This is a genomic window from Metabacillus lacus (assembly GCF_009674805.1).
Taxonomy (GTDB): domain Bacteria; phylum Bacillota; class Bacilli; order Bacillales; family Bacillaceae; genus Metabacillus_C; species Metabacillus_C lacus.
Window position 1 is genome coordinate 57,672 of the sequence record NZ_WKKI01000007.1, and the last position, 50,802, is coordinate 108,473.

At 42.5% G+C, this 50,802-nt stretch carries 50 protein-coding genes, 2 tRNA genes, 1 riboswitch and 2 other annotated features (1 of these 55 cut by a window edge); of the genes, 46 read left to right on the forward strand and 6 right to left on the reverse strand.

What is annotated here, in order from left to right; all coding sequences use genetic code 11:
* From GJU40_RS06305 to GJU40_RS06375, 15 genes are all read left to right on the forward strand, one after another.
* Positions 1–793 carry the 3' portion of an aldo/keto reductase gene (locus GJU40_RS06305; protein WP_154306908.1) on the forward strand. It extends 191 nt beyond the left edge of the window, so the window shows 793 of its 984 coding nt (coding positions 192–984); its start codon lies beyond the left edge, outside the window; the stop codon is at positions 791–793.
* 386 nt (positions 794–1,179) lie between these two features.
* On the forward strand, positions 1,180–1,560 hold the full coding sequence (speD, locus tag GJU40_RS06310; protein WP_154306909.1) for an adenosylmethionine decarboxylase: 381 nt from the start codon (positions 1,180–1,182) through the stop codon (positions 1,558–1,560).
* Between the two features lie 122 nt (positions 1,561–1,682).
* Positions 1,683–2,084 carry a cytosolic protein gene (locus tag GJU40_RS06315; protein WP_154306910.1) on the forward strand — a complete coding sequence of 134 codons (402 nt, stop codon included), beginning with the start codon at positions 1,683–1,685 and terminating at the stop codon, positions 2,082–2,084.
* 35 nt (positions 2,085–2,119) lie between these two features.
* On the forward strand, positions 2,120–2,578 hold the full coding sequence (nrdR, locus tag GJU40_RS06320) for a transcriptional regulator NrdR (RefSeq protein ID WP_154306911.1): 459 nt from the start codon (positions 2,120–2,122) through the stop codon (positions 2,576–2,578).
* A 202-nt stretch (positions 2,579–2,780) separates the two neighbouring features.
* A complete protein-coding gene (locus GJU40_RS06325; RefSeq protein WP_154306912.1) occupies positions 2,781–4,151 on the forward strand; it encodes a replication initiation and membrane attachment family protein in 1,371 nt (456 codons plus the stop codon).
* A 12-nt stretch (positions 4,152–4,163) separates the two neighbouring features.
* Entirely contained in the window at positions 4,164–5,099 is a 936-nt protein-coding gene (gene dnaI, locus GJU40_RS06330; RefSeq protein ID WP_154306913.1) for a primosomal protein DnaI, read from the forward strand.
* Positions 5,100–5,810: 711 nt separating this feature from the next.
* A complete protein-coding gene (gene ytxC / locus GJU40_RS06335) occupies positions 5,811–6,638 on the forward strand; it encodes a putative sporulation protein YtxC (protein WP_154306914.1) in 828 nt (275 codons plus the stop codon).
* Between the two features lie 361 nt (positions 6,639–6,999).
* The gene (gene thrS / locus GJU40_RS06340; RefSeq protein ID WP_154306915.1) at positions 7,000–8,934 is read left to right on the forward strand and encodes a threonine--tRNA ligase; all 1,935 of its coding nucleotides are present in this window, start codon (positions 7,000–7,002) and stop codon (positions 8,932–8,934) included.
* 904 nt (positions 8,935–9,838) lie between these two features.
* Positions 9,839–11,137 (forward strand): ABC transporter substrate-binding protein, encoded by a 1,299-nt coding sequence (locus GJU40_RS06345; RefSeq protein WP_154306916.1) that lies wholly within the window; start codon positions 9,839–9,841, stop codon positions 11,135–11,137.
* Between the two features lie 43 nt (positions 11,138–11,180).
* A complete protein-coding gene (locus GJU40_RS06350) occupies positions 11,181–12,182 on the forward strand; it encodes a carbohydrate ABC transporter permease (RefSeq protein WP_154306917.1) in 1,002 nt (333 codons plus the stop codon).
* Positions 12,179–13,054, forward strand: a complete 876-nt coding sequence (locus tag GJU40_RS06355) for a carbohydrate ABC transporter permease (RefSeq protein ID WP_154306918.1) — start codon at positions 12,179–12,181, stop codon at positions 13,052–13,054. Before GJU40_RS06350 ends, GJU40_RS06355 begins: the two co-directional genes overlap by 4 nt.
* Before the next feature lie 130 nt (positions 13,055–13,184).
* Positions 13,185–13,314: a sequence feature (ribosomal protein L20 leader region), on the forward strand.
* Positions 13,315–13,405: 91 nt separating this feature from the next.
* Positions 13,406–13,924 (forward strand): translation initiation factor IF-3, encoded by a 519-nt coding sequence (gene infC, locus GJU40_RS06360; RefSeq protein ID WP_343031434.1) that lies wholly within the window; start codon positions 13,406–13,408, stop codon positions 13,922–13,924.
* A 22-nt stretch (positions 13,925–13,946) separates the two neighbouring features.
* Positions 13,947–14,147, forward strand: coding sequence for a 50S ribosomal protein L35 (gene rpmI / locus GJU40_RS06365; RefSeq protein ID WP_154306920.1), 201 nt, complete (start codon positions 13,947–13,949; stop codon positions 14,145–14,147).
* Between the two features lie 29 nt (positions 14,148–14,176).
* A complete protein-coding gene (gene rplT / locus GJU40_RS06370; RefSeq protein ID WP_154306921.1) occupies positions 14,177–14,536 on the forward strand; it encodes a 50S ribosomal protein L20 in 360 nt (119 codons plus the stop codon).
* Positions 14,537–14,602: 66 nt separating this feature from the next.
* Positions 14,603–14,878, forward strand: coding sequence for a DUF1294 domain-containing protein (locus GJU40_RS06375; RefSeq protein WP_154306922.1), 276 nt, complete (start codon positions 14,603–14,605; stop codon positions 14,876–14,878).
* Here GJU40_RS06375 and GJU40_RS06380 read toward each other — a convergent pair.
* Entirely contained in the window at positions 14,875–15,258 is a 384-nt protein-coding gene (locus tag GJU40_RS06380) for a sigma-w pathway protein ysdB (RefSeq protein ID WP_154306923.1), read from the reverse strand. The genes GJU40_RS06375 and GJU40_RS06380 overlap by 4 nt on opposite strands.
* A 117-nt stretch (positions 15,259–15,375) precedes the next feature.
* Here GJU40_RS06380 and GJU40_RS06385 point away from each other — a divergent pair, with 117 nt between their 5' ends.
* Positions 15,376–15,867: a dUTP diphosphatase gene (locus GJU40_RS06385; protein ID WP_154306924.1), complete on the forward strand. Its 492-nt coding sequence runs from the start codon at positions 15,376–15,378 to the stop codon at positions 15,865–15,867.
* Positions 15,868–15,934: 67 nt separating this feature from the next.
* The gene (locus GJU40_RS06390) at positions 15,935–17,020 is read left to right on the forward strand and encodes a M42 family metallopeptidase (protein ID WP_154306925.1); all 1,086 of its coding nucleotides are present in this window, start codon (positions 15,935–15,937) and stop codon (positions 17,018–17,020) included.
* A 125-nt stretch (positions 17,021–17,145) separates the two neighbouring features.
* Here the strand turns inward: GJU40_RS06390 and sspI are convergent, their stop codons facing one another.
* Positions 17,146–17,355: a small acid-soluble spore protein SspI gene (gene sspI / locus GJU40_RS06395; RefSeq protein ID WP_154306926.1), complete on the reverse strand. Its 210-nt coding sequence runs from the start codon at positions 17,353–17,355 to the stop codon at positions 17,146–17,148.
* 111 nt (positions 17,356–17,466) lie between these two features.
* On the opposite strand from sspI, the gene GJU40_RS06400 reads away from it, so the two are divergent.
* The 3 genes from GJU40_RS06400 (at position 17,467) to pheT (ending at position 22,114) form a co-directional block, all read left to right on the forward strand.
* On the forward strand, positions 17,467–18,219 hold the full coding sequence (locus tag GJU40_RS06400; protein WP_343031430.1) for a TrmH family RNA methyltransferase: 753 nt from the start codon (positions 17,467–17,469) through the stop codon (positions 18,217–18,219).
* Between the two features lie 51 nt (positions 18,220–18,270).
* Positions 18,271–18,509 (forward strand) — a binding site (T-box leader).
* A gap of 141 nt (positions 18,510–18,650) precedes the next feature.
* Positions 18,651–19,685, forward strand: a complete 1,035-nt coding sequence (pheS, locus tag GJU40_RS06405) for a phenylalanine--tRNA ligase subunit alpha (protein ID WP_154306928.1) — start codon at positions 18,651–18,653, stop codon at positions 19,683–19,685.
* Between the two features lie 14 nt (positions 19,686–19,699).
* A complete protein-coding gene (gene pheT / locus GJU40_RS06410; protein ID WP_154306929.1) occupies positions 19,700–22,114 on the forward strand; it encodes a phenylalanine--tRNA ligase subunit beta in 2,415 nt (804 codons plus the stop codon).
* 160 nt (positions 22,115–22,274) lie between these two features.
* On the opposite strand, the gene rnhC is transcribed toward pheT, so the two are convergent.
* Positions 22,275–23,204, reverse strand: coding sequence for a ribonuclease HIII (gene rnhC, locus GJU40_RS06415; RefSeq protein WP_154306930.1), 930 nt, complete (start codon positions 23,202–23,204; stop codon positions 22,275–22,277).
* A 145-nt stretch (positions 23,205–23,349) separates the two neighbouring features.
* Here rnhC and zapA point away from each other — a divergent pair, with 145 nt between their 5' ends.
* From zapA to GJU40_RS06480, 13 genes are all read left to right on the forward strand, one after another.
* Positions 23,350–23,607, forward strand: a complete 258-nt coding sequence (gene zapA / locus GJU40_RS06420; RefSeq protein WP_154306931.1) for a cell division protein ZapA — start codon at positions 23,350–23,352, stop codon at positions 23,605–23,607.
* Positions 23,608–23,614: 7 nt separating this feature from the next.
* The gene (locus GJU40_RS06425) at positions 23,615–24,175 is read left to right on the forward strand and encodes a CvpA family protein (protein WP_154306932.1); all 561 of its coding nucleotides are present in this window, start codon (positions 23,615–23,617) and stop codon (positions 24,173–24,175) included.
* A gap of 110 nt (positions 24,176–24,285) precedes the next feature.
* Positions 24,286–26,013: a DNA polymerase/3'-5' exonuclease PolX gene (gene polX / locus GJU40_RS06430; RefSeq protein ID WP_154306933.1), complete on the forward strand. Its 1,728-nt coding sequence runs from the start codon at positions 24,286–24,288 to the stop codon at positions 26,011–26,013.
* Between the two features lie 17 nt (positions 26,014–26,030).
* The gene (locus GJU40_RS06435) at positions 26,031–28,394 is read left to right on the forward strand and encodes an endonuclease MutS2 (RefSeq protein WP_154306934.1); all 2,364 of its coding nucleotides are present in this window, start codon (positions 26,031–26,033) and stop codon (positions 28,392–28,394) included.
* 19 nt (positions 28,395–28,413) lie between these two features.
* Positions 28,414–28,818: a DUF350 domain-containing protein gene (locus GJU40_RS06440; RefSeq protein ID WP_154306935.1), complete on the forward strand. Its 405-nt coding sequence runs from the start codon at positions 28,414–28,416 to the stop codon at positions 28,816–28,818.
* Between the two features lie 322 nt (positions 28,819–29,140).
* Positions 29,141–30,775 (forward strand): AMP-binding protein, encoded by a 1,635-nt coding sequence (locus tag GJU40_RS06445; RefSeq protein WP_425481203.1) that lies wholly within the window; start codon positions 29,141–29,143, stop codon positions 30,773–30,775.
* A gap of 173 nt (positions 30,776–30,948) precedes the next feature.
* Positions 30,949–31,533, forward strand: coding sequence for a fatty acid metabolism transcriptional regulator FadR (gene fadR / locus GJU40_RS06450; protein ID WP_154306937.1), 585 nt, complete (start codon positions 30,949–30,951; stop codon positions 31,531–31,533).
* 36 nt (positions 31,534–31,569) lie between these two features.
* Positions 31,570–32,343, forward strand: a complete 774-nt coding sequence (locus GJU40_RS06455; protein WP_154306938.1) for an enoyl-CoA hydratase — start codon at positions 31,570–31,572, stop codon at positions 32,341–32,343.
* Between the two features lie 42 nt (positions 32,344–32,385).
* A complete protein-coding gene (locus GJU40_RS06460; RefSeq protein ID WP_154306939.1) occupies positions 32,386–33,159 on the forward strand; it encodes an electron transfer flavoprotein subunit beta/FixA family protein in 774 nt (257 codons plus the stop codon).
* A gap of 42 nt (positions 33,160–33,201) precedes the next feature.
* Positions 33,202–34,182, forward strand: a complete 981-nt coding sequence (locus GJU40_RS06465; protein ID WP_154306940.1) for an electron transfer flavoprotein subunit alpha/FixB family protein — start codon at positions 33,202–33,204, stop codon at positions 34,180–34,182.
* 251 nt (positions 34,183–34,433) lie between these two features.
* Positions 34,434–34,748 (forward strand): thioredoxin, encoded by a 315-nt coding sequence (gene trxA, locus GJU40_RS06470; RefSeq protein ID WP_154306941.1) that lies wholly within the window; start codon positions 34,434–34,436, stop codon positions 34,746–34,748.
* A 306-nt stretch (positions 34,749–35,054) separates the two neighbouring features.
* On the forward strand, positions 35,055–36,827 hold the full coding sequence (gene uvrC / locus GJU40_RS06475) for an excinuclease ABC subunit UvrC (protein ID WP_154306942.1): 1,773 nt from the start codon (positions 35,055–35,057) through the stop codon (positions 36,825–36,827).
* Between the two features lie 75 nt (positions 36,828–36,902).
* Positions 36,903–37,082, forward strand: a riboswitch (Lysine riboswitch).
* Between the two features lie 99 nt (positions 37,083–37,181).
* Positions 37,182–38,435 (forward strand): aspartate kinase, encoded by a 1,254-nt coding sequence (locus GJU40_RS06480; protein ID WP_154306943.1) that lies wholly within the window; start codon positions 37,182–37,184, stop codon positions 38,433–38,435.
* A 576-nt stretch (positions 38,436–39,011) separates the two neighbouring features.
* On the opposite strand, the gene GJU40_RS06485 is transcribed toward GJU40_RS06480, so the two are convergent.
* Entirely contained in the window at positions 39,012–39,473 is a 462-nt protein-coding gene (locus GJU40_RS06485; protein WP_425481202.1) for a YslB family protein, read from the reverse strand.
* A gap of 351 nt (positions 39,474–39,824) precedes the next feature.
* On the opposite strand from GJU40_RS06485, the gene GJU40_RS06490 reads away from it, so the two are divergent.
* The 13 genes from GJU40_RS06490 (at position 39,825) to GJU40_RS06550 (ending at position 48,964) form a co-directional block, all read left to right on the forward strand.
* Entirely contained in the window at positions 39,825–40,433 is a 609-nt protein-coding gene (locus GJU40_RS06490; RefSeq protein ID WP_154306944.1) for a succinate dehydrogenase cytochrome b558 subunit, read from the forward strand.
* 32 nt (positions 40,434–40,465) lie between these two features.
* On the forward strand, positions 40,466–42,226 hold the full coding sequence (sdhA, locus tag GJU40_RS06495) for a succinate dehydrogenase flavoprotein subunit (protein WP_154306945.1): 1,761 nt from the start codon (positions 40,466–40,468) through the stop codon (positions 42,224–42,226).
* The gene (gene sdhB / locus GJU40_RS06500; RefSeq protein WP_154306946.1) at positions 42,226–42,987 is read left to right on the forward strand and encodes a succinate dehydrogenase iron-sulfur subunit; all 762 of its coding nucleotides are present in this window, start codon (positions 42,226–42,228) and stop codon (positions 42,985–42,987) included. Before sdhA ends, sdhB begins: the two co-directional genes overlap by 1 nt.
* Before the next feature lie 66 nt (positions 42,988–43,053).
* Positions 43,054–43,515, forward strand: coding sequence for an acyl-CoA thioesterase (locus GJU40_RS06505; protein WP_154306947.1), 462 nt, complete (start codon positions 43,054–43,056; stop codon positions 43,513–43,515).
* Positions 43,516–43,649: 134 nt separating this feature from the next.
* Entirely contained in the window at positions 43,650–43,874 is a 225-nt protein-coding gene (gene gerE, locus GJU40_RS06510; RefSeq protein ID WP_003184172.1) for a spore germination transcription factor GerE, read from the forward strand.
* Positions 43,875–44,016: 142 nt separating this feature from the next.
* A complete protein-coding gene (locus GJU40_RS06515) occupies positions 44,017–44,478 on the forward strand; it encodes a MarR family winged helix-turn-helix transcriptional regulator (protein WP_154306948.1) in 462 nt (153 codons plus the stop codon).
* Between the two features lie 10 nt (positions 44,479–44,488).
* Entirely contained in the window at positions 44,489–45,307 is an 819-nt protein-coding gene (gene racE, locus GJU40_RS06520) for a glutamate racemase (protein ID WP_154306949.1), read from the forward strand.
* Positions 45,308–45,485: 178 nt separating this feature from the next.
* Positions 45,486–46,550, forward strand: a complete 1,065-nt coding sequence (locus tag GJU40_RS06525) for a GerMN domain-containing protein (RefSeq protein WP_154306950.1) — start codon at positions 45,486–45,488, stop codon at positions 46,548–46,550.
* 99 nt (positions 46,551–46,649) lie between these two features.
* Positions 46,650–47,411, forward strand: coding sequence for a ribonuclease PH (gene rph / locus GJU40_RS06530; protein ID WP_154306951.1), 762 nt, complete (start codon positions 46,650–46,652; stop codon positions 47,409–47,411).
* Positions 47,408–48,001: an XTP/dITP diphosphatase gene (locus GJU40_RS06535; protein ID WP_154306952.1), complete on the forward strand. Its 594-nt coding sequence runs from the start codon at positions 47,408–47,410 to the stop codon at positions 47,999–48,001. The genes rph and GJU40_RS06535 overlap by 4 nt, the downstream gene beginning before the upstream one ends.
* Before the next feature lie 14 nt (positions 48,002–48,015).
* Positions 48,016–48,531 carry a metallophosphoesterase family protein gene (locus tag GJU40_RS06540; protein WP_425481204.1) on the forward strand — a complete coding sequence of 172 codons (516 nt, stop codon included), beginning with the start codon at positions 48,016–48,018 and terminating at the stop codon, positions 48,529–48,531.
* Between the two features lie 126 nt (positions 48,532–48,657).
* Positions 48,658–48,733, forward strand: a tRNA-Arg gene (locus tag GJU40_RS06545).
* Positions 48,734–48,887: 154 nt separating this feature from the next.
* Positions 48,888–48,964: transfer RNA gene (locus GJU40_RS06550), tRNA-Arg, on the forward strand.
* 204 nt (positions 48,965–49,168) lie between these two features.
* Here GJU40_RS06550 and GJU40_RS06555 read toward each other — a convergent pair.
* Both GJU40_RS06555 and GJU40_RS06560 read right to left on the reverse strand, forming a co-directional pair.
* Positions 49,169–49,522, reverse strand: coding sequence for a DUF2178 domain-containing protein (locus GJU40_RS06555; RefSeq protein ID WP_154306953.1), 354 nt, complete (start codon positions 49,520–49,522; stop codon positions 49,169–49,171).
* On the reverse strand, positions 49,503–49,742 hold the full coding sequence (locus GJU40_RS06560) for a helix-turn-helix transcriptional regulator (protein ID WP_154306954.1): 240 nt from the start codon (positions 49,740–49,742) through the stop codon (positions 49,503–49,505). Before GJU40_RS06560 ends, GJU40_RS06555 begins: the two co-directional genes overlap by 20 nt.
* Positions 49,743–50,802 lie beyond the last annotated feature (1,060 nt).

The window sequence follows — 50,802 nt, forward strand, 5'->3', positions numbered from 1 at the left end:
GCTTTCCAAGGCGACAAAGGGGAAAGAAGATACCATTTACATTGCTACGAAGTTTTGCAGGATGGGTGATATACACTCTCCTGAAAACTATTCTATAGAAGCAGTCCGTTCATATTGCGAACAAAGTTTAAAACGGCTGAACAGGGAACGCATTGATTTGTTTCAAATCCATTGTCCTCCGACTGATATATTAAAAGATGGAGCTGTGTTTGAGGTTCTCGACAAGCTTCAGCAAGAGGGTAAAATAAGACATTACGGAGTCAGCGTAGAAACTGTTGAAGAAGGCTTGATAAGCCTGGAGTATCCAAACGTTAAAGCTCTTCAGGTTATCTATAACATGTTCCGCCAAAAACCCGGTCAGGAGCTGTTTCCCCAAGCTAAGGAAAAAGGGGCAGGCATCCTCGTACGCCTCCCGCTTGCAAGCGGTCTGCTGACTGGCAAGTTTTCAAAGGATCATACTTTTGCAGAAGATGATCATCGAAATTTTAATGAAAACGGGGCGGCCTTTAATGTGGGCGAAACCTTTGCAGGTCTCGGCTTTGAAAAAGGTGTGGAGCTATCTGACAAGCTGTCATGGATTGCCGACAAACGCGATTCGATGGCCAGTGCTTCCCTTCGCTGGTTATTGGATAATAAGGAAATTACCTGCATCATACCTGGATTCAGAAATGAAGAACAAATCCGTAAAAATTTGAAAGCATTGAATGAAGTGTCTTTCACTGAAAGTGAGCTTCAGGACATCGAGACGTTTTATGACGTGGAAGTGAAAGAGTTTATTAGAGGGCCTTACTAAGGACATTTACATAAGTTCCGGGGAAAATGGTTTCATAACATGTAACGCCAGGAACTGTTCACTTGCCCTAAGCCCGCAAGCAGCGGGCTTTTTTTCTTTTTTCCGCCAGCTCCATTCAAATGCGGATAACCAAAAAAATAAATTTTCATATATTATGCTAGCTATCTCTAATCCTTTCAATCAATGATTTTTTTTGAAAAGTATGTTGCAAAAAAAAACTAAACAAAGTATACTATTTTTCGTGAACTTCTTAATATGCTGTGGCTGTGCAGCTACTTAAAGGGTTAGGACCTCTCTGGACTAACTTTCCCCCGTGGTAGTCATGACAAAGCCAATGTGCAAGAATTTCATGTTTATCAAAAATTGAAAAAGGGGGATCCATTAATATGGAAACAATTGGCAGACACGTAATCTCTGAGTTATGGGGTTGCGATTTTGATAAGTTAAATGACATGGATTACATTGAAAAGACTTTTGTAAATGCAGCTTTAAAATCCGGTGCTGAAGTAAGAGAGGTAGCTTTTCATAAGTTTGCACCTCAAGGAGTGAGCGGCGTTGTGATTATTTCTGAATCACATTTGACGATTCACAGCTTTCCTGAGCACGGTTATGCAAGCATTGACGTTTATACATGTGGAGAATTAAACCCTAACATTGCAGCAGACTATATCGCTGAGGCTTTAGGTGCCCAGACAAGAGAAAATATTGAGATTCCGCGCGGCATGGGACCTGTTCAGGTGAAGCCGGCTTCTGCAAAAGCCCTATAAGCATATTCATTGAAAATTTTACGATGCAAGAGGTGTGAATCTGATTCACACCTCTTTTGATTTTGGGGATATTTCGGTATAGTAGTAATAAGAAGCTGTACATAAAAGGAGACCCATCATTCATGAGCATAATTCAAAAACTGCAAAGCATCTTTTCCACACACAGTGAAACATCTGAAAACCATCCTCAAGAAGAATTGAGGAGCCGTTATTATAAAACAACTGCCAAAAAAGCAGTGGAAGTAATTGAAAATGTACTTAAAGATATGAACGGGGTTACAGTGACATCTGTATCATCTGAACGAGGAGAAATTAGTGTACAGGTAAGTAAACCGCGCAAGGCTTTTATGATTATCACGATCATATCTGTACGTCCATTTGAAACAGCCGTTGATTTTTCTGTCACAACGGAAACGCCTCTGCCTTTTGATTTTGGATACAGCAAAAATGCCATATTATCTGTCTATCAAAAAATAGACCAATCTCTTCAATATGTTGGTTCTGGACTGAATGCATCCAGGTAAAGGTTGAATGGTGAATAAGACAGGAGTTGTTTGTAATGAAATGCCCTACATGCCAGCATAACGGTACGCGCGTCCTTGATTCACGCCCAGTGGATGAAAGCCGCTCTATTCGCAGGCGAAGAGAGTGTGAACAATGCCATTTTCGCTTCACAACTTTTGAAAAGGTTGAAGAGATTCCTTTAATCGTTGTGAAAAAAGAAGGCACCCGCGAAGAATTCAGCCGGGAGAAGGTACTTCGCGGTCTTATTAAAGCTTGTGAAAAAAGGCCGGTACCCCTCAAAGAACTTGAAGACATTGTTCATGAAATCGAAAAAGAACTGAGAAGCCAGGGAGCTTCTGAGGTGAACAGCGGGCTTATCGGTGAAATGGTAATGGACAGGCTTGCTAAAGTAGACGAAGTAGCCTACGTTAGATTTGCATCAGTATACCGCCAATTTAAAGATATCAATGTGTTCATTGATGAGTTAAAAGAGCTGCTGAAAAAAGAACAATAAAGAGCCGGCGGAGGTCATCTTCTTCGCTCTTTTTTTAAGGTTTTTTCTAACTGATATAATGGCGGCTGCAACACAAGGTATACAGTGGGAAAACATCCTCTCCACCGGGGAGAGGGGTAACAGTCTGCGCAGCGGAGAAGAATAGCCCTTTGTTATCAGGGAATCCAAAATAATTACAGAGAAGCACTGGAAGGTTGAGCATATGGTACAACATTGGAAGGAAATCATACCCGTTGACCGTTATATAGTCAAATGCAATGGACTTTTGCATGAATACGACCGAAAAATTATTACATTGCTGTATCAGCCGCTGATTGGAGCGAAAAGCTACAGTTTATTTATGACGCTATGGAGCGAGCTGGAGCAAAACCGGTTATGGGGAGAAGAAACTGCACATCACAGCCTGATGGCCATCATGCAGAACAGCCTGAAAGAAATATATGAAGAGCGGATTAAGCTAGAGGGGATAGGTCTCCTGAGAACCTTTTTAAAAGAAGAGGGAGAAGATAAGCTGTATATTTATGAACTGCAGCCTCCGCTGGATCCCAATGATTTCTTTGAAGACGGCATGCTGAATATCTACCTGTATAATAGGCTCGGCAAATCAAAATATGTGAAATTAAAAAAATTCTTTTGTGACAGGGAGCTTATTGGAGAGGCTAAAAATGTAACCCGCTCCTTTGATGATGTATTTACGAGCATCAAGCCCTCAGAACTGCTGACTTCTGTTGAGGCTTCCGAGAGCGCCGGCCAGGGCCTTATCAAGCGGGAGGATGCTTCTTCTCCTCATATAGAGGATGATGTATTCGATTTTGACCTGTTTTACGCAGGGCTGAGCGATGCTATTATTCCTAAATCATCTATTACGCCGAAGGTAAAAGAAACAATTAAAAAATTGGCATATCTTTATGGAATTGATCCTATATCCATGAAGAACGTTATCATGAACAGCATGGATGCAGATGACTCAATTGTGATTGAAGAGCTGAGAAAGTCAGCTCGTACATGGTATCAGTTTGAGCACGGTGAAAAACTTCCAAGCCTCGCTGAGAAGACCCAGCCAGCGGCAAAGAGGAAGGTGAGTAATCCATCAACGCAGGAAGAGGAAATGGCATATCAGCTGGAAACCATTTCCCCGCGCCAGTTTTTAAAGGATGTCGCAGGAGGAATAGAACCTTCTGCTGGAGATCTTCAGATAATTGAAGAGACAATGTTCAGGCAAAAGCTTCTACCTGGAGTCGTCAACGTCCTGATTTATTACGTCATGCTGAAAACAGACATGAAACTTACTAAAACTTACGTCCAGAAAATTGCAAGCCACTGGGCCAGGAAGAAAATCACAACTGTACCGGAAGCGATGTCGCTCGCCAAACAAGAGCATAAGCAATACCAGGAATGGGCTTCCGGAAAGAAAAACAGTCGGAAGGCAGCTCCCATCAGAAAAGAAAAACTTCCAAGCTGGCTGAAAGCCGGAGGGGAGGAAGGGCAGCCTGCAGCTGAGCAGAAGGCTGTACCAGGTGACAAAGGAAACGACCTGGACGACATCATCAATAGTTATTTAACAGAAAAGTAAGGAGGTGACAGAATGGAGAGCATTAATAAGTCAATCCAAAAGCTTGCTGCCCGGCAGGATTTCAGAGAGCGCTACAGGGCACTGAGACAAGAAGTGGAGAAGCACCCTGATGTTCAGTCGTTTCTTTATGACCATCAGGATCAGATTACAGATGAAATAGTGGACAGAAGTTTAATGAAGCTTTATGAATACACAGAACAAAGCAAAAACTGCAGAGATTGTCCATCTTTGAATGATTGCAAAAATCTTATTCAGGGTTATCATCCCAGGCTGGTACTATCCGGAAAAACAATCGACCTGCAGTATGACAAGTGTCCGTCGAAGCTTCATGCTGATGAAAAGCTAAAACAGGAATCATTGATCAAAAGCATCCATATTCCCAAGGATATTCTTCATGCCAGCTTGAATGACATAGACAGAGATGAACCCGCTAAAAAGGAAGTACTTGTTAAGGCGATACAGTTTGTACAAAACTATCAAGCTGATGTTTTTCAAAAAGGTCTGTATGTTTATGGAAGCTTTGGCATCGGCAAAACATTTATTCTCGGGGCCATCGCAAACGAGCTTGCCAGGAAAAAACACATTTCAAGCATGATTGTCTATGTGCCTGAATTTATGCGCGAACTGAAAAGCTCCCTTGGCAATCAAACCTTTGAAGCCAAGCTGGAGGCGGTGAAAAAGGCGCCGGTGCTTATGCTTGACGACATAGGAGCAGAGGCGCTTTCCAGCTGGACAAGAGATGAAGTGCTGGGACCGCTTCTGCAATACCGTATGCTGGAACAGCTGCCGACCTTCTTTTCATCCAACTTTGATTTGAAGGAGCTTACCCATCACCTTACCTATACACAAAGGGGAGAGGAAGAGGGTGTGAAGGCCGCCAGAATTATGGAGAGAATTAAATACCTGGCCCAGCCTGCAGAATTAAAGGGCCGCAATTATAGAGAGTAAGAGGCTGGGACAAAAGTGTTTAAGCTAAAGAAAATCCGAACTAACATTCATCATTCTACGATTGTAATGGTGACTTAGTTCGGATTTTTTCTATTAAGGAAGTATTCTATCCAAAAATAATCATCATTTGTATGAACGTTTTGGTTGTGTCCGAGCCATACACAACGGAAGAAAAAATAAGCGTAGCTATTTCGATTAGATGAAAAAATCAGCTGTTTATATGGAAAAAAAGAAAAACATGCCGGTCGTACTGGAAAAAAGTCAAGCTGAGGATGCTCTATGTGAAAGTCACTGTACTTATATATACGGAGGAAATCCGCCTATACAGAAAAAACAACGAAAATGGACTAAAATTAACGGAGGATTTCCGGCTATGCACCTAAAAAACCTTAAAATGGAGTATTTTCAGCAGCTTAAGCGGAATTCATGCCCTTATTTTCTCTGAAAAACGGTTTATTCTGGATGTAACCGGAATTCTAACGCTTATTTTTTGTTAGGATGGGGAAAAAGCTCATGTCATGCTTATCTCACCCAGGCAGCTAATGTGCAAAAGCAGAACAATGAACTGTTTCATTCAAATATTAACAAGGTTATGTAACAAATCCTCTCGAAAAGGGCTTTAGCTTTTTGCTTTACTTTTCATGAATTATTCTAAAATGGAAGTTCCCTCCATATATATGGAATCAGGTTGGTGCAAGGAGGGGACAAACCATGCTGACAATTTATTTTCAAACAGTAAGAGAAGCGGCAGCTTATCAAAAACTTCTGGCTACCCATACAGGAGAAGTTGAGACATGTGAAAGTGCAGAAGAGGGTGCAAGGCTGACACTGTCAGCTTCAGAAAATTCAGAGCATATTATATCGGCAATGATTTCTTTTATTCTGTTATATAAGGAGCCATGCCTTTTACATCATATAGTGGCAAATAAGTTTTATTTTCGAGATTTCGATGAACAGCAGCAAATACTGAATATCGTTCATTCTCTTATGGATGGAGAAAGAAAAGACGTCCCCGGAGTTCGTGATCTTGGACCGAGGGAAACGGTGCTCGGTGCTGCGCTGTCAGAATTTATAAGAGAAGGGCTCTCATTTTCCTTAGAATCTTTTTTAATGTTCAGGCTGAAAAATTATCGAAACTGGCTGTTTAGACATGTTGAAGCAGCCATTGAAGAATACAAACTTGAACAAGAATACCAGAATTTTATTGATACTCTCAGACATTTCCTTGCCTCCAGAGTAAATGGCTGCAAAGAGCTTCATATTTTGCTGAAGGAACGTTTTTTTGTATATGATGAAAACATGCTGCAAATTCAGGAGGCCGAATTGGAAGAGCTGATTGATCCTGCACTGATATCCTCCATTCCAATGTATGTTGACACATCCATTCTGGCTCCTCTGGTTTCTATATCTCCAGGCACTTTACATGTGTACACTGACTCCACCGATCATGGAATGGTGCAGACCATACAAAACATCTTTCAGGAAAGAGTGCGTGTGTACGGGGAAGGCTGTTTTTACCATAGCAAAGAAGGACCTTGATTTATTGAAGCAAACCTTTTATAATACGCTTAAATACGTAAAAAGTTATGATAAGGATATGAGGATGCTGCGATGGCACTCAGAGAGGGAAGGCTTGGCTGAAAACTTCCCGGCATGTAGCGCATATCTTACCACCTTTAAACTTCAGTTTAGAACAGCCTGACTGCCTAGTATGAACTGACGGCCCCATCCCGTTACAGATGCTTGAGATCCATAGCCGGAGGATTCTTTATCCGGATACCTGCCTTTACATAGCAGCAATGGAAAAAAGGGTGGAACCACGACAGTTATCTATAACTCGTCCCTTTATGAGGGAGGAGTTTTTTTATTTTCCAATTATATTTTAAAAGGAGCGTTAAAAATGTCAGACGCAGTAAAAATTACTTTTCCAGACGGAGCAGTGAAAGAATTTTCAAGAGGAGTGACAACTGAAGATATCGCAGCATCAATCAGTCCGGGACTAAAGAAAAAATCAATCGCCGGAAAAGCCAATGGAGCTCTTGTAGATTTGCGGACGCCGATTAATGAGGATGCAAGCATCGAAATTGTAACCGCGGATTCTGCTGAGGCACTTGAAGTACTGCGCCACAGCACGGCCCACCTGCTTGCTCAGGCCATTAAGAGACTGTTTGGTGATGTGAAGCTTGGCGTCGGGCCAGTAATAGAAAATGGATTTTATTATGATGTGGATCTCCCTGAATCCATTACAGCAGACGATCTGCCTAAAATTGAAAAAGAAATGCAAAAAATTGTGAATGAAAATCTTGATATTGTCAGGGTGGAAGTCAGCCGTACAGAAGCAGAACAGAAATTCAGGGAAATAGGTGATGAGCTTAAGCTTGAGCTCCTCAGAGATATTCCTCTAGAAGAAACGGTTACGATTTATGAACAAGGTGAATTTTTCGATCTATGCCGCGGCATCCATGTTCCTTCTACAGGAAAGTTGAAAGAGTTTAAGCTGCTGAGTGTTGCCGGCGCTTACTGGCGCGGAAACAGCGATAACAAAATGCTCCAAAGAATCTACGGAACAGCATTCTTTAAAAAGGCCGATCTGCAGGAGCACCTGCGTCTGCTTGAGGAAGCGAAAGAGCGGGATCACCGAAAGCTTGGGAAAGAGCTGAATTTGTTTACCACTTCACAGAAAGTCGGCCAGGGGCTACCATTATGGCTGCCTAAAGGAGCGACAATCAGAAGAATTATTGAGCGATATATTGTGGATAAAGAAGTACGCCTGGGCTATGATCACGTTTATACACCGGTTATGGGAAGCGTGGAACTTTATAAAACATCGGGACACTGGGATCATTATCAGGATGATATGTTCCCTGCCATGTCGATGGATAATGAAGATTTGGTGCTCCGCCCGATGAATTGTCCCCATCATATGATGGTATATAAAAATGACATTCACAGCTATCGCGAACTGCCAATCCGCATCGCAGAACTTGGAACTATGCACCGATATGAAATGTCCGGAGCTCTCACAGGCTTGCAGCGCGTGCGCGGCATGACACTGAATGATGCACATATTTTTGTAAGGCCTGATCAAATTAAAGATGAGTTTATCCGTGTGGTCCGTTTGATTGAAGAAGTGTATAAAGACTTTGGCATTGATCAATATTCGTTCAGATTGTCTTACAGAGATCCTGAGGACCACGAAAAGTACTTTAATGACGATGCAATGTGGGATCGTGCTCAGTCAATGCTGAAGGAAGCAATGGATGAGCTTGGACATGATTACTTTGAAGCAGAGGGAGAAGCGGCATTTTACGGACCGAAGCTCGATGTTCAAGTGAGGACTGCTCTGGGCAAGGATGAAACTCTTTCTACTGTGCAGCTGGATTTCCTCCTTCCTGAACGATTTGATTTAAATTACATTGGAGAAGACGGAAAGCAGCACCGTCCTGTGGTCATTCATCGCGGAGTTGTTTCAACGATGGAGCGTTTTGTTGCGTTTCTTATCGAAGAATACAAAGGAGCATTCCCGACATGGCTTGCACCTGTTCAGGTTCAGGTAATTCCGGTATCTCCTGGAGCGCACCTGGATTATGCCCAGAGAGTCCGGGAAGAACTTCAGGCACAGGGAATCAGGGCAGAGCTTGATGTCAGGGATGAGAAAATCGGCTATAAAATTCGTGAAGCTCAAATACAGAAAATTCCTTATATGCTGGTGCTTGGTGATCAGGAAATTCAGGAAGAAACTGTTAATGTAAGAAAATACGGAGAGCAAAAATCAGAAACACTGCCTTTGCAGCAATTTGTTGATTCGATCGTAAAGGAAACAAAAAGAGCATAAACGGGTTTGGATATAACTGTAATTAAAAATGGGTTAATCATAATATCACATCCCAAAATAAAATTGCGAAAAGGGTGCCTTAGTGTATTAACGGGTATGGTTCGCAGACTACAAATCACGACCGATTAAAACAGCATAAGAAACAACATAAAGAAAAGCAAAAAGGAGCGACAATCGCTCCTTTTTTTATTAATTCCTAAAATCACTCTCCCAATCTTAATCTTCATTCTTATAAGATATTTCTTCATCATTTCTTTTCTAAGCCAATGGTGACAGGGACATCCTTTTCCCCCTTATTCTCATAAATTCTACAGAGCTGCGTCTTTCTTTTCAGTAACCTCTTTGAAATAGCTTACCTTCGAGTTCTGAGTTGTACTTTTTTCTTTGTGTGACTGTCCGGTAAAAAATAATGATTCCTTACAACTTTGTAAGTGATTTTGCATCACTTTATTAAAGACATAAAAGGTTATCCTGCTACGCGGAAATGCACAAATAAACAGATATTTTTTTATCACTGTTGTTTCAGATTTCTTCTTTATATATCTATAATTTGTAAATACTTTATTTTCAAGGGTCCAATGAACGATATATAGAACGAGTAGTATCTCGAAGGATAAAAGGAAGACTGCAGTTATGGGAGAAGCAGAAGCAGCAAGAGAAGCGGGAGTCTCAGAGCAAAACAGATAAGCAGTAAATTACAGGAAGTATTTTGTAAAAATATTGTAAAATAATAAATCTAAAGAACTATGAAGTAGGCGTTTGAAATATTGCTGATTGGAAAAACATGTCGATAATCATATTTTGAGACTGTCGAAAAAAAGGGGTTTATGTCAAAAGAACTTGGGTATATAGGTAAAGACTTTATCATTCTAAAGTGTTCTATAAAAAGGAGGAGTTTTAAGTTATGAAACGATTTAGTACTTTATTTTTATCATTCATTCTTATCTTAGGCATGCTTGCAGGCTGTTCTGGAAACAGCAGCCAATCAGGAGCAACCGCTGAGACGAAAGATGGAAAAGTGGTTATTGATTTCTGGTCATTTTGGGGATCAGAGACAAGAAGACCAATTATTGAGAAAATCATTTCTGATTACAATGAATCACAGGATAAAGTACAAGTAAAGCACACGTTTCTTCCATGGGGAGATATCTGGACGAAAAATCTAGCTTCTATAGCCGCTGGGAGTCCTGCAGATGTCGTAATCAATGATATTAACACAGTAGCCCACAGAGCGAAGAACAATCAGTCTACTGATTTGAGCCCGTATCTTGATGACGCTTATGCAGACTCGCTGTATCCTCATCTTTGGGAAACCGTTCTGTATGAAGATAAGCCGTACGCTGCTCCATTTGTAACGGATACCAGACTATTATTCTATAATAAAGATGCTTTCAGAGAAGCGGGACTAGATCCGAACAAACCGCCTAAAACGTGGGACGAGCTTGAAGAGTATGCTCAAAAACTTGATATTAAACAAGGCAGCAGCTATGAAAGAATTGGCTTTTATCCTCTGTTTGGAAGCCTTGGAGCCGGAAGCTGGATGAACTTCGGGGATGAAGGAAACGGTTATATCAGCGAAAATGAAGATATTCAGATTGCGACTGAGAATAAAATTCAAACAATGAACTGGCTGCTTGACTGGCAGGAGAGATACGGACAGCAGAATATTCAGACTTTCAGAGCAGAATTTGGAAGTGAACAGGCCAATCCGTTTATTTCAGGAAAAGTAGCCATGTGGGCAGATGTTGGAACCTTCTATACACAAATTCGCGACTATGGTCAGGATATGGACTTTGGTGTAGCCCCAATCCCTGCTAAAACAGAAAACGATCAGCATTTCAGTGAAGGCGGAGGCTTTGTTGCCGAAGTTCCTAAGGGAGCATCTCATCCTGAAGAAGCAGCGGATTTTATCAAATACTTAACTGGACCTGAAGCGCAGAAATACTGGGCAGCGCAGAACTTCGACAATGTTGCGAATATAGAAGCAGCTGAACAGACGATCAATGACCTGCAAGGCAAGGATGAAGAGGTTTATAAAGCTGCTGTAGATAATCTTGAACATACACTAATGTTCCCTACGCCGGTTAAATACCCTGATTATCTTGACAGAATTAATCCTGTAATTGATGAAATTATGCTTGGCCGTGTAAGTCCTGAAGATGGATTGAACCGTGCACAAAGTCAGGTAGAGAAAATGAAATAAACAAATTTATGAGAAGGACCCGGTAACGAAGGGAAGTGTATATATGGAGTCTACAACAGTAAGTGTCAGCACCAAAAAACAAAAAGAGAAAATTGAAGAGGCTGCAGAGGCTTACATCAAGGAGCCTCAAAAGACAGCATCCCTGAAAAAAATGAAATCAAGGGAAACACTAATGGGCTATCTGTTTATCAGTCCCTGGCTTATCGGGTTCATTTGCTTAACTCTTGGCCCTCTGCTGTTTTCCCTTTATGCAAGTTTTACGAATTATAATATTACGTCAACTCTTGATTTTATAGGTTTTCAAAACTATGTGAAAATGTTTACCATTGATGACCTTTTTTGGACATCTCTGTGGAATACAACGTTTTATGTGATTTTTTCGGTGCCGCTGACGACGGCAGGCGCCATCTTTGTAGCGGTTTTAATGAATCAGAAGATAAAAGGAATTGCATTTTTTAGAACCATTTACTATCTGCCGGCAGTTCTGTCAGGGGTAGCAGTATATTTCCTGTGGATGCAGCTTCTTGCACCATCAACAGGTCTTGTGAATACATTGCTGGGCTTTGTTGGCATACAAGGGCCAACATGGCTCTTTGATCCTCAGTGGACGAAACCGGCACTGATATTAATGAAATTATGGAGTGTGGGCGGAGGCATGCTGCTGTATCTTGCCAGCCTGCAGGGTGTGTCGCCGCAGATGTATGAAGCTGCGGAACTTGATGGGGCAAGCCCGTTAAGGCAATTCTGGCATATTACAGTGCCGATGATTACACCGATTATCTTTTTTGATATTGTCACAAGTACAATTGGAGCGTTTCAAATTTTCCAGGAAGCTTATGTTATGACCGAAAACGGAAGCGGCGGACCGGCAAATTCCCTTCTATTCTTCAATTTACACATGTGGAACAATGCATTCAGAACTTTTGATATGGGATATGCATCCGCTATGGCCTGGATCCTGTTTATCATTGTGATGATTCTGACATTTATCAATATGAAACTTGGGAAGAAATGGGTATTTTATGGGGGAGGCGACAACAAATGACCACTAAAACAAAAACACTCCCTGCTTTTTACGAAACTATGACATTCAGAAAAAGAATGAAAAACTTTTTTCTGACATTGATTTTGCTGCTCGGAAGCGTTTTGATCCTGTCGCCTGTCTGGTGGATGATTGCTACATCCTTAAAATCTCCCGCTGAGATTATGCAATTTCCTCCAAGCTTCATCCCTAAAGACCCGCAATGGTCAAATTATATAGAAGCATGGCGTTCGGCCGCATTCACCCGCTGGACGATGAATACACTGTTTATAGCAGTTTGCGGAGTTATCGGGAGTGTGTTTGTCAACTCGCTTGTAGCGTATGGATTTGCCAAAATTAAATTTAAGGGAAGAAACTTTCTCTTCATGCTTGTTCTGTCGACAATGCTGATACCAGGTTTTGTCCTTCTGGTTCCACAGTATGTCCTGTTTTCTAAAATTGGCTGGATCAATACCTATCTTCCCCTGATAGTGCCTGCATTTTTGGGTAACGCATTTTTTATCTTTTTGCTCAGACAGTTTATGATGACGATACCGAATGAACTGGTTGAAGCAGCGGTCATGGATGGAGCGGGGCATCTGAAAATTTGGTGGCATGTCATGCTTCCGCTCGTTAAGCCCGCACTGATCACTGTTGCTATCTTCTCCTTCAATGGAGCATGGAATGACCTGCTTGGCCCTCTCTTATACATTAATGATGAAAGTAAGTACACCCTGCAGATAGGACTGCAGACGTTTAAGGGGACGGTTCAGACGCAGTGGCATTATTTAATGGCAATGTCGGTCATGGTTCTCCTTCCGGTCGTGATTCTATTCTTCTTGTTCCAAAAGCACTTTATTGAAGGCTCGAATATTGGAACAAGTATGAAGGGGTAAAAAAGTGGTTGCTATTTGCAGTACTATCTGGTAACATTACTTTTAGTGTTTAAAGTGCACATTGTTTTCTTGACATAATAGATTTTTCTATGATATAGTTTACAAGGTGAATTGAATAGTCGTTTATATGATACGCAAGCAGAAGCACCCGCTTCTCACCTGATTGACGCTAAAATGCAGTTGGCAGGTATACGAGATCGAATCAATTATTTTTGAAATCGTAGTGTGGGTGTTTTGTGCACCCGCACTTTTTTATTTGCACAAAAAACTTGCAGATTAGTGTCAATCATTGCTAAACAAAACTTTTAGTATGACAATCACTATTCACTTAAAATTCCTTGGAGGTGGCTAATTATTAGCAAAGACATGTTAGTAAACGAGGGCATTCGCGCCCGTGAGGTTCGTCTAATCGGTCAGAACGGGGATCAGCTTGGAATTAAGTCTCGTCAAGAAGCATTGGAAATTGCTACAAGAGCTAATCTTGATCTGGTTATGGTTGCAGCAAACGCAAAACCGCCTGTATGCCGAATTATGGACTACGGGAAATTCCGCTTTGAACAGCAGAAGAAAGATAAGGAAGCTCGCAAGAACCAAAAGATCATCAACTTAAAAGAAGTTCGTTTAAGTCCGACGATTGAAGAGCATGACTTTAACACGAAGCTTCGCAATGCTATCAAGTTCCTTGAAAAAGGGGACAAAGTGAAGGCATCGATTCGTTTTAAAGGCCGTGCGATTACACACAAGGAAATCGGTCAGCGTGTTCTTGACAGATTCTCCAAAGCCTGTGAAGAAGTATCAACAGTTGAAACTGCTCCTAAAATGGACGGACGCAGTATGTTCTTAATACTTGCACCTAAAAACGAAAAGTAATTGATACGAGGAGGAAACCCCTATGCCAAAAATGAAAACTCATCGTGGAGCTGCAAAGCGTTTTAAAAAGACTGGATCAGGTAAATTAAAACGTTCAAAAGCATACACGAGCCACTTGTTCGCAAACAAATCTACTAAGCAAAAACGTAAGCTTCGCAAAGGTACGCTTGTAAGCAAAGGCGACTTCAAACGCATTCGTCATTTATTAGACAACTTAAAATAAATCGTTAGTTATATAGGAGGGAATTCACTATGCCAAGAGTTAAAGGCGGTACTGTAACACGCAAACGTCGTAAAAAAGTCATTAAATTAGCAAAAGGTTATTTCGGTTCCAAACACACACTATACAAGGTTGCTAATCAGCAGGTAATGAAATCCTTAATGTATGCTTATCGTGACCGTCGCCAGAAAAAGCGCGACTTCCGTAAGCTTTGGATCACTCGTATTAATGCAGCAGCTCGTATGAACGGTCTTTCTTACAGCCGTCTTATGCACGGTTTGAAGCTTGCTGGCATCGAAGTGAACCGCAAAATGCTTGCTGATCTTGCTGTTAGCGATACAGCTGCATTTGCTCAACTAGCAGAAGCTGCAAAATCAAAACTGGACGCTTAATTCAAAAAAGCCATTCTCAAAAGGAGAATGGCTTTTTCCTTATCTTCAATAAAGGGGTGTTTGGAAATGGAGTGGCTGGCAATTTTGTATATCACAGCAGTTAACCTTGCTGCATTTGCAACAATGTATGCAGATAAGCAGAAAGCCCGGAACAATCATTGGCGAGTCCCGGAATCGAGAATCTGGACACTGAGTATTCTCGGTGGAGCAGCAGGTGCCTGGAGCGGAATGAGAACATTCAGGCATAAAACAAAGCATGCTTCCTTCAGGATTGGTTTGCCGCTGCTCACAGGCATACAGCTGTTCGCTGCTGCTGCCTGGCTGCAGTTTCTTCTATTTTAATTTTTTAAAAATTCCTTAATAGGACTTTTCCAGTCAATGACTGCATGCGGATAATGCTCAAGAACTTTAGACTCCAGGAAAAAGAAGTCTTCTTTGTTGAGTCCGTTTAATGAAGCTTCAGAATGGGTCCATATAAAAATGGAAACAACTTCAAAAGAATCAGCTGTTGTGCCCAGGTATTTTTCTCCCTCAAACAATACTCCTTTGTATGTCAGATGAAAATTTCTGCGGACATTCTCTCTGTCATCCATAAAATAAAACTCTTTGCGCTCATAGGCAAGTTCAAGTTTGCGTATGGGGTGAAATAAATACTTTACAGCAGTGTATATGGCGAAAATAATAGCAGCAAACAATAAAACCCTAAGCAGAATCACAATCATAAACAGCCTCCGAAACATATTTTGCCTAGTATACGAATCAGAAAGCAAAAAGGTTTCATGTTTGGGTGAATTTGATATACTTTTTTTACGAAAAAACACGCTTGTAAGGAGGATACTATGAATTTTCAACATTTGTATGAAATGCAGCAGGTGCTTGATCATAATATTGAAAACAAACATGGCCTGCAGGAAGAAGACTTGTTTGAGAGAAAGTGCCTGGCTCTTTTGGTTGAGCTTGGGGAATTGGCTAACGAGACCCGATGCTTTAAATTCTGGAGTGTTAAGAGTGCTTCTGAAACCTCTGTCATTCTTGAGGAATATGTAGATGGTATTCACTTTATTCTATCCCTTGGCCTGGAAATAAAAGCGGATAGAAATGCCGGCTATCCCACTGGTGCTGCCAGCTCGGAACAATTGACCCATCAGTTTCTGCATGTGTACCAGACTGCCATGGAATTTAAAAACACCCGTGATGAATCTTCTTTTCATGCATTATTTTCAGCGTATTTAAAGCTTGGGGAGCTGCTGGGGTTTTCCAAGGAAGTCATTACTGAAGCATATAAGCAAAAAAATACCATTAACCATCAAAGACAAAAACAAAATTATTAGCTTAGCATGATATTTGGAATACAAGTAATCCTAAAGTATAATAAAGGAAAGAAGAGGGGGTTATGCAATGGCAAAATTGGATGAAACACTTACAATGCTAAAAGATCTTACGGATGCTAAGGGCATTGCAGGTAATGAACGCGAAGCTAGAAAAGTGATGGAGCAATACATACAGCCATATGCTGACGAAGTAAAAACTGACGGACTTGGGAGCCTGATTGCGAAAAAAACAGGACTCGCAGGCGGCCCTAAAGTCATGATTGCCGGACATTTGGATGAGGTTGGGTTTATGGTGACCCAAATTGATGATAAAGGTTTTGTTAAATTTCAAACTGTTGGCGGCTGGTGGTCTCAGGTCATGCTGGCCCAGAGGGTAACAATTGTAACGAGCAAAGGCGATGTAACAGGCGTCATTGGATCAAAGCCTCCTCACATTCTTCCTCCGGAGCTTCGAAAAAAGCCTGTGGATATTAAAGAGATGTTTATTGATATTGGAGCTTCCAGCAAGGAAGAAGCGTTGGGCTTTGGAGTAAAGCCTGGAGACATGGTTGTTCCTTACTTTGAATTTACTGTGCTGAATAATGAGAAAATGCTGCTGGCAAAAGCATGGGATAACAGAATTGGCTGTGCAATTGCCATTGATGTCCTGAAAAATCTTGATGGACAAGATCACCCAAATGAAGTATACGGAGTTGGGACAGTTCAGGAGGAAGTCGGGCTGAGAGGCGCTAAAACTTCAGCACAAATGATTCAGCCTCATATTGCCTTCGCAGTAGATGTTGGTATTGCCGGTGATACACCTGGTGTGTCTGAAAAAGATGCAATGGGAAAAGTGGGCCAGGGACCGGGAATTGTGCTGTATGACGCTTCTATGGTTTCACATAAAGGGCTTAGGGATATGGTTACCTCTGTGGCTGATGAGCTAAGTATTCCGTATCAATTTGATACCATGCCTGGAGGAGGAACTGATTCCGGAGCAATTCATGTAACTGCTAATGGAGTTCCGGCATTGTCCATTACCATTCCAACAAGATACATCCATTCACATGCGGCACTTCTTCACAGAGACGATTATGAAAACACTGTCAAATTGGTGACTGAGGTTGTGAAAAGGCTTGATGCTGATACTGTCAGTGAAATCACTTATAACTAAAAGGATGCCAGGGGATTTCCCCTGGCATTTATTGTGGATATAGAGAGGGTATACAAGCTGGAGACCAGCCGGCTAACAAAAAAAGTCCGGAAAGCCAGTATACCTGGTTTCTCCGGACTTCCATGTTATTTTTTTAATCCTTGTTCCAATGTAGACAGCATATCCTTTTTATCTTCCTCTGATGCATTTTGCCAAATGACTTCAAACAACACGCCCAGTCCAGGGAGCATTTTCTCTTCTCCGCTTTGAATCGCATCAACGATTGTATCTTGAAGCTGTCCCTGATCATTGCCCGTTACGTTCGTAATCACTGCATGTCTTAAGTTTAAATTCATTTTCCTCACTCCTATCTTTAAAATCTTTCTTTATGTTTTACTGAATCCTGTTTTAATATGTATCATCAAAGAGATATAATAGTAAGAGCGGAAAAAAAGGAGAATTACATAGTGAAAAGAATAGAATCAGTTAACAACCCTACAGTCAAGGGATGGAAAAAACTGCACACAAAAAAGGAAAGGGACGTTTCACGGTCTTTTTTGGTGGAAGGGTTTCATCTTGTTGAGGAAGCACTTAAGAAAAAAGAACAGATATTGGAGCTTATAATAGAAGAGAATACGGCCATTCCAAGGAGCTGGGATATCAGCGGACTTGAAGTTGTGTATGTAACAAAACAGGTGATGGCAGCAATAAGCGATACAGAAACACCTCAGGGGGCAGCCGCCGTGGTAGAGCACCTTGCTGTCTCCTCGCCGTCAAACTGGCAGCGCCTGCTGATAGCTGACGCAATACAGGATCCCGGCAACCTTGGCACAATGATCAGAACAGCAGATGCAGCCGGTATGGATGGGATTTTTATAGGATCAGGATGTGTGGATATATATAATTCAAAAACAGTTCGTTCCAGCCAGGGGTCCATCTTTCATCTGGCCCACTTTAAAGGAGAGATAGTTGAGCATATAGACAATTTTAAGGCTAATGGAATCAGTGTATACGGCACCGCTCTTCAAGGAGGACATCCTTATCAGCAGGTGGAGCCGGCGGAGAAATTTGCGCTGATCATTGGAAATGAAGGAAAGGGAATACAGCCTGAGCTTTTACAGCAGACGGATAAAAATCTGTATATTCCCATCTATGGCAAAGCAGAATCTTTAAATGCGGGGATTGCTGCAGGAATTCTCCTTTATCACCTTCGAGGATAGAGTTGCAACAGCAGGCGTTCTTCATTATAATATAAGACAATTACATATTGTTTAAAAACAATGACAGAGAAAAGTAGTTTGTTACATTGTCTTTCCAGGGAACAGGTGCCGCAGACTGAAAGCACCTTCATGACATGGCAAATGAAGTTCACCTCTGTAGTTGGCACTTGGACCAGAAGTATTTGTAAAGGTGCCCCGGCTCTTGGCCGTTATAGCAATGAAGTGAGCAGCACATGTGAAACACGTGCTGTTAACAAGGGTGGTAACGCGAATGAAAACTCGTCCCTTTCCTGGGGCGGGTTTTTTGTTTTGTTTTTAAGATTTACGGGGAGCCGCCATGAAAGCTGTTAAATGTTAGATAAACACATTTGTACCAGGTCTCCTGCAGACCTGTCAAAGTGAAAACACCATAAATATAAGGAGGATCTGCTATGCAAGATCAATTAAAGCAATTGCAGCAGGAAGCGCTGAGTTCAATAGAAAATGCTTCCGACTTGAAAAGCCTGAATGAGATCAGAGTTTCCTATTTGGGAAAAAAGGGGCCAATTACAGAGGCTCTGCGCGGAATGGGAAAGCTGTCAGCAGAAGAACGGCCGAAAATGGGGGCGCTGGCAAATGAGGTGAGAGAATCGATAGCTGCAAGCATTGCAGCAAAGCAGGAGGGGCTTGAGGCTGCTGCGGTAGAAGCGAAGCTCGCTTCAGAAACCATCGATGTTACACTCCCGGGAAATCCGGTACTAATCGGAAATCATCATCCCATTACAGCTGTCATTGAAGAAATAGAGGACCTTTTCTTGAGCATGGGCTATTCCATTGAAGAAGGACCAGAAGTAGAGACAGATTATTATAATTTTGAAGCGCTGAATCTTCCTAAAGGACACCCGGCAAGAGATATGCAGGATTCCTTTTATATAACTGATGAAGTTCTGCTTCGAACACATACCTCGCCTGTGCAGGCAAGAACCATGAAAAAGTATGACGGAAAAGGACCTGTAAAAATCATTTGTCCTGGAAAGGTATATCGCAGGGACAGTGATGATGCGACACATTCTCATCAATTTACTCAAATTGAAGGACTTGTTGTGGATGAAAACATCAGCATGAGTGATCTTAAGGGAACTTTAGAGGTATTTGCCAGAAAAATGTTTGGTGACGACCGGGAAATCCGTTTAAGACCCAGCTTTTTCCCATTCACTGAACCATCTGTAGAAGTAGATGTTTCCTGCTTCTCATGTGGAGGAAAAGGATGCAGCGTCTGCAAAGGTACCGGCTGGATTGAGATTCTTGGGGCCGGAATGGTTCATCCTAATGTACTTGAAATGGCTGGATTTGATTCGAAAGTATATCAGGGATTTGCCTTTGGAATGGGGCCGGAGAGAATTGCCATGCTGAAATACGGCATTGATGATATTCGCCACTTTTATACAAATGATATCAGATTTTTAAAACAATTCAAAAGAGCATAGCAGGAGGATAAAATATGTTTGTTTCTTATAAATGGCTGCAGGAATATGTCGACCTTTCCGGGGTTACTCCTGAACAGCTTGCAGAAAAAATCACCAGAAGCGGGATTGAAGTAGAAGCAGTGGATGTATTAGATGAAGGCATATCAGGTGTAGTGATCGGCCATGTTGTGAGCAGAGAGCAGCATCCTGACGCCGACAAGCTGAACAAGTGTCTTGTTGATATCGGAGCGGAGGAGCCTGTTCAGATTATTTGCGGTGCTCACAATGTTGATCAGGGCCAAAAAGTAGCGGTTGCAAAAGTTGGCGCTGTCCTTCCGGGAAATTTTAAAATTAAAAAAGCAAAGCTGCGCGGCGAAGAATCACACGGAATGATTTGTTCCCTTCAGGAACTTGGTGTTGAAGGAAAGCTAGTGCCTAAAGAGTTCGCTGAAGGAATCTTTGTTTTTCCATCAGATGCCGAACCGGGCATGAATGCTTTGGAGAAATTGAATCTGAATGATGCGGTTCTTGAGCTGGGATTAACGCCTAACCGAGCTGATGCTTTGAGCATGCTGGGTGTAGCCCATGAGGTGGCAGCTATTCTCGGCAGAGAAGCCAAATACCCGGAGGCAGTATATCCTGCCGGTGGCGGCAAGGCTTCTGATTATATTTCGGTAAAGGTTGAAGCAGTCAAAGAAAATCCAAGATATATCGCAAAAGTTATTAAAAATGTAAAAGTAGGTCCATCACCTCTATGGATGCAGACGCGCCTGATGGCAGCGGGTATCCGTCCCCACAACAATGTAGTGGATATTACTAACTATGTGTTAATGGAGTACGGCCAGCCTTTGCATGCTTTTGACTATGACCGTTTTGGGTCAAAAGAGGTAGTCGTCCGCCTTGCCGAAAAAGGGGAGACAATTGTTACTTTAGATGGCCAGGAACGTGAACTGTCAGAAGAGCATCTTGTGATTACAAACGGCCGGGAGCCGGTTGCGCTTGCAGGCGTGATGGGCGGCGCCAATTCAGAAGTAAGTGAAGAAACAACCACAGTTCTTCTGGAGTCTGCTTATTTTGAAGGCCAATCTATCAGAAGAGCATCCAAAGATCATGGACTTCGCAGTGAAGCCAGTGCAAGATTTGAAAAAGGTGTAGCTCCTGAAAGAGTACCTCTTGCGGCAGAACGTGCAGCACAGCTTTTGGCTGAGTATGCAGGAGGAGAAGTACTCGAAGGATCTCCTGAGAGTAATGAAATGACTGTGGAACCTGCAGTGATCTCCATTTCCACGCAAAAAATCAGTTCTGTTCTCGGAATGTTTGTTTCCGACGAAGATGTTCAATCGATCTTTGACAGACTCGGATTTCAGGCAGCTCTTGAAGGCGGAATATTTACTGTTACAGTGCCAACAAGAAGAGGAGATATTACGATAGAAGAAGATCTGGTGGAGGAAGTAGCAAGGTTATACGGATACGATAATATCATCTCAACATTGCCGGTAATGGAAACAAAACCGGGAACGTTAACTTCTTATCAGGAAAAAAGACGCAGTGTGAGACGCTTTTTAGAAGGTGCGGGGCTATACCAGTCCATCACATACTCTTTGACAAATGAAGAAAGAGCTGTGCAGTTCGCTCTCGAAAAAACGTCTTTGACTAAATTGGCAATGCCGATGAGTGAAGAGCGGAGCGTGCTTAGGCAAAGTCTTCTTCCGCAAATGCTTGAGGCAGTCAAATATAATCTTGCAAGGCAGAATGACAGAGTCGCTATTTATGAGATTGGTTCTGTATTTCTGGCACAGTCAGGAGAAAGCCAGCCACTTGAAAAGGAACGCCTGGCAGGTGTCATTACCGGGTTATGGCATTTGCATCCATGGCAGTCTGAGAAAAAAGCTGTGGATTATTTCGTAGCAAAAGGCATTTTGGACGGTTTGTTTCAAGAATTAGGTCTTCTGGAAAAGGTTGAGTATAAGCAGGCTAAAGCTGAAGGTATGCATCCTGGAAGAACAGCTGAACTGTTACTTGACGGGCGAAAAATCGGTCTGATTGGACAGCTGCATCCAACTGTTCAAAAAGATCTGGATTTAACTGAAACGTATGTTTTTGAATTGGCACTTTCTGAGCTTCTGCAGCAGAATGAAGCTTCATTAGTGTATCAGGCTATTCCGCGCTTTCCTTCCATTACGAGGGATATTGCCCTGGTTCTCAGCAAGGAAATCGTTGCAGGAGAAGTAAAGAATGCAATAGCAAAAGCTGGAGGAAGCCTGTTGAAAGAAGTATCCATCTTTGATCTCTATGAAGGGGACCGCCTTGAGGATGGTTTAAAATCCATTGCATTTTCTTTAAAATATTATGATCCGGAGCGAACTCTGACTGATGAAGATGTAACTGCTGCCCATGAAAGGGTAATGGCTGCTGTTCAAGAAAAGTTTGGAGCAGCACTTCGTTCATAGAAAATAGAGGCAGCCATGAAGCTGCCCCTGGGGATGATTTGAAGCGCCGTTGGAAGACGGCGCTTCAGGTCATCTTTTTTTGTTTTTCATCAGTTATAGGCTTGGTGCGTTTTGCACTTGACACCTGCATGCCGGCACAGCCATCTTCACAATGAGATTTTTAAAGGCCTGCCAGCTTTCTTGCCTTTTGTGTGTTTGCGAAGTGCTCTTTTGTAAATGCTGCAAGATAATCCTTTCCGTGCTTTTTAATCAGTTTTGCTGCAGCCTGATCCACTTTGGGGCCGGCACCTTTTGGCAGAATCATGCCAGCTGATTTCGAAAGCTTTTCAAACTCTTTGACAAATGAATATCGGCTGATAATTGAAGCAGCTGCAACGGCTAGATGTATTCCTTCTGCCTTCGTGCTGAAGTATGTTTGACTTTTAAAGGGGGGCGCAGATTTGAGATAGTTATAATAAACGCCAGGCTCCGCAAACTGATCGATGAGAATTCCTTCAGGTACATCAGGCTTTATTTTTTCCAAGAGATTTGAGATGGCTTTATTATGAAGCAAAGCCTTCATCTTTCCCTGTGACATTCCCTGCTTTTGCAGCTCGTTATATTTTGGATTATGCAGAATCAGCAGGCTGTATGGAATAATATGAAGCAAATCTTTGGCAATGGCAGATATTTGGTCATCATTCAAATTTTTTGAGTCCTTAACACCGATTTCTTTAAGCAGACCCAGCTGCTCTTTTTTTACATAGGCAGCAGTCACGGTCATTGGGCCAAAAAAGTCGCCGGTACCGACTTCGTCAGAACCAACGATGGAAAGCTCTGCAATATTAGGGGGCGGACTGAAAATCGACGGTGCTTTCGAAACTTTTTGTACGGGCTTGCCAGGGGCAGGAGATCCCCATTTGCCGGCCTCCTCAGCGGCAGAGACTCCTTGAAATAGTACTTTTCCTGATTGATAGGCTGTGATTGTGCAGCCGGTTAACTTCGCGGCAAAAACTCCCCCCGGCGGAGTCTTGGGGCTGAGATGCTTTTGATACGCTTTTTTCATCTTTATCATTGTATCTCCTGAAACAGTGAGAACGGCATGAGACATGGGAAAACTTCCTTTCTACATTGTAAACTGTGCATAACATGTATTGAGTATCTATGTCTATCATACATGTACCGTGACTTCTTTCCAATCTGGAAGGTAACATGGTATGATATAGATTAGGATTTTTACGAATGGAGGATGTACTTTGGGAAATCATCCAAAAAAGAAAACAACGGTTGATATATATGGCCAGCAATATTCAATTATTGGGACCGAAAGTACAAGCCATGTACGGCTGGTTGCCTCAATTGTTGATGATAAAATGCGTGAAATAAGCAGTGCAAATCCCATGCTCGATATTAATAAACTGGCAGTTTTGACAGCAGTGAATGTCGTGCATGATTATTTAAAGGTTAAAGAACAGCTTGAAAAACTTGAAATGCAACTAAAAGAAAAGGATTGACGTATACATGCTTGATGTAGGAATACTAATTATCCTCATAATGGGGACCCTGGTTGGCCTGAGAAGGGGCTTCTTTTTACAGATTGTCCACCTTGCCGGCTTTGTTGCAGCATATTTTGTTGCTTACCGCTATTCAGGTGAGCTTGCTCCAAAATTAACACTTTGGATTCCCTATCCCAATTTCGGCGAAGGGAGCTCCATTATTTCATTCTTCTCTGGAGATAATCTGGAAGCTGCCTATTACAGGGCTATAGCGTTTGTAATCTTGTTTATCGGGACGAAAATCCTTATGCAGATTATTGGCTCCATGCTCGACTTCGTTACAATGCTGCCTATTTTAAAGCAGCTTAACAGGGCAGCGGGAGCGCTGCTGGGCTTTGTTGAAATATACTTGATCTTATTTATCCTGTTGTTTATAGCAGGGCTGCTTCCAATACAAGGGGTTCAGGCAGCGATGAATTCTTCTACACTGGCAGATTTAATTGTAAACTCCACACCATATTTCTCGGACAAGATTAATGAATTATGGATGACATATGGCGGAGGGCAGATAACTTCTCGTTTTTGAGAAGTTTTTTGCAGTTTGCGGCTTTAAAAGAACCGCAAAGTATGAAGGTATGATAAAAGTATTGTAGAATTTTAGTAGATAATTTCTTATAACCAGGAAGGGTGTAAGCAATGACCATTCATAAAAAAGATGTGATCAAGCTGCTGGAAACCATTGCCTTATATATGGAATTGAAAGGGGAAAACCCTTTTAAAATATCAGCATTCAGAAAAGCGGCCAATGCCCTTGAACATGATGAGCGGAGCCTTTCTGCGATTGAAGATCTTACGCTGATTTCAGGCATAGGAAAAGGGACAGCAGCCGTGATTCAAGAATACATTCAAACAGGAGAGTCGGAAACATTAAAGACTCTTCAGGAGGAAGTACCTCAGGGATTACTTCCATTAATAAGCCTGCCGGGACTGGGCGGGAAAAAAATAGCCAAGCTTTATAAAGAACTGAATATAGACAGCATGGAGACGCTGAAGCAGGCCTGTCTGGAGAATAAAGTGCAGCATCTTGCCGGGTTCGGCAAAAAAACGGAGGAAAAAATCCTTGAAGCCATTGAAGAAGCAGGTAAGCGTCCGGATCGGCTTCCTGTTGCTTTTATGCTTCCGATTGCATTGGATATTGAAGCGTATTTAAGTTCATGTGACGGTATCAGCAGGTTTTCCAGAGCAGGCAGTTTAAGACGCCTGAGAGAAACCATCAAAGATCTAGATTATATTATTGCAGCAGACAATCCTGAGAAAGTCAGGGAACAGCTCCTGAAGCTGCCAAGGCTGTCAGATGTGGTTGCAAGCGGGGATACCAAGGTTTCCGTACAGCTGCAATATGATTTTGAAGTGAATGCAGACTTCCGCATTGTTGAAGAAAAACATTACGCTACAACGCTTCATCATTTTACCGGCTCTAAGGATCATAATGTAAGAATGAGACAGCTGGCGAAGGAGCGTGGAGAAAGAATCAGTGAATATGGTGTTGAAAACCTGGAAACGGGAGAAGTGACACATTTCAGCAGTGAAGAGGAATTCTACAACTATTTTCAGCTGCCGTGTTTTCCTCCGGAATTAAGAGAAGATGGCACAGAAGTGGATATATACTGCGAAGAGAAGCATCCGCTTGTTTCACTCAGTGATATTCAGGGAGATCTCCATATGCACTCAACATGGAGCGATGGTGCTTTCACCATTGAGGAAATGGCGGAAGCCTGCAGGGCCAAGGGCTATAAATATATGGCCATCACAGATCATTCTCAATATTTAAAGGTAGCAAACGGTCTGACTCCCCAAAGGCTCAAAGAACAAAGAAAAGAAATAAACAGGCTTAATGCCAAATTTGAAGATTTTACGATTTTCGCCGGAGTTGAAATGGACATTCTTCCTGATGCAACATTGGATTACAATGATGAGATTATGAAAGAAATGGACTTTGTTATTGCTTCAATTCACTCTGGATTTTCACAGCCAAAAGATGTGATTATGGAAAGGCTCACTACTGCTCTGAGAAATCTGCATGTAGATTTGATTGCCCATCCTACCGGAAGAATTATCGGGAAGAGAAAAGGCTATGAAGTAGATATGGACATGCTCATTCAACTAGCGAAAGAAACCGGTACAGTTCTGGAATTAAACGCCAATCCGCACAGACTGGACCTTGCAGCAGAACACATCAAAAAAGCTCAGGGAGCAGGCGTGAAAATTGCGATTAACACTGACGCCCACAGCATTCAGATGCTGGAAGATATGAAGATTGGGGTTGCAGCTGCGAAAAAAGGCTGGATTCAAAAAGACAATGTTATTAATACTTGGGATAAAGAAGATCTCAAAAAATATCTGAACCGAAACACAACACATTAAAATTAGGAGGTTTTGCCTTGCAGCAGCGTGTATTAAAGGTACTTGAATTTGATAAGGTAAAGGAGCAGCTCAGCCGGCATGTATCATCTTCCCTGGGAAGAGAAAAGGCTGCCGGGCTGCTTCCTTCAACTGATTTAGAACGGATAACCCGTCTTCAGCATGAAACGGATGAAGCTGCCACTGTACTGAGGCTTAAAGGACATGCACCTTTTGGCGGGCTGACCGATGTAAGGAGCGCCATCAAAAGAGCGGGAATCGGCAGTATTCTGAGTGCCGCAGAATTAATAGAGATTGCAGGCAACATCTATGCAAGCCGGCAGTTTAAGCAATTTATTGAAGATGTACTGGAAAATGAAGAAACAATTCTTCCTCATTTGAGTGAATATATTGAGAGGATTTTCCCGCTGACGGATCTCGAGCGAAGAATTCAGCGGTGCATCGATGATAATGGCGAGGTGCTCGACGGAGCGAGCGAAACGCTCAGGGGGATACGGAACCAGCTGAGAACATTGGAGGCGCGCGTCAGAGAAAAGCTGGAGTCTATGACCCGGTCATCTTCTTCACAGAAGATGCTTTCCGATGCAATCATAACGATTAGAAATGACCGCTTTGTCCTTCCTGTTAAACAGGAATACAGATCAGCTTATGGAGGAATTGTTCATGATCAGTCCGCTTCAGGAGCAACACTGTTCATTGAGCCGCAGGCTGTGGTTGAAATCAATAATACGCTTCAGCAGGCAAGAGTAAAAGAAAAAAGAGAAATTGAAAGAATTCTGCGCCTCCTTTCAGAGGGAGTGGCTGAAGAAGAGCAGGTACTGCTGGAAAATACAGCTGTTATGGCGGAGCTTGATTTCATTTTTGCCAAAGCAAAATATGCAAAGGCCATTAAAGCCTCCATGCCCGAAATGAATAAAAGGGGAATCATCAGGCTGCTGAAAGCGCGGCATCCTCTTCTTCAGGCAGATGAAGTTGTGGCCAATGATATCATTTTGGGAGAGAATTACTCTACCATTGTCATAACAGGTCCGAATACCGGGGGAAAAACGGTTACCCTGAAAACAATCGGCTTGTTTACCCTGATGGCGCAGGCAGGGCTGCATGTGCCGGCATTGCACGGGTCTGAACTTGCTGTTTTTGAAGGAGTGTTTGCAGACATCGGCGATGAGCAGTCTATTGAACAAAATCTAAGTACATTCTCCTCTCATATGGTGAATATAGTCGAAATTCTGCATAAAGCAGATGAAAACAGCCTGGTGTTATTCGATGAGCTTGGCGCGGGAACAGATCCACAGGAAGGAGCTGCCCTCGCCATTTCAATACTAGATGAAGTGTATCACCGGGGAGCGAGGGTTGTTGCCACCACCCACTATCCTGAATTAAAGGCCTACGGCTATAATCGAACCGGCGTTATGAATGCCAGTGTGGAATTTAACGTTGAAACCCTCAGCCCGACATATAAGCTTTTAATTGGTGTTCCGGGCCGAAGCAACGCGTTTGAAATTTCCAAACGACTTGGATTGATGGATCATGTCATTCAGGATGCAAAATCACAAATCAGCGCCGAAACAAACGAAGTGGATGCCATGATTGCTTCCCTGGAAGAAAGCAGGAAAAGCGCAGAAGCTGAGCTGCAAGATGCTGAAACACTCCGTAAAGAGGCCGAAGCGCTTCATAAGGAACTTCAGCGTCAGGTATTAGAGTTTAACGAGGACAAGGACAAGCTTTTTGAAGAAGCAGAACGCCAAGCTGAACAAAAAGTGGGGGAGGCCCAAAAAGAGGCTGAAGAAATCATTGGATCCTTAAGGAAAATGAGAAAAGAGCAAAATGCCGCTGTCAAAGAGCATGAACTGATAGATGCGAAAAAACGGCTTGAAGAAGCTCTTCCAGTATTCGAAAAAAGCAGAAAAAGCAAGCCTTCTCAGGATAAAAAGGATCAATCCTTCAAATCAGGGGATGAAGTAAAAGTAATCAGCTTTAATCAAAAAGGAATACTGATTGAAAAAACAGGAGAAAAAGAATGGAATGTTCAGCTCGGCATCTTGAAAATGAAAGTAAAAGAGCGGGATTTGCAATACCTGTCTGGACCGAAACAAACTGAACAAAAAGCGCTCGCTTCTGTAAAAGGAAAGGACTACCATGTTTCTGTGGAGCTTGACCTAAGAGGGGACCGCTATGAGGAAGCTTTGTTAAAAGTTGATAAATATCTTGATGACGCTGTACTCGCCGGATATCCGCGTGTTTCCATTATTCATGGGAAGGGAACTGGAGCCCTTCGAAAAGGAGTACAGGAGTATTTGAGCAATCACCGCAATGTCAAGAAAGCGCGGTTTGGCGAAGCTGGAGAAGGCGGTTCAGGCATTACTGTAGTGGAATTAAAGTAAGTGAGTGGGGAGAATGAGGATGAATTCTTTTTGGGAGCATGAACTGGTGCAAACAGCCGCATATTTCAGCGTTGTGATATTATGTGCAATTGTCTTTCTGACCGTTTTCGAACTTGTGACAAAATATAAAAACTGGGAGGAAATTCAGAAGGGGAATTTGGCAGTTGCAATGGCTACCGGAGGGAAAATGTTCGGTATTGCTAACATCTTTCGTTTTTCCATTCAGCAGCATGATACATTGTTTGAAATGATGAAATGGGGCGTGTTTGGATTTATCCTCCTCCTTTTAGGTTACTTCATTTATGAGTTCCTGACTCCAAGATTTAAAATTGATGAGGAAATTCAAAAAGACAACCGGGCGGTCGGTTTTATCTCAATGGTAATCTCGATTGGCTTGTCCTACGTAATCGGAGCGGGAATTTAAGGAGAGGATACTATGGAAACATTGGCTAAAGTACTGCTGGCCTGCTGTGCCCTTTTTATCATTGTTGGAATTATTTATATGATCCTGGCTTAGAAGCGGTGCTTCTAAGCTTTTTTTTGATTCCAACCGGAGAACACACCAGCCAGTTTTGTTCGGGGCCTAAAGAACTTAAATTGACGAAATAATATAAAAATACTTTCATTTCTGAATATATTTTAGATATACTTATATATAAGCCAAAAGTCTTAAAATAAAAGGAGGAATTATATTGGAACTTCAACAGCCTTGGCTGGACCATTATCCTGGCGAGATTCCAAAGAACATGGAAATTGACCAGAAACCTCTGCAGTATTATTTAAAAAAGTCAGCAGAGGAATATCCTGACAAAATCGCCATTCATTTTTTGGGGAAGAAGCTTTCTTTCAAGAATCTTTATAATCAGTCACTCAAATTTGCAAACTATCTTCAAAAAACGGGGCTTACCCAGGGAGAAACAGTCTCTATTATGCTGCCGAATTGCCCTCAGGCGGTTATCGCTTATTATGGCACGCTGCTGGCAGGAGGAATAGTCGTTCAGACGAATCCCTTGTACATGGAACGCGAGCTTGAATATCAACTGAAGGACAGCCATTCCCGCTATATTGTTACGCTGGATCTTTTATACCCGAGGGTTTCTAAAATGAAAGCGTTAACAAGTTTGGAACATATTTTTGTAACAGGAATAAAGGATTATCTTCCCTTTCCAAAAAACCTGATATACCCGTTCATCCAAAAAAAGCAGCATGGTGTAGTTGTGAAAGCAGAACATGGGGGTAAAACCCATCTGTTTACCAGAGCACTGGCTGAGTCAAAACCTGAGGCAAAAGAATATGAGATCAATGTCAAAGAAGATACAGCACTGCTGCAGTATACCGGCGGAACGACAGGATTTCCCAAAGGAGTCATGCTGACCCATGAAAATCTGGTAGCTAATACCGCCATGTGTTCTGCATGGATGTACCGCTGCAAAAAAGGAGAAGAAGTGGTTCTTGGCATTCTGCCCTTTTTTCATGTTTACGGAATGACGACTGTTATGAATCTGTCTGTGATGCAGGCATATAAGATGGTGCTGCTGCCTAAGTTTGATCCTGGAGATACATTAAAAGCGATTCAAAAAGAAAAGCCGACCCTTTTTCCGGGTGCTCCTACCATTTATATTGCATTGCTCAACCATCCTGACATTGCTAAATATGATTTATCATCAATAGACAGCTGTATCAGCGGATCAGCCCCGCTTCCAATTGATGTTCAGGAGAAATTTGAGAGAGTCACAGGAGGCAAGCTTGTTGAAGGATATGGACTGTCTGAAGCATCTCCAGTCACACATGCCAATTTTCTATGGGATCAACGGAAAATCGGCAGCGTAGGTGTCCCGTGGCCCAATACCAAGTCAATGATCCTGTCACTGGAAACCGGAGAGCAGGCAAAACCTAAGGAATTGGGAGAAATCATTGTATCAGGGCCGCAAATCATGAAAGGATATTGGAATAAGCCTGAGGAAACGGATGCCGTGCTGAAGGACGGCTGGCTGTACACAGGCGATATTGGCTATATGGATGAAGATGGATACTTCTATATTGCCGACAGGAAAAAAGATATGATTATCGCGGGAGGATTTAATATTTATCCCAGGGAAATAGAAGAAGTACTATATGAACACCCTAAAGTGAAAGAAGCAGTTGTTGCAGGAATACCAGATCCGTACCGGGGAGAAACCGTAAAAGCATATATTGTATTGAAAGACGGAGAAACAGCAGACGAGAATGAATTTAATGAATTTGCTAGACTGCATCTTGCCGCTTATAAAGTTCCAAGAATCTACGAGTTCAAGGAAGAACTGCCGAAAACTGCTGTTGGGAAGATACTGAGAAGAGCATTGGTAGATGAAGAAAAAGAAAAGCTGAAGAATGCAGAGTAACCTGACATTCTGCCTCCTTGCACGCAGGAGGTGCTCCTTGTACTTGTACAAGCCATGAGTTACAATCTAATAGAGAAGAATAGTCATTTTGCACTTGACAGAAACCGTGAAAATTTTTATGATGGAATTATGAATGATGATTCATTCATTTTTTCTGAAGGGAAAGAAAAGATTTGAAACAAAAAAAACCAAAATATAAGCAGATTATTGATGCAGCCGTTATTGTTATAGCTGAAAACGGCTATCATCAAGCACAGGTTTCCAAGATAGCAAAACAGGCGGGAGTAGCGGATGGAACCATCTATCTCTATTTTAAAAATAAAGAGGACATCCTTGTTTCGCTTTTTCAGGAAAAAATGGGAACCTTTATTGAAAAAATCGAAGAGCAGATTGCAGGAAAGGAAAGTGCAGCAGAGAAATTATACATGCTGATACAAAAGCATTTTTCCCTGCTGTCTGAAGACTGCCACCTTGCCATAGTGACTCAGCTGGAGCTCAGGCAGTCGAATAAGGAATTGAGGCTCCGCATCAATGAAGTGCTGAAGAACTATCTGAATGTTGTAGATCAGATTATTCTCGCCGGAAAAGATAGCGGAGAATTCAGCAGCACCCTGGATCTGCGGCTGGCAAGGCAGATGATTTTCGGAACGATTGATGAAACAGTCACAACATGGGTTATGAATGATCAAAAGTACGATCTGGTTTCCAATGCAGAAAAAGTACAGGAATTATTAATTTACGGATTCGGGAAAAGGTAAACGGCTTTTTTTCAATCCTTGAAGGGAGTGAAAAGTTTGGACTTTCTTACACTTGAAAAAGAGAGCATGACAGCGACCATTACAATTCAGCATGCTCCAGCTAACGCGCTGTCCTCAGCAGTATTAAAGGAATTGTCAGCACTGCTTGATGAAGTGGAGACAGATCGTGAAGTCAGAGTTCTGATACTGAGAGGAGAAGGAAGATTCTTCTCCGCAGGGGCGGACATTAAAGAGTTCACTTCTATTCCAAACGGATCCGAATTTTCCAGGCTGGCAAAGCTGGGGCAGGATCTTTTTGAGAGGGTGGAAACTTTTCCTAAACCGATTATTGCCGCTATACATGGAGCCGCTTTGGGCGGGGGGCTGGAGCTTGCGATGGCCTGCCATCTAAGGCTGGTGACTGAATCCGCTAAGCTTGGCCTTCCTGAATTGCAGCTGGGCCTGATTCCTGGATTTGCAGGCACTCAAAGGCTGCCAAGGTACGTAGGAAGGGCAATGGCGCTGGAAATGCTGCTCACAAGTGAGCCTATTACAGGCAGAAGGGCAGCAGAGCTTGGACTTGCCAATCATGCTTACAGCGATGATGAGTTATTTACTAAAGCCGCTGAGCTCGCTGCAAAATTTTCGCAAAAAGGACCTGTTGCTGTTGCTGCAGCAATACAGCTGCTCAATGAATCTAAAACGGCATCATATCATGATGCAGCGGCCAAGGAAGCAGAAATGTTTGGTACAGTCTTTGAAAGTGCTGATGCCAAAGAAGGAATCTCAGCTTTCCTGGAAAAAAGAACACCGCAATTTAAGGGAGAATAGTTTTTTTAGGGAGAAATTTTTCAATCTGACAGGGGGATTAACATGAATATTTTTGTCGTAATGAAAAGAACTTTTGATACAGAGGAAAAAATCACGGTAAATAACGGGAAAATAGCGGAAGACGGTGCAGAATACATCATTAATCCTTATGATGAGTATGCAATTGAGGAAGCCATTACTGTACGTGATGCTGAAGGAGGAGAAGTCACCGTTGTCACTGTAGGGGGAGAAGAGGCAGAAAAGGAACTGCGCACTGCTCTTGCGATGGGCTGTGACAAGGCTGTACTCATCAACACAGAAGATGATGTGGAAAATGGCGACCAATTTACAACATCAAAAATTCTTGCCCAATATTTGAAAGATAAGGAAGCTGATTTAATTATTGGCGGAAATGTTGCAATTGACGGGGGATCCGGACAAGTTGGTCCAAGATTGGCAGAGCTCCTGGATATTCCTTATGTGACTACGATTACGGAGCTGAAAATCAGCGGAAGTAATGTAACCGTTACCAGAGATGTTGAAGGTGATTCAGAAGTGATTGAAGCATCTCTTCCTTTGCTTGTGACTGCACAGCAGGGTCTGAACGAGCCGAGATATCCGTCTTTGCCGGGTATAATGAAAGCAAAGAAAAAACCTCTTGAAGAGCTTGAACTGGATGATTTGGACCTTTCTGAGGATGATGTGGAAGCGAAAACAAAGACAATTGAAATTTATCTTCCGCCTAAAAAAGAGGCAGGCAGAATACTGCAAGGCGAATTAAATGATCAGGTAAAAGAATTAGTAGGTCTGCTGCGTACGGAAGCAAAAGTAATTTAATTTTTTGATAACATGGATTACTAAAGACAGGGGGAAAATGGGATGGCGAGAAAAGTATTGGTATTAGGTGAAGCTAGGGAAGGCTCCCTTCGAAATGTATCTTTTGAAGCAATTGCTGCGGGGAAAACTGTATCAGAAGGCGGAGAAGTGGTAGCTTTATTAATTGGCAAGGATATTGCGGGTCTTGCTGGAGAGCTTTATGCATATGGAGCCGACAAAGTGCTGACGGTTGAAAATGATACTCTTGAAAATTACACGCCTGATGGTTATACGCAGGCAGTCATGGCTGCAGTAGAACAGGAAAGCCCGGAAGGAATCATTTTTGGGCATACTGCTCTTGGAAAAGATTTGTCTGCAAAATTGGCGGCCCGCCTGAATACAGGTCTGGTATCAGATGCGACAGATATTGAAGCTGCAGGAGGAAATATCGTATTTACAAGGCCGATTTATTCCGGTAAGGCATTTGAAAAGAAGATTGTTACAGATGGAACAATCTTTGCGACAATCCGGCCGAATAATATTGCTCCTTTGGAGAAAAATGATTCCCAAACGGGTGAAGCATCCACACTGACGGTGGAGATTAAGGATATCAGAACTGTTGTACAAGAAGTTGTCCGCAAGGCTGCAGAAGGAGTAGACCTTTCCGAGGCAAAAGTAATTATAGCCGGCGGAAGAGGTGTGAAAAGCGAAGGTGGATTTCAGCCGCTTCAGGAGCTTGCGAATGTTTTGGGCGGCGCTGTCGGAGCTTCCAGGGGCGCTTGTGATGCGGAATACTGCGATTACTCTCTGCAAATCGGGCAGACAGGCAAGGTAGTCACACCGGATCTGTATATTGCCTGCGGTATATCAGGTGCTATTCAGCATCTTGCCGGCATGTCTAACTCAAAAATTATCGTGGCAATTAATAAAGACCCGGAAGCGAACATTTTCAAGATTGCGGACTATGGAATTGTGGGTGACCTGTTTGAGGTAATTCCGCTGCTAACGGAAGAATTCAAAAAGCTGAAAGTTCAATCTGCCTAAGCAGACGGAGATACTTTGTGCAGCTGTATGCAATGAATCAAAAAGGGCTGCCGCAAGGCAGCCTGTTGTCGTTGATTGCTTAGCATACACCTATAAAGAGCCAGCTAGGTGAAATTCAGTTAAGTTTCCCCCTCGCCATGTGTTAAATAGGGTTAGGACTGGGAAAGGTATAAGTGAAGCAAATCATTCGCAACTATCCCGGCGCGGGTGGTATACTGGGTATACATTTTACCTATATAGGAGGAATACTCATGGCAATTACAAATGTAACGGATTCAAACTTTTCTGCAGAAACAAACGACGGCGTAGTTCTGGCTGATTTCTGGGCTCCTTGGTGCGGACCTTGTAAAATGATTGCACCTGTGCTTGAAGAGCTTGATCAAGATATGGGAGAAAAAGTGAAAATCGTAAAACTTGATGTAGATGAAAATCAAGAAACTGCTGGTAAATTTGGAGTGATGAGCATTCCTACACTGCTTGTATTCAAAGACGGCGAAGTTGTTGATAAAGCAGTAGGCTATCAGCCGAAAGAAGCTCTTGCGGAACTTTTAAATAAGCATGTTTAATTAAAAACAGCCGAAAGGCTGTTTTTTACTGGGCAAAAAGCATAAGAAATCATAAGCGTCGTTCACCTTTGTACACATTCTGCAGAACCCCGGCCTCTTTTTATGTCCCTAAATGTACTCCTTTGCTCCTGCAAAAATTGACTACAGCTAAACAACTTTCCAATTTATTCCTTTTAGACAGAAGCAGCTTGATGTATGGTATAATAGAATGCTGCTAACAGAGCATATATGAAGGCAAGATAGCTCCACTGTAGTAAAATAGTATCTTACAAAGTATAACAGCCGCACTAGTGGGGTGATGATAATATGAATGAAACAATCAAGAGTAAGCTGGCGTTTCTGCCGGACCAGCCTGGCTGTTACCTGATGAAAGACAGGCAGGGCACAATTATTTATGTTGGTAAAGCCAAGGTTTTAAGAAACAGAGTAAGATCTTATTTTACCGGCTCTCATGACGGCAAAACGTTAAGGCTTGTAAACGAGATTGAAGACTTTGAATATATCGTAACATCCTCTGATATAGAAGCACTGATTTTAGAACTGAATCTTATTAAAAAGCATGATCCCAAATATAACGTCATGCTGAAGGACGATAAAAGCTATCCTTTTATAAAAATTACTGGAGAAAGACATCCCAGGCTTCTTGTCACCCGGAATGTTAAGAAAGATAAAGGTAAATATTTTGGCCCTTATCCCAATGTACAGGCTGCCAGGGAAACCAAAAAACTGCTGGACCGGCTATACCCTCTTCGGAAATGTTCCACTCTTCCGGATCGAGTGTGTCTGTATTACCATATGGGGCAATGTCTCGCTCCTTGTGTAAAGGATGTCTCGAAAGAACAAAACAGGGAAATTGTCGATGAAATTTCCAGATTTCTTAACGGGGGATTCAAGCGGATTAAAAGTGAGCTTTCGGATAAAATGTTCAAAGCATCAGAACAGATGGACTTTGAGCGGGCTAAAGAATACCGGGACCAGATCACTCACATAGAAGCAACGATGGAAAAACAAAAAATGACACTGACTGATTTTGTTGATCGTGATGTGTTTGCATACGCTTATGACAAAGGCTGGATGTGCGTGCAAGTATTCTTCATCCGCCAAGGTAAGCTGATTGAGCGTGATGTATCGATGTTTCCTTTCTATGATGAGCCGGATGAGGAATTTTTAACGTATCTTGGAAGATTTTATGACCAGAATAACCACTTTCTCCCCAAGGAAATCTTGATTCCTGACAGCGTAGATAAATCCATTGTTGAACAGCTTTTGAAAGTACCTGCCCATCATCCTATGCGCGGCAAAAAGAAGGACTTGCTTCTTCTTGCGCATAAAAATGCCAAGATTGCTCTTCAGGAGAAGTTCTCACTGATAGAGCGCGATGAGGAAAGAACAATCAAAGCTGTTGAGAATCTCGGGCGGGAGCTTAGAATTCATACGCCGCACCGCATTGAGGCATTTGACAATTCGAATATTCAAGGATCAGATCCTGTGTCTGCCATGATTGTCTTTCTAGATGGAAAGCCATACAAAAAAGAATACCGGAAATATAAGATTAAAACGGTAGAAGGCCCCAATGACTATGACTCCATGAGAGAGGTTGTCAGAAGAAGATATTCACGCGTTCTGAAGGAACAGCTGCCTTTGCCTGACCTGATTATTATCGACGGAGGAAAGGGGCATGTCACAGCAGCGAAAGATGTACTTGAAAATGAACTGGGGCTGGAAGTGCCTGTGGCTGGTCTTGTGAAGGATGAAAAACACAGAACCGCCAATCTGCTGATAGGTGATCCGTATGAAATTGTCACCCTGGGCAGGAACAGCCAGGAGTTTTATCTACTTCAAAGAATACAGGATGAGGTTCACCGGTTTGCGATTACGTTTCACCGGCAGCTTCGAGGCAAAACTGCCTTTCAATCCGTGCTGGATGATATTCCGGGGATTGGTGAGGTAAGGAAAAAAGCACTGCTGAAGTATTTTGGTTCTGTTAAAAAAATGAAGGAAGCTTCCCTGGATCAATTAAAGGAGTCAGGTCTTCCAATGAACACCGCCATGCTGTTATTTGAAAAGTTAAAAGAATAGGTTGTCAGGTACAATATAATCTGCTAAAATTTTAACTAATTTAAAAAATGACACGTAGCAAAGCAAAATAACTGAAATGATGATAGAGGTGCGAGTTTCAAAAGTAAGTATTCTGAGGAAATTGGATTCCTGTGAAGAGTGCTGAAAGGGGAAATCGCCGAAGCGGAGACAGTTCCAAGTCTGTCCTCGCTGGTTCTGCACTGAACAAGTGCCGGATTGTCAGAAAGAGTACCTTTCTGGAGAGCTATCTTATTGCAGCAACGGATCTTTCCGTTCGTAAAAGCAATGAGAGAAGCCTCTCATTGCTTTTTTTATGGCTGTTACGGGATCAAAAAATGAGGAGTGGCTATATAAATGGGTATCATTGTTCAAAAATTCGGCGGCACTTCAGTAGGATCTGTGGAAAAAATTCAAAATGCTGCAAATCGTGTTATTTCAGAGAAAGAAAAGGGCCATGGAGTTGTGGTCGTGGTATCTGCCATGGGGAAAACCACTGATGAATTGGTCAGGCTTGCAGCAGATCTTACAAGCAGGCCGAGCAAGCGCGAAATGGATATGCTTTTGGCTACAGGCGAACAAGTCACCATTTCCCTGCTTACTATGGCACTGCAGGAAAAAGGCTATGAGGCAGTTTCACTGACCGGCTGGCAGGCAGGTATTCAAACGGAAGCTGTACATGGAAATGCGAGAATTCTGGATATAGATTCTGATAGAATTCAGCAGTATGTGGACCAAGGCAAGATTGTGGTTGTGGCAGGATTTCAAGGTGCAAGCAGCTTGAATGAAATCACTACTTTGGGCAGAGGCGGATCTGATACGACTGCTGTTGCGCTGGCCGCTTCCCTTAAGGCTGAAAAATGTGATATTTATACGGACGTGACAGGTGTTTATACAACGGATCCGCGCTACATAAAGGGTGCAAGAAAGCTTTCAGGCATTTCCTATGATGAAATGCTCGAGCTTGCCAACCTGGGAGCAGGCGTTTTGCATCCGAGAGCTGTTGAATTTGCGAAAAATTATCAAGTACCTTTAGAAGTAAGATCAAGCATGGAGAACGAAAATGGAACGATTATTGAGGAGGAAGCCAACATGGAAGAAAATTTAGTTGTCAGAGGAATTGCATTTGAAGATCAAGTAACGAGGGTAACCGTATGCGGTCTTCCTAGCGGGCTAACAACCCTGTCTACCATATTTACGACGCTGGCCAAAAACGGAGTAAATGTAGATATTATCATTCAGGCCAACACGAATGGGGATACAGCATCTATTTCCTTCTCTGTTAAAACAAGCGATCTTGAGGATGCGGTTAACGTTCTTGAACAGCATAAAAATGTCCTGAACTACGAGAAAATTGAAACGGAAAAGGGACTTGCAAAAGTATCAATCGTAGGCTCCGGAATGGTATCCAATCCAGGTGTGGCAGCCGAAATGTTCGACGTACTTGCAAAAGAAGGAATTCTTGTTAAAATGGTCAGCACATCAGAAATTAAAGTATCAACTGTCATAGAGCAGGATTCAATGGTAAAAGCCGTAGAAGCGCTGCACGAGGCATTTGAACTGTCTAAAAGTAGAAAAGCGGAGGCAGCTGCCCAGGCCCGACAAGCATAAGACAGCTTGAGCATGAGGTCGCTCTTTGACCTCTTGATCAAGATGGCTTATGACCTCGAGGGCCTAGCTGCCGGAGCTGGACAAGTAGAAAAGCGGAGGCAGCTGCCCAGGCCCGACAAGCATAAGACAGCTTGAGCATGAGGTCGCTCTTTGACCTCTTGATCAAGATGGCTTATGACCTCGAAGGGCTGGCGCCTGTAGCTGGACAAAGTAGAAAAGCGGAGGCAGCTGCCCAGGCCCGACAAGCATAAGACAAGCATCACTAAAAGGCGCTCTTTGCCTTTTTGAGATGATTGGCTTATGACCTCGAGGGCCTAGCTGCCGGAGCTGGACAAGTAGAAAAGCGGAAGGCGCCGTTCAGCCCTGACAAGCATAAGACAGCTTGAGCATGAGGTCGCTCTTTGACCTCTTGATCAAGATGGCTTATGACCTCGAAGGGCTGGCGCCTGTAGCTGGACAATCCAGAAAAGCGGAAGACCGAAGGAAGTCATGCTAAGAACGCCACGTCCTGTGGCAGCGCATGACTGTCCGACGTCGTGCCGGCAAAAAAAGAAAGGCGGAGAGTATTCCGCCTTTTTACATATTGTCGATAGCTGGATCTTTCGGGTCAGAAAGAATCCTGAATGTGATTTTTTTATGTTTTTTCCGCGGCTGTTCAAATGCTTCGGTAAGCTGTTTTGTTAAGAACTCAACCTGCTGGGCGAGAAAGCCTGCTTCGAGCTGGAATTCTGCTTCCTTAGCAGATTGAAGCCTGCTGAGAACGAATTCTCCCGATAATTCAAATTCCAGTTCATTTTTCTTTTTTGACAGCAGCTGAAGAGATCCCCAGCCCGCCTGTTCAAAAAAGCCGCTTACATCTTCAAGTGACTCCATAGGAAATTTTCTTGCCAGGCTTTTGCCGGCCCAGTAGAGCATACTGGCATGGTCTTTTCCCAGAATGTCAGGTATCAGAACTTCTCTCAGCAATTCATAGCCGAATGCAGGAACTTGAAATTCCTTTAGCTTTTCATAATCAGGAAGGTGCATTTTGTTCTTCAATTCGTTTCCCCTCTTTCAATGATATTATAACAATTTTAAGGCTGGGAAACTATCTGATTTTGTCATAGTGCTCAAAGTTTAAAAATATAGTAGTAAAGTAAAAATTTAAGAAAAAGTGACTTTTCAAAAAATTATAATTTATGAACACGTTTTCTTGACTGCCATGTTTCTTGGGAGTAAAATGGATTTGTCACATTTTATCGGTAAAGGGTTTTGTGGTGGGAATTATTAGGATAAATTGTAGAAATATATTCTTTTATATTCCTAGACTCATAGTTTCTAAATAGAAGTGGCGGGAGCACAAGTCAATCCTATATTGAAAGCGTAATTATTTTAGGGGGTAATACAAATATGGCTGAAAACAAAGAGTTTTTTTACCGAAGGCTTCATTCATTGCTTGGAGTCATTCCTGTAGGCGTTTTCTTGGTTCAGCATCTGGTTGTCAACCATTTTGCTACTCAGGGTCCGGAGGCATTTAACAATGCGGCGCATTTTATGGAAGGGCTTCCATTCAGGCTGATTCTTGAAACTTTTATCATTTTCCTTCCTCTTTTATATCATGCAATTTACGGGGTTTATATTGCTTTTACTTCTAAAAACAATGTAAGCCGTTACGGATATTTCAGGAACTGGATGTTTCTGCTTCAGCGGGCAACAGGAATTGTTACGCTCATTTTCGTTGCATGGCATGTTTGGGAAACAAGGGTGCAGGCTGCACTTGGAGCAGATGTAAACTATGACATGATGGCTTCGATTCTCAGCAGCCCGTTTATGCTTGTGTTTTATATCGTAGGGGTAATCGCAACGATCTTCCACTTTGCAAATGGTTTATGGTCATTTGCTGTAAGCTGGGGAATTACAGTTACACCTAGATCCCAAAGAATTTCTACTTTCGTAACAATGGGTATTTTTGTAGCACTTTCAGTAGTTGGCCTTCGCGCCATCTTTGCTTTCGTATAAACAGGATACAGTTAACAAAAGGAGTGGGCCAAATGAGTAACAATACCATAATCGTAGTTGGAGGCGGCCTTGCAGGACTAATGGCTACTATTAAAGCAGCCGAGGCCGGCGCAAAAGTTGATTTATTTTCATTAGTACCAGTAAAACGTTCTCACTCTGTCTGTGCTCAGGGCGGAATAAACGGGGCAGTCAACACGAAAGGTGAGGGAGACTCCCCTTTGGAGCATTTTGACGACACGGTGTACGGAGGAGACTTCCTGGCTAACCAGCCTCCTGTTAAAGCTATGTGTGAGGCAGCGCCTTCCATCATACACTTGCTGGACAGAATGGGTGTTATGTTCAACAGAACGCCCGAGGGGCTGCTGGATTTCCGCCGTTTCGGGGGAACTCAGCATCACCGTACCGCTTTTGCAGGAGCAACAACAGGGCAGCAGCTGCTGTATGCGCTTGATGAGCAGGTTCGCCGCTTTGAAGTTGCCGGGCTGGTAACGAAGTACGAGGGCTGGGAATTTCTAGGGGCAGTTGTAGACGCTGACGGCGTATGCCGGGGGATCACAGGACAAGACCTGACATCAATGACAATTGAGACTTTCCGTGCTGATGCCGTCATACTTGCAACCGGCGGACCCGGCATTGTTTTTGGAAAATCAACGAATTCTGTTATTAATACAGGTTCTGCTGCTTCCATTGTTTATCAGCAGGGCGCCTACTATTCAAATGGAGAATTTATTCAAATTCACCCGACAGCGATTCCGGGAGATGATAAGCTTCGTCTCATGAGCGAATCTGCACGCGGTGAAGGTGGAAGAGTTTGGACATATAAAGATGGAAAGCCGTGGTACTTCCTAGAGGAGAAATATCCTGCATATGGAAACCTTGTGCCGCGTGATATTGCCACAAGGGAAATATTTGATGTGTGTGTGGAGCAAAAGCTTGGAATTAACGGGGAAAACATGGTGTACCTGGATCTTTCACACAAAGACCCTAAAGAGCTTGACATTAAGCTTGGCGGAATTATAGAAATTTATGAAAAATTCATGGGTGATGATCCTCGAAAAGTGCCAATGAAAATATTCCCTGCAGTTCACTACTCAATGGGCGGTTTATGGGTGGATTACGACCAGATGACCAACATTCCGGGTCTGTTTGCTGCTGGTGAGTGCGATTACTCCATGCATGGTGCGAACCGTCTGGGCGCCAACTCCCTGCTTTCTGCCATCTATGGCGGAATGGTAGCAGGACCTAAAGCTGTTGAGTATACAACAGGGCTTGAGAAAAAATCGGATGATATTTCTTCTGCTGTTTTTGATGATCATATCAAACAGGAGCAGGAAAAATGGAACAGTATTATGAGCATGGATGGAACGGAAAACGCTTATGTTCTCCACAAAGAATTGGGAGAGTGGATGACTGATAATGTTACAGTTGTCCGTTATAATGATAAATTATTAAAAACAGATCAGAAGATAGAAGAGCTTATGGAAAGATTTGATAACATCAATATTAATGATACAGCCAAGTGGAGCAATCAAGGTGCTTCCTTTACAAGGCAGCTTCAAAACATGCTGGAGCTTTCCCGGGTTGTGACCATTGGAGCTTATAACAGAAACGAAAGCCGCGGAGCGCATTTTAAACCTGAATTCCCTGAACGTAACGATGAAGACTTCCTGAAAACGACTATGGCTAAGTTCGCCGGCAGCAAGCAAAAGCCGGAGTTCCACTACGAAGAGGTAGATACTTCTTTGATTCAGCCTCGTAAACGAGACTATTCAAAGAAAAAGGGGGGTAAATAATGAGTGAAAACAAAGTAGTTCAGTTTATTATCACACGTCAAGAAGACCCGGCAGCAGCCCCTTATGAAGAAGTATTTGAGATTCCATACCGTCCCAACATGAATGTCATTTCTGCACTCATGGAAATCCGCAGAAATCCTGTAAACTCAAAAGGGGAAAAAACTACACCGATTAACTGGGATATGAACTGTCTTGAGGAAGTGTGCGGGGCATGTTCAATGGTGATTAACGGCCGTCCTAAACAGTCCTGTACAGCATTGGTAGATAAGCTTGAGCAGCCAATCCGCCTTGCACCGATGAAGACCTTCCCAGTGGTAAGAGATTTGCAGGTTGACAGAAGCCGGATGTTTGATTCACTGAAAAAAGTAAAAGCATGGGTGCCGATTGATGGAACATACGATCTTGGACCCGGCCCGCGCATGCCTGAGAAAAAACGCCAATGGGCTTACGAGCTTTCAAAGTGCATGACTTGCGGTGTCTGCCTTGAGGCTTGTCCAAACGTTAACAGTGCATCAAACTTTATTGGACCGGCTCCTCTTTCACAGGTCCGACTGTTCAATGCTCATCCAACAGGTGCCATGAATAAGTCTGAACGTCTTGATGCGATTATGGGAGACGGCGGTCTGACAAGCTGCGGCAATTCACAGAACTGTGTGGAGTCCTGTCCAAAAGGAATTCCGCTGACAACTTCCATTGCAGCACTAAACAGAGATACCACGATTCAGTCCTTCCGCAATTTCTTTGGCAGCGACCAAGGCTGATTAGCAGGAGATTCAGCACCTCTTCTCTTGAAGAAGAGGTGCTTTTATTTTAAGGAGGCACTTAGAATGAATAAAATATCCTACATAGAAGGAAGCACCGATGAGTGGCTGCGCTCCTTTGTTTTTTCCCATCCGGTAAAAGTCAGATTTTCGGAAACAGATATGTTTGGGCATATGAACAATACATCGACTATTACATATTTTGAAGAAGCAAGAATAGAGTTTTTTAAAAGCCTGGGGCTTATGCAGGAATGGCTTGGACAAGAAGACGACAGAATGCCTGTTGTAGCCAATATACAATGTGATTATTTGAGTCAGGTCTTTTTTGATCAGACATTGCGCCTGCATGTTAAGGTCAACAGAGTTGGAGGCTCCTCGCTTGACCTTCACTATGCTGCAGTGTCTGATGCACAAGAATTGCTGTTTACCGGAAGAGGAACAATTGTTCAAGTAAGCAAAACCAGCGGAAAGCCTGTTCAATGGACAGAAGCTGATAAAAATCTGCTTCTTACGGGAGCTTCCGTATAAAAATGGGTGAATAATTTCATTGCTGGCTTGTAAACCCTGTCACCCGTTTCCTTGCTGTTACATACTATATGTTGACTAATGACATCCCCCATCTGTTAGATCAGCTCTCGCCTTAGCAAGGAGGGTTACAATACTTGAAAGAGAAAGAGTTTCAATCTAAACCATTACTCACGAAAAGAGAAAGAGAAGTTTTCGAATTGCTCGTTCAGGACAAAACAACAAAAGAAATTGCAAGTGAGCTCTTCATAAGTGAAAAAACGGTTCGGAACCATATTTCAAATGCGATGCAAAAGCTGGGAGTCAAGGGGCGTTCTCAAGCGGTTGTTGAGCTCCTTCGTATGGGTGAACTTGAGCTCTGATACCGTACCGGCATGCCTTTTTAGGATGCCGGTTATTGTTTTTTAAAGAAAAATATCAAACTTGCAATTTACCTATAAAAAGTGGGAAAATATGAAGTAACGAATAAGGTGTCACTATGCTGACTGATCGTGAGGTAGGGGAATGAGTGAAAATACAGTAAAAACGATTAACCCGGTTAACCCGGATGTAGTTGACCTGGAAAAGGCCCTTCGGCATGTATCTGGGATTATCAAACAAAAAGGCCGGGAAATTCTAAATAACTATACCATTACACCGCCGCAATTTATTGCATTGCAGTGGCTGTTTGAATCCGGCGATATGACAATAGGCGAGCTTTCTAATAAAATGTATCTTGCCTGCAGCACGACAACCGATTTAGTGGACAGGATGCAGAAAACTCATCTTGTCGAGCGGGTTAAGGATCCGAATGACCGAAGAGTCGTGCGTATCCATCTGCTTGCCGAGGGAGAAAGAATTATTGAAGAAGTCATTTGCAAGAGGCAGGAGTATTTAACTTCTGTTCTTGGCAGCTTTGATGCTGAGGAAATAAAGCTCCTCGAAAAGAGCTTGAGTAAATTACAACAAGAAATGCGAGAAAAATGAGGCGATATTTTTGGATAGACCGATTGGAGTCATTGACTCCGGCGTAGGCGGATTAACGGTGGCAAAGGAAATCATGAGGCAGCTTCCGAAAGAAAAACTGATTTATTTGGGAGATACCCTGCGATGTCCCTACGGCCCCCGTCCTGTGGAGGAAGTCCGCAGGTTCACCTGGGAGATGACAAACTATTTACTATCAAATCACAATATTAAAATGCTTGTCATAGCCTGCAATACAGCAACAGCGATTGCGCTTGACGAAATCAAACAAAAGCTGGATATTCCGGTAATTGGGGTTATAGATCCAGGAGCCCGGACGGCTATAAAAGTAACGAAAAATAATCGTATCGGCGTAATTGGTACGATGAACACGATTAAAAGCCGGGCTTATGAAGAAGCGCTGCAAAATCTGAAGGAGTCTGTAGAGGTGGAAGGGCTGGCCTGTCCGGATTTTGTTCCTTTAGTAGAAAGCGGTGAATATGAGGGCGCGCACGCCAGTTACATAGTGGCTGAATCCTTGAAATCTCTGAAGGGTGAGGCACTTGATACATTGATTTTAGGCTGCACCCACTATCCTATTTTGCGGGAAAAAATTCAGGAAGCGATGGGCCCGCATGTAAAAGTCATATCTTCCGGAGATGAGACTGCCAGGGAAGTCAGCACCATTCTTTCCTACAACAACTCTTTAAATCTAGCTGGTGATCGAGGAGAGCAGCAGATATTCCTTACGACTGGAAGCAGGGACTTGTTCCATAAAATTGCTTGCAAGTGGTTTGAAGAACCCGTTCAAAACGTGAACACAATTGTTTTGCCATGGAAGACAGACTCTTAGGAGTGTGTCTTTTTTTTATGGACTGTTTTTCGTTCCAGCTTTGCTCTGCTCCACCTTCAGTAAATAGATAATCTCCTGTCTCGCGGGCGGCTTGCCTATTTTTCTTTTTTTAAAGGGGTCTAAAAGAATAAAAGGCTCGTATACATAGTAGTACAAACTGCCATAGGAGGGGATGTATATGCCGGTTTACAAAAAAAGAAAAGTTGCTGCTGTTGTTGCGGCTTCTGCTTTGCTCTTATCCGGATGCGGAATGTTTGGGGGTAAGGAGGCTTCCAAGCAAATTGATCCGCCTCAGGATATATCCTATGTAAAGGACGGGCAAACAGAAGAAGCTGAGAGCAGTGCTGAAAAAAATGAAGATGCTGCTTCTGTCATGAGAGAAATTTTCCTGATTGATGAGAACGGACTTGTTGTTTCCCAGCAAGTCACCATGCCTAAAACTGATGGTGTGGCAAAGCAGACACTGCAGTATCTGGTGGAGGGCGGTCCAGTTTCTAATATCCTGCCGGATGGATTCAGAGCGGTTCTTCCCCCTGACACTGAAATTAAGGGAGTGACCATTAAAGATGGCACAGCCGTAGCTGATTTTTCAAAGGAATTTGGAAATTATCAGCCTGATGATGAAATGCGGATTCTTCAAGCCGTTACATGGACCCTGACTCAATTTGACAATGTTCAGAAAGTTAAAATCTGGGTGAACGGTCATGAGTTGAAGGAAATGCCTGTTAATGGGACACCCATTACAGATGAGCTCAGCAGGAGTGATGGAATCAACTTTGATACTAAAAATACTGTGAATATGACAAATACTTACCCGCTGACTGTGTATTTCCTGGCTGAAAATAATGATGGTTCCTACTACGTGCCTGTTACGAAGAGGATACCAAATGACATAAAAGACTCTTATGCTGCTGCTGTTCTTGCGCTCATTGAAGGGCCGGACAGGGGAAGCGGGCTGCTCAGTGAGTTTCAGGCCGGTCTTAAGCTGAATTCTAAACCGCTTTATAAAAATGGAGAAGTGGTCCTCGACTTTAATGAAGCCATCTTTGGTGCTTTTGAAGAAGAGAAAAAGGTCATCAGCCAGCATGTTTTAAACTCGCTTGTTCTGTCGCTGACAGAACAAAAGGGTGTTGAAAGTGTATCCGTTCAGGTGAATGGCAAGGCAGAGCTTGTGAAAGAAGACGGGCAGAAATTAACAGAACCTGTCTCAAGGCCTGAAGATGTGAATACAGGTAGTTTTTAAACCGCTGTTTTTGATATACTAAATAGGGTAAGTGAAAGAGGTAGGCTGTTAACAGCTGCCTCTTTTCTTAATGCAGACAGTAAAACTCGGAGGTATTGCATGAGAATAGATGGACGTGAAAGAAATGAGATCAGGCCAGTTGAAATGGTCACAAATTACATAAAGCACCCAGAAGGATCAGTGCTGATTGCAATGGGCGATACGAAGGTCATTTGCAATGCGACGATTGAGGAGCGGGTCCCTCCTTTTATGCGGGGAGAGGGCAAGGGCTGGATTACAGCAGAATACAGCATGCTTCCGCGTGCTACACAGCAGAGAACAATCAGAGAAGCCGCGAAAGGCAAGCTCACCGGCCGCACCATGGAGATACAGCGCCTGATTGGAAGAGCGCTCCGTTCGGTAGTTGATCTGAAAAAGCTTGGTGAAAGAACAATCTGGATAGACTGTGATGTCATTCAGGCGGATGGAGGCACAAGAACAGCTTCCATTACAGGTGCTTTTGTAGCTATGGCGCTGGCATTGGACAGTCTGGTAAAAAAGGGGTCACTTTCTGTCCTGCCGATTACAGATTATCTGGCTGCTATTTCAGTTGGAATGGACGAAGAGCTTGGCAGCCTGCTGGATTTAAATTACGCAGAGGATGCCGGGGCTAATGTGGATATGAATGTGGTCATGACATCAGCTGGAAATTTTGTGGAATTGCAGGGAACTGGAGAGGAAGCAGCCTTCACCCGCTCAGAGCTGAATACGTTACTTGATCTTGGGGAACAAGGCATTCTGGAATTGATTCAGCATCAAAAACAGGCTTTGAAAGAAATTGCATTCAACATTTCTTCATCAAATAAAGAAGGTGCATCATGAAAAAATTAATTATTGCCACTAAAAACGAAGGAAAAGCTCGGGAATTTCGGTCTCTTTTTCCAGAGGGAGAGGTGGAAGTTCTGTCTTTGCTGGACTTAGAGGAACCGCTGGATGTTGAAGAAACCGGAAATACTTTTACTGAAAATGCTATTCTGAAAGCGGAAGAAATTTCGCGTAAGTATCAAACAACTGTGATTGCGGATGATTCAGGCTTGGAAATTGATTATCTGAATGGAGCACCAGGTGTCTATTCTGCTAGATACGCAGGAGCTGAAAAAAACGACCAGGATAATATCAATAAAGTGCTGAAAGAGCTGTCAGGAGTCCCCGCCAATAAACGAACTGCCCGTTTTGTCTGTGCTCTCGCAGTCTCCTCACCCGGCAAAGAAACAAAAACCGTGACAGGAACCGTTGATGGGTATATAAATGAACAGCGTGAAGGGAACGGCGGATTCGGTTACGATCCAATTTTCTTTGTGAAAGACAAATGCCGGACGATGGCAGAACTGACAAAAGAAGAGAAAAACGCTATCAGCCACAGAGCAAATGCGCTTGAGAAGCTGCAGGGTATTCTTCCTGAATATATATAAGAGGTGAGAATGTGGTGAAATTTCTAATTGTCAGTGACAGCCATGGTTCTACAAAAGAACTGTTTGACCTGAAAAAAAGACATTTTGAAGAAGTTGAGGCATTCTTTCACTGTGGAGATTCTGAATTGCAGCAAGAAAATGAAACCATTGAAGGCATGCATATTGTAAGGGGAAACTGTGACGGTGAACATGCTTTTCCTGACGAAATTTGCAAGGCTTATGGGAAAGCAATCTTTTACGTTGCTCATGGCCATCTTCATCAGGTAAAATCTACTTTGCTGAACATTCAGTACAGGGCAGCCGAGTACGGCGCCAATATCGTCTGTTTCGGCCATTCTCATATTGCCGGTGCCGAGTATATAGACGGCATGCTGTATGTAAATCCAGGCAGCATTCTGCTTCCCAGAATGAGAAAAGAACAAACATATGCTATAATTGAAATAATAAATACAGAAGCAAAGGTAACATTTTATGATAAAGCAGGGACGGAACTTCCTGCACTGGGTATGACCTGCGAGCTGTTATCTTAAGAGGGGAAAGAGTTTCCCCTTCTTCCAAAAAAATATTGTGAAAAAGTGTTGACTTTAGCTCCTGTACATCATATAATAAATCTTGTCACTACGGCGCTATGCGGAAAACGTGATTAAAAAAAACTTGTCCCAGTAGCTCAGTGGATAGAGCAACGGCCTTCTAAGCCGTGGGTCGGGAGTTCGAATCTCTCCTGGGACGCCATATTTTTTACATACTGAATTCTGAATCTTTTCAGGATTTTAACAGAGATGCTGGCTCTTATAATGAGGGCGCATCTTTTTTTGTCACAACAGATCTCCTAGCTTGATAAGCGGCAGTATTTTGAGTTATTCTTTATGAAGAAACATTTTAAACTGTCCCAGTAGCTCAGCAGGATAGAGCAACAGTTTCCTAAACTGTAGGTCGGGAGTTCGAATCTCTTCTGGGACGCCATTTACATAACAGTTCACTCTTGGCTATGACAAGGGTTTTGACAGATAAGGGATGCTTTCGCAGTGATAACTGCGGGAGCATCCTTTTTTGTACTTCCCTGCAATGATCATAGGTATAGAAATTGCCATCAGCTTGTAATAATCGAGTAATTATCTCATAAGCGTAGGTTTTCTAGCACATTAAATTAAATAAAACCTTAATTTATTAGCTTGAAAAATCTTTTTTATATCGAATGGCAAGATATATAGCTGCAGCAATGAAGGCAAGCGAATATTTAAATAAAAAGAAGATTTGCCACATATATTCTTTTGGGAAAATCAAATCGCACAAAACGATTGCACTTAACATGATCAGAGAACTTTTTAAATATATTGAATTTGTCCTTTCGTCCTCTTTACCTATTTTGTTTCGAAGCAAGAAAATGAGTCCCGCACCAACAAAAACAAGTACAAAACCGATAACAATCAACATGTTCCAATTACCATTTGATGATTCCACCCATGCTCTCAATGGAGAAAAAAGTGTAGTTGTTAAATTATCAAACATCATCTGAATCATTTCCTTTCTCATAAGTGAAAATATCGTTTACATCAACATTAAAAAATTTAGCAATCCGAAAAGCTAACAGCAGAGTCGGAACATAATTCCCTTTTTCCATAACAAAGATGGTTTGTTTGGAAACCCCAACTTGCTCTGCTAATTCTTGCTGAGACAATCTGGCAAGCACACGATACTCATAAACCTTATTTGATATGGAATCACCAAAATCTTTCTTCATGACCATCACCTCTTGAACCAAATTATAAATTAAATATTTAAAAAAGTAAAGTTTACTTATACAAAAAATAAATAAACTTTTATAATTACTTATATTACTTTGATGTGGTGTGAACCAGAATGTAGAAAGAATCTGCTGAGGTCATACAGGCACTTGAAGATTTCCAAGCTGCAAGTGGAAACAAATACGATCGCAAAAAACACCACGATTACAAAGACAGTCTCCTGCAAAGTAAATCAGGTGATGCTTTGCCAATAAAACATCCTGTTCGAATTATAGGCGTTTATACTGTTGTCAAAAAGGCTTCAGCACCTGGCTGAACGTTGAACTGTCCATTGGCCAAAGAGGCTGGGTAATCTATACATCCTTCACTGGAATATAGAATACAGCTATTTAAATAGCAGGGGACAGTAATAGGGACGTTTGCAATGCCCCGGCAGGTACTTTTAAAAAATACACTAAACACCCTCGAATGTTAAAATCCTTCGAGGGTGTTTTTTTGTCTGAGTGTAAGGATGTAAACAGCAGTGAAAATTATTATTAAGCGGAAATCTTGCGCATATTTAGCCTGTCGTATTCGTTAAATCCCGGATACCGGTTACACCCCAAACAGCCGTCCGGCAATAGACGGAGAAATTCCGCTTATGTGTAAATTCCATCAAAATAAGCACGAAATAAACGGATATATTCCGTCTAAGGGCTTTAAAAGACTTGATTTTAATGGATTTCAAGACAATAACCGGAAATTCTACCCTTAAATCGCCCCAAAAAAGGTCAAAATGACAGTTAAGCGGAAATCTTCCGCTTAACTAGCGGTCAGTAGTCATTCCAAACCTTGGAAACCTTTTATCAACCAAACAACCGGACGGCAATAGACGGAGAAATTCCGCTTATGTGTATATTCCATCAAAAAAAGCACGAAATTAACGGATATATTCCGTCTATGGGCTTCAAAGAGTTAAATTTGAATGGCTTTAAGACAATAACCGGAAATTCTACCCTTAAATCGCCCCAAAAAAGGTCAAAATGACAGTTAAGCGGAAATCTTCCGCTTAACTAG

Coding starts and splice junctions, on each gene's coding strand:
- speD (WP_154306909.1), top strand. CDS start 1,180: ATGGAAACAATTGGCAGACACGTAATCTCTGAGTTATGGGGTTGCGAT.
- GJU40_RS06315 (WP_154306910.1), top strand. CDS start 1,683: ATGAGCATAATTCAAAAACTGCAAAGCATCTTTTCCACACACAGTGAA.
- nrdR (WP_154306911.1), top strand. CDS start 2,120: ATGAAATGCCCTACATGCCAGCATAACGGTACGCGCGTCCTTGATTCA.
- GJU40_RS06325 (WP_154306912.1), top strand. CDS start 2,781: ATGGTACAACATTGGAAGGAAATCATACCCGTTGACCGTTATATAGTC.
- dnaI (WP_154306913.1), top strand. CDS start 4,164: ATGGAGAGCATTAATAAGTCAATCCAAAAGCTTGCTGCCCGGCAGGAT.
- ytxC (WP_154306914.1), top strand. CDS start 5,811: ATGCTGACAATTTATTTTCAAACAGTAAGAGAAGCGGCAGCTTATCAA.
- thrS (WP_154306915.1), top strand. CDS start 7,000: ATGTCAGACGCAGTAAAAATTACTTTTCCAGACGGAGCAGTGAAAGAA.
- GJU40_RS06345 (WP_154306916.1), top strand. CDS start 9,839: ATGAAACGATTTAGTACTTTATTTTTATCATTCATTCTTATCTTAGGC.
- GJU40_RS06350 (WP_154306917.1), top strand. CDS start 11,181: ATGGAGTCTACAACAGTAAGTGTCAGCACCAAAAAACAAAAAGAGAAA.
- GJU40_RS06355 (WP_154306918.1), top strand. CDS start 12,179: ATGACCACTAAAACAAAAACACTCCCTGCTTTTTACGAAACTATGACA.
- rpmI (WP_154306920.1), top strand. CDS start 13,947: ATGCCAAAAATGAAAACTCATCGTGGAGCTGCAAAGCGTTTTAAAAAG.
- rplT (WP_154306921.1), top strand. CDS start 14,177: ATGCCAAGAGTTAAAGGCGGTACTGTAACACGCAAACGTCGTAAAAAA.
- GJU40_RS06375 (WP_154306922.1), top strand. CDS start 14,603: ATGGAGTGGCTGGCAATTTTGTATATCACAGCAGTTAACCTTGCTGCA.
- GJU40_RS06380 (WP_154306923.1), bottom strand. CDS start 15,258: ATGATTGTGATTCTGCTTAGGGTTTTATTGTTTGCTGCTATTATTTTC.
- GJU40_RS06385 (WP_154306924.1), top strand. CDS start 15,376: ATGAATTTTCAACATTTGTATGAAATGCAGCAGGTGCTTGATCATAAT.
- GJU40_RS06390 (WP_154306925.1), top strand. CDS start 15,935: ATGGCAAAATTGGATGAAACACTTACAATGCTAAAAGATCTTACGGAT.
- sspI (WP_154306926.1), bottom strand. CDS start 17,355: ATGAATTTAAACTTAAGACATGCAGTGATTACGAACGTAACGGGCAAT.
- pheS (WP_154306928.1), top strand. CDS start 18,651: ATGCAAGATCAATTAAAGCAATTGCAGCAGGAAGCGCTGAGTTCAATA.
- pheT (WP_154306929.1), top strand. CDS start 19,700: ATGTTTGTTTCTTATAAATGGCTGCAGGAATATGTCGACCTTTCCGGG.
- rnhC (WP_154306930.1), bottom strand. CDS start 23,204: ATGTCTCATGCCGTTCTCACTGTTTCAGGAGATACAATGATAAAGATG.
- GJU40_RS06425 (WP_154306932.1), top strand. CDS start 23,615: ATGCTTGATGTAGGAATACTAATTATCCTCATAATGGGGACCCTGGTT.
- polX (WP_154306933.1), top strand. CDS start 24,286: ATGACCATTCATAAAAAAGATGTGATCAAGCTGCTGGAAACCATTGCC.
- GJU40_RS06440 (WP_154306935.1), top strand. CDS start 28,414: ATGAATTCTTTTTGGGAGCATGAACTGGTGCAAACAGCCGCATATTTC.
- GJU40_RS06445 (WP_425481203.1), top strand. CDS start 29,141: ATGGAAATTGACCAGAAACCTCTGCAGTATTATTTAAAAAAGTCAGCA.
- GJU40_RS06460 (WP_154306939.1), top strand. CDS start 32,386: ATGAATATTTTTGTCGTAATGAAAAGAACTTTTGATACAGAGGAAAAA.
- GJU40_RS06465 (WP_154306940.1), top strand. CDS start 33,202: ATGGCGAGAAAAGTATTGGTATTAGGTGAAGCTAGGGAAGGCTCCCTT.
- trxA (WP_154306941.1), top strand. CDS start 34,434: ATGGCAATTACAAATGTAACGGATTCAAACTTTTCTGCAGAAACAAAC.
- uvrC (WP_154306942.1), top strand. CDS start 35,055: ATGAATGAAACAATCAAGAGTAAGCTGGCGTTTCTGCCGGACCAGCCT.
- GJU40_RS06480 (WP_154306943.1), top strand. CDS start 37,182: ATGGGTATCATTGTTCAAAAATTCGGCGGCACTTCAGTAGGATCTGTG.
- GJU40_RS06490 (WP_154306944.1), top strand. CDS start 39,825: ATGGCTGAAAACAAAGAGTTTTTTTACCGAAGGCTTCATTCATTGCTT.
- sdhA (WP_154306945.1), top strand. CDS start 40,466: ATGAGTAACAATACCATAATCGTAGTTGGAGGCGGCCTTGCAGGACTA.
- sdhB (WP_154306946.1), top strand. CDS start 42,226: ATGAGTGAAAACAAAGTAGTTCAGTTTATTATCACACGTCAAGAAGAC.
- GJU40_RS06505 (WP_154306947.1), top strand. CDS start 43,054: ATGAATAAAATATCCTACATAGAAGGAAGCACCGATGAGTGGCTGCGC.
- GJU40_RS06515 (WP_154306948.1), top strand. CDS start 44,017: ATGAGTGAAAATACAGTAAAAACGATTAACCCGGTTAACCCGGATGTA.
- GJU40_RS06525 (WP_154306950.1), top strand. CDS start 45,486: ATGCCGGTTTACAAAAAAAGAAAAGTTGCTGCTGTTGTTGCGGCTTCT.
- rph (WP_154306951.1), top strand. CDS start 46,650: ATGAGAATAGATGGACGTGAAAGAAATGAGATCAGGCCAGTTGAAATG.
- GJU40_RS06535 (WP_154306952.1), top strand. CDS start 47,408: ATGAAAAAATTAATTATTGCCACTAAAAACGAAGGAAAAGCTCGGGAA.
- GJU40_RS06555 (WP_154306953.1), bottom strand. CDS start 49,522: ATGATTCAGATGATGTTTGATAATTTAACAACTACACTTTTTTCTCCA.
- GJU40_RS06560 (WP_154306954.1), bottom strand. CDS start 49,742: ATGAAGAAAGATTTTGGTGATTCCATATCAAATAAGGTTTATGAGTAT.